Genomic DNA, 57,671 nt, shown 5'->3' with positions numbered 1-57,671 from the left:
TGTGGTCCATCAACTGGGTGGGGTGTTCTACCAGCAGGTGTGGGAAGAGGTCGACTACGGCGAGTTGCCTTCGGCGACAGCAGGATTGGTCGTCATCGGCATCGGCGTCGATACCGCCGAACGGGTTGCCGCCCTGGCCGGCGCGGACGCGGCGACGAGTATGGTGCTCGCCGATGTGGACGAGATCGACGAGGAGCGGCTGCGTGCGGCGCTCACCTCGGCAACCGGTCCCCGGCACGTCGCCGTGGTGGCCTGCGGTGATGCGCCCGCCGACGGCACCGTCTACGCCCTCGCGCGGATCGCGGCGGTAGTGGAAGCGCTGCTCGCCGAGGACGATTCGACCGATCTGCGGTGCGTGGTGATCACCGAGCACGCCCTGTGCACGCCGTCCGACACGGCCACTCATCCCGAACACGGGGCGCTGGTCGGGGCGCGACGGGCGCTGCTCAACGAGCAGCCGGCGGCCGGATGGCGTCTGCTGGACCTCGACGGGGCGGGCTGGGACGACTGCCGCGCACTGGTTGTCGCCGACGACATCGGTGACGAGATCGCGGTGCGCGCGGGCACCCCCTGGGCCGTGCGGATCGCGCAGAATCTGGACGATTATCTGCGGCAGCGTGATACTGCCCGGCCGCTCACCGATCCGGAAGCCGGATTCGAGGCCGAGATTCCGCGTTCGCGGCTGCTGTCGGATCTCGCGTTGCGCGAATCCCCGCGGCGCGCGCCCGGACCGCGCGAGGTCGAACTGCGGATGGATGCCGTCGGTCTCAACTACAAGGACGCGATGAAGGTCCTGGGCGTGCTGACCGAGAAGGAACTCGGCGACACGTACTTCGGCGTGACCGTCGGTATGGAGGGCTCGGGTGTGGTGACCCGGGTCGGGGCGGATGTCGACGAGGTTGCCGTGGGTGACCGGATGATGGTGTGCGCGGGCGACATCCTGCGCCGCTATGTGACGATGCCGGTCGACGCGGGCGCCTCGCTCCCGCATCGGCTCGATCCCGGCGAGAGCTACGATCCGCTCACCTGTGGTTCCGGATTGCCTTATCTGACAGCGGATTTCGGTCTGCGGACGCTGGCGCGGCTGCAACCCGGTGAGACCGTGCTCGTGCACGGTGCGGCCGGCGGCATGGGAATGGCCGCGGTGCAGGTCGCCCAGCACATCGGCGCCCGCGTCATCGGCACCGCCAGTACGGAATCGCGACGCGATCAGGTGCGGCAGCTGGGCGTCGACGATGTCCTGAACTCGCGGTCCGCGGGGTTCTCCGACGAAATCGCGGCCTTGACCGGTGGCCGTGGCGTCGATGTGGTCTACAGCTCCGCGCCGGGTGAGATTCTGCGTCAGAACTTCCGGGTCGCAGCGGAATTCGGCCGGATCGTCGATATCGGCAAGGCCGACATCTACGGCGGCGGTGTGATCGACCTGGCCCCGTTCGACCGCAACCTGACCTTCTTCGCGGTGGATATGGACCGGGCGCTGGCCCACGATCCGGAAATTCTGCGGGCGCCGCTGCGGATCGCGCAGCAGCGGCTGCAGGACGGCACCTACCGCTACCTGCCCTATACGGCGTATCCGGCCTCGGAGTTGCCGGCCGCGTTCGAAAGTGTCGCGCGCTCACAGCATGTGGGTCGCGTGGTGATCGATATGCGGGAGCAGGAGCCCGCGGTGCGGCCACCACTCGGGCATCCGGTGATCGACCCGGACGGGGTCTATCTGGTCACCGGTGGATTCGGCGGATTCGGTCTGGCCACCGCTCGCTGGCTGGCCCGCTCGGGAGCACGGCGGCTGGTACTGGTGGGCCGGCACGGCGCCGTCACGCCGCAGGCCGTCGCCCAGGTGGCGGCGTTCACCGAGGCTGGCATCGAGGTGGTCGAGGAACGCCTGGACATCGCCGACTACGCCGCGACCGTCGCACTGCTGCAACGGATTCGGAGCACCGCGCCGCTGCGGGGCATCTTCCACGCCGCCGGTGTCGTGGACAATCTGCCGATTCCGCAGATCACGCGCGACTCGCTGAGCGGTTTGTTCACCAAGGTGCGCGGCGCCTACAACCTCGACCGCGCACTCACCGCGACCGGGATCGAGCCCGACATGTTCGTGCTCTACTCCTCGATCAGCGCGCTGGGCTGCATCACACCGCAGGTCGGCTATGCGGCGGCCAATGCCGCACTCGACGGTCTGGCCGCGAGCCGGCGTGGACGTGGTGCCGCGGCGCTGTCGGTGAACTGGGGCTTCATGGCCGGTGGCGGTATGGCCGACGGCAGTGAGGCGCTGGTCGGGTACGTCAAGATGCTGGGCTTTCGCCCGATCGATATGGATCGCGCGACGGCGTTGCTCGCGGAATGCCTGGCGCTGGACACCGCGCAGGTCGCGGTCGCCGATATCGACTGGGGTGTGTGGGCGAGCGGCGCCCGGCCCTCGGTCGAGACCCGGCGCTTCCGGCAGCTGCTGGCCGATGCCGGCGTCGGCGGTGAAGGGCAGGGCAGTCTGCGCGGCGAGGTGATGGCATTGCCGCCCGAGCAGCGTGCCGATTTCGCGGCCCGCCAGCTCGCCGAGCAGTTGGCAGTGGTGCTGGGCGTCGCCGTCGAGACGGTCGATATCGACGAACCGGTCACCAATGTGGGAATGGATTCGCTCATGGCCATGGAATTCGGCGCTCGTGCCGAGAAGTCACTGGAAGTAAAGATCTCCGCGCTGGAGCTCAGTCGCGGACTGTCGTTGCGCGGCATCGCGGCCCGGGTGGTCGAGCGGTTCGGCGAAAGCTCCGCGAGCGAACCGGTGGCCATCGTCGCCGCCGGTCCGGCCGACGACCCCGAGGACGAGGCGGATGCGGCATGAGTACCGGACAGATCGCCTATCCCGATATCGATGCGGTGCTCGGAGATCGGACCGGCCGATTCTTCGGTGAAGGCTACAAGCGCATCGGCCACGAGATCTTCGACATCACCGTCGAGCCGCGGCCGGCGGGGCCGGCACTGACCGCCGTCGCCGGGGTGCGCTACCCGCTGGACTGGTCGCAGAAGAGCACCCGGGTGCTCACCCCGCACCTGAGCAGCATCGACTGTTCGATCTTCGGGTACCGGCTGCTGGCGGTGATCCTGCGCGAGTGCGGTCTGAGCGATGCCGACATCAGCCGGTGCTGGATGCCGTTCGTGCAATTCAGCAGCGGCACGGTCGCCACCGAGAACCTCGACCGGTTCCCGATCGAGGCGGCCGTCACGGGCAGTACGGCGAACACCTTGACCATTTCCGGATCATTCGGCAGCACAATGGAATTGGAGGCCGTCGTCGCGCTGCCCACCCCACCCCGGTACCCGGCGCCGGGTCCGGCGCGGACGGTGGCCGAGCCGGTGGGCGGCTACTCGCACGGTCCGGTCTACGGACGCAGCCAGTACCTGCGGGATATCCGCCTCGACGGCGAGGGGACGAGCGCGAGTGCGGAATTCGCTCTCTCGCTGGGGGATTCGGACGCGTCCGGCACCGGAGTCGCCGATTTCTACCAGCCCTCGATCACCTTGGTCGACGCCACGGTGATCCTGGCGCAACTGTCGCAGGTCGTGCTGTACGAGCTGGACAATATCGCCCGCAAGGACAGTGAGACGTTGTGGATGCGCCGGATGACCGCGCGGGCGGAGGCGCCCCCGCCGCCGTATACGCCGGGTTCGGCGACCACGCGGATGGCGCGCTCGATGGTTCTGGGATTCGGCGGGGGTAAATGGCGGATCTCGAATTGGGAGTCGGAATTCGCCGGCTGCTCGATCCGCTACGACCTCGCCCACCAGCTACCGGCCTGACCTCGAAAAAACCTCTCTCGAAAGGCTTTCCATGTCCGGAACAAACTATCGGCGCATCGTCGTCTCCGGCACGTACTCCACCGGTAAGACGACCACGTCCACCGCGCTGGCGCTGCTCACCGGCATCCCGCGGGTCGACGCCTCCTCGGCGCGCGAGGTGGTGACCGAATTCTTCCCCGGGATGCGTTTCCAGGATCTGAGCACCACCGAACTGATGGCGCTGGGCTTTCGCCGCCTGGAGTTGCGCATCGAGGCCGAGACGTTGCTCGAGGCGCAGGGCCACGGTTTCATCGCCGACGGATCGGTGCTCAACGAATGGGTCTACGGTGCGACCCGCCTGATCACCGGCCCGAATCCGGGGTCCACCCGCTTCCACAAGATCGTCAAGAACACCGTGACCCTGCCGGGCCGCCCATTCTTCCGGCGCTACCTGGACGCCTACGGCGAGATGGCGCGCCAGCGCGCCCGCAAGGGCTACGACATCTTCTTCCACCTTCCGGTGGAGGTGCCGATGGATCCCGACGGACATCGTCCGGTGGACGAGCGCTACCGTGCGATCTCCGACAGCAAACTGCTGCACACCATCAGCGAGCTGGGGGCGCCCGTGGTGACAGTGCGCGGCACCCCTGAACAGCGGCTCGAGCAGATCGTGAAGGTGCTCGACATTCCGACCGTCATGGATATCGATGTGGCGGTGAAGGAGGCGGTCGAGTTCGTCCGCACCAGCCGGGAACGGGTCCAGGAGATGATCATCTCCCAGGCGCAACCGCACACCCTGGGACGTAAGCTCCGCTTCGCCGTGCGGGTGTAGCGCGTCGGACCCCGCGGCCGACTCGCATCGGTGCGAGCCGGCCGCGGCGCTGTGTCGCGTCCGTCAGCGCAGCGACCAGGGCGCGGCCGCTTTCTTCTCGGCCCACCGATGCGGATCGCATTCGAGTTCGGCGCGATCCCACCGGCCCAATTCGGCTGCGGCCGCATATGTTTCGCGCAGAAAGGCCGCGACCACGGCGTTCGGATCATCCGCCGTCCGCACGGTCTCGTACGGAAGGACGAATTCCCCCAGCGCGGCGTCGTAGCCCGCCCCCGGCACCTGCAGCTGCCGCTCGCGGTAGCCCTCGGGTTCGGGATATGCGTAGGCGTAGAACGCGCCTTCCTCGCCGCCGCCGGGCCAGAATCCGCAGCTGCTGAGTTCGTGGGAATACCCCTCCACCATGACCCAATCGGCACAGTGCGGCGCACCGCCGCCGTGTTCCGGCGCGGTTCGCCCCGAAAATCGGGTATAGGCGAGATCCATTGCGCCCCAGAAGAAATGCACCGGACTGGACTTGCCGACATATCCCGACCGGAATTCGCCGAGCGCGCGATTCGCATGCACGAGCTGGCGCCAGAACGTCCGCGCGGACTCCGGATCGTAGGAGGCGTGCCGGGTATCCTCTGCGAACGGAATGGACGGATCGACCTCGTTCGGCCGCCCCTGAATCCGCGTCCGCAACCCGAGCTCGTCGAGCGCCTGCATGGTTTCGGCGTAGAACTGCGCCACAGTTTTCGGTGCGAGCGCCACACTGCGCATATCGCCGGTGTCGGCGCGGATCACCAACCGATCCGCGAGAAAGTCGAATTCGATATCGAACAGCCGATCACCGTAAGGAATCGCCGGCGTCATCAGCCCCCGCGGGCTCACGAAAAGCGTGACCTGCCACCAGTGATTCAACAACGGAGCATGCGCGAGCCGAACCTTCCCCACGATCTGCATCCACATATGCAGGGTCTCCCGCGTCTGCGCCCACTCCGCAACCCGCAACCGCGGCCACGCGGTGGAATTCGTCTCCGACATATCGATGGTCCCTTCGTTGTCGATGTCGATTCGAGTCACGGATTGCGAGGAGATTCCGCCGCTACCGCGGGAAGGGTCCGTAGCGCCCAGCTACGAAACGACGTCCACTCGACCTCGGGCGTCGCGCGATGCAGAGCCTCGATGTCGACGCGGTAGCCGCCGGCGTCGAGGAATGCCCACATGGCGTGCATATCCGTATTGCCGATGGCCTCGAGCGACGTCTGCCGATGGACGACGGGCCGGCCCAGCGCGTCACCGATGTCGGCGGCCATGTCGGCGGGTGTGGGGGCGTCGCCGGCCAGTTCGACGCGCTCGCCGAGAAAGCGGTCCGGCTCGCGCAGTACATGAGCGACGAACTGCCCGAGATCTTCTCGCGCAAGCTGCTGTAGCGGGCGATCGGAAGGTATGGGGAGCTCCAGCACGCCGTCGAGAAGCTCCCGGCGGCCACCGAGCGCGTTGTCGAAGAAATATGTCGGTGCGACGACGGTCGCCGGCAGACCACTGGCCGTGAGTTCCTGCTCGATCACCGCTTTGCTCTCGAAATGCGGAATCATCGTGTTCTGGTCCGCCGACGCCACGGAACTGAACACCAGATGCGGCACCCCCGTATCGCCGGCCGCCCCGATGATCGCCCGCCCCTGCCGGACCTCCGCATCCACACCCGTCTCGAACGGTGTGGTCAGGGCGAACACGCCCGCGACATTCGCCATCGCCGCCGCGAGCGCGGCCCGGTCGTCCAGCGATCCGCTCACGAGTTCCGCGCCGCGCTCACCGAGCCGCTGCGCCCCACGGCTCCGCGGATCGCGCACCATCGCGCGCACCGCAACCCCGCGCGACAGCAATGCGTCGGCAACAGCGCCGCCTTGTCCCCCCGTAGCTCCGAGTACCAATACTGGCGGATGTGTCACCGCACTCCAATCCGGTCGATTGGTCAGAAGTACCGACAGGCTACGTCAGCGCAATCGAGAGTGACGCGACCTACACCACCGGCGCCGAACGTGTGGTGGACGGTTGGGGGCACCGAGTTGTGACATCCGGCCGCTCGAGCGCTTCGGCAGTCATCCCAGGAATCCGCCGTCGGCGTGCACCACAGTTCCGGTGACGGCGGCGGATTCGGGGGTGCACAGCCAGGCGATGGCGGCGGCGACCTCGTCGGGTTCCAGGATTCGGTCGATGAGCTGATGACGTGTGAACTCGTCGACGGTGTCGAGGTGGTAGATGCGGGCGGTTTCGGTGAGCAGGGCGGTGCGGGTGGAGCCAGGGGAGACGGCGGTGGCGGTGATGCCGGTGCCGCGCAGGTCGTGAGCGAGTCCCTTGATCAGACCGACGACGGCGTGTTTGGCCGCGTTGTAGCCGGAGAGATGCCACATGCCGTGATGGGCGGCGGCGGAGGCGAGGGCGATGAAGCGGCCGGTGCGAGGTTCGGGGCGAGCGAGCATCGCGGGGATGGCGACCCTCGCGAGGTTGGCGATGCCGTGGACGCCGATGTCGAACATGGGCTCCCAGTCGGAGTGGGTGGTTTCCCACAACGGCCGGCCGCCGGTCATGACGGCCGCGGCGGCGACGGCCGCGTCGAGCCGGCCGAACCTGTCCAGCGCGATTTCGACTGCGCCGCCGAGGCTTTCGACGTCGCGCACATCTGCTTCGACATCGACGACCGTCCCCGCGTGCGCGGCGGCCACCGCCGCGAGCTGGTCGCGGGTGCCGAGCGGGTAGCCGAGAGCGGGATCGTCGCGGCAGATGTCGACGGCCACGACGCGCCAGCCCGCGCCGGCGAGCCGGTGCACGGTGGCGGCGCCGATGCCCCGGGCGGCGCCGGTGACGATGGCGACCGGGGCGGGGGCCACTACATGCCCCGGGTGAAGCCGTCGGGGACGATGACGTCGTCGGGGGTGAGGTCGTGGATGGAAGCGTGGCCGATTCCGTACAGGGCGGAGTCGATGCCTTGGCGGATGACTTCGAGGACGTTGTGGACGCCGCGGTCGCCGGCGGCGGCCATGCCCCACAGGTAGGGCCGGCCGATCATGACCGCGTCGGCGCCGAGGGCGAGTGCCTTGACGACGTCGCTGCCACGCCGGATTCCGCCGTCGAGCAGGATCTCGACCTGTCCGCCGACGGCCCGAACCACGCTGGGCAGCATGCGGATCGCGGCCGGGGTGGTGTCGAGGTTGTTGCCGCCGTGGTTGGAGACGGAGATGGCGGTGGCGCCGATGTCGACGGCGCGTTTGGCGTCGTCGGGGCGGCCGATGCCCTTGATGAGGAACGGGCCGTCCCATTGCTGCCGCAACCAGGCCAGGTCGTCCCAGGTGACCGGTGGGGTGCCCATCCATTCGCCGTAGGCGCCGAAGAAGGTCGGGCCCTGCTGCCCGCGCGGGACGAGGTTGGGGGTGGTGAGGTCGGGGAGTTTGCCGGAGCGGGCGAAGCGCAGCAGCCAGCCGGGTTTGGTGACGACCTGGGGTGCGAATCGCACCGCGGTCTTCAGGTCGATCTTCTCCGGCAGTGGCGGGCTGCCCCAGTCGCGGGCGGTGGCGAATACCCAGTCGAGTGTGACGATGATGCCTTTGGCGCCGGCTTCGCGAGCGCGGTCGAGGCGGGCGACCATGTCGTCTTTGCTTCCGAGCCAATAGATTTGAAAGAAGGTCTTGTCGTTGGCGGCGATGACCTCCTCGATCGGCTTGGAGCCGAACGACGAGAGGCCCAGCGCGGTGCCCGACATCGCGGCCCCGCGTGCGACGCCGACCTCTCCCGCGGGGTCGACCGCCTGGACGCCGGTCGGGGAGCAGATCACCGGCATCGAAATGCCTTGTCCGAGAACGGTGGTGCTCAGGTCGCGGGTGGCGGGCAGGTCGGCGATGTGCGGGCGCAGGCCGAGTTCGGTGAAGGCGGCGGCGTTGTCGTCGAGGGTGGCGCCGGCTTCGGAGCCGGCGAGCAGGGCCAGGTAGACGGCCTTGGGGACGCGCTTCTTCGCGCGGCGCTGGGCCTCGGCGACCGATTCGAACCAGTCACGGGTGCTTGCCATGAGAATCCTTGTGCTGAAAGTGGTCTCGCCGCCCGGACGGTGTGTGCCCGGAGGTCGGCGATCGGTTGGTCAGGTGAGCCCGGCGAGTGGGCTGGTGTCGCATGCCCGGTCGGGCGCGGTGGTCCGGCTACGCGTGGGGATGCCGAGGGCGACCGTGCGCCGCGGCGCACTACGGGAGTGGTTCTTGTCCGGCTGCGGTTTCGCGCCGACGCCGGCCAGGGCGAGTTCGGCGTTGCCCTTGACGCATTCGGGGTCGGGCCCGTCCAAAGGCAGTCCGGTGAAGAATTTGGCGGCCATGCATCCGCCCTGGCAGGCGTCGTAGGCCGAACACGACGTGCACGCGCCACCGGTCTGTGGTTGCCGCAGCCGCTCGAACAGATCCGATGTGCGCCAGACCTTTTCGAATCCACCGGTGTCGCGGACGTTGCCCGCGAGGAATTCGTCGTGGATGGCGAACGGGCAGGCGTAGACGTCGCCGACGGGGTCGACCAGGCACACCACGCGGCCCGCGCCGCACAGGTTCAGTCCGGCGATCGGGGTGGAGCCCAGGGCGTTGAGGTGGAAGAACGAGTCGCCGGTGAGCACGCCTTCGCCGTGGGCGACGAGCCAGTCGTAGATCTGCAACTGCTGGCCGGTGGTCGGGTGCAGTTCGTTCCATACGTCGGCGCCGCGTCCGGAAGGGCGCAGCCGGGTGATGCGCAGCTGGGCGCCGAACCGGTCGGCGATGGCCTTGAACTCGTCGAGCTGATCCACGTTGTGGCGGGTCATCACGACCGAGATCTTGAAGTTCTCGAACCCGGCGTCGGCCAGGTTGCCCATGGCCCGCATCGCGGTGTCGAAGGATCCGGGCCCGCGGACCGCGTCGTTGACCTCGGCGGTGGCGCCGTCGATGGAGATCTGCACATCCACGTAGTCGGTGGCCGCCAGCTGCCGGGCCCGCTCGGGGGTGAGCCGAATCCCGTTGGTGGAGAACTTGACTCCCACATGATGGGCGACCGCGTAGTCGAGCAGTTCCCAGAAGTCGCTGCGGACGGTGGGTTCGCCGCCGCCGATGTTGACGTAGAAGACCTGCATGCGTTCGAGGTCGTCGATGAACGCCTTGCATTCCTCGGTCGACAGCTCGCGCGGGTCGCGGCGGCCCGACGACGACAGGCAGTGCTCACACGCGAGGTTGCAGGCGTAGGTGAGTTCCCAGGTCAGGCAGATCGGGGCGTCGAGGCCGTGTTTGAAATGTTCGACCAGTTTCATCGGTGATCCTGTTCTTCGGCACCGGCGGGGCGCGGGACTATGGTGCCCGCCTGCAGCAGACCGGCGAGCGCCTTCACATAGCTGGGACGTTCGGTCTCGGCGACCCCCGCGGCCGCCAGGGCGGCGGCCGCGGAAGAGTGATCGGCCAGTCCCTGCACGACCGCCACCAGCTGCTTGGTCTTCAGAAACGACAGCCGCCGGGTGGTGAAGTCGTAGACCAGCGCTCCGAACGGCTCGGGTCGCAGCGAGATCGAGGGCGCGAGCCGATAGGAGCCGGCCGGATCGAAGCCGTCAGTAGACACCGCACATGCCATCGATCGAGACATCCTCGACGAGCAGGTCGTCTTCGACGAGCGCGTCCTCGGCGGGGACTACTGTCTGGCTGGTGATGGGTTCGTTCATGACCGCTCCTAGGGGATGGGATCGGGGTAACGGGTGTGAGGCACAGCATAATGTCACCGAGTGACAAAATGGAAGGGGTGGCGGCGGAAAAACCGGTCACGCCTCGCGTCAGGGCGGGGCGCAAGCCCTCTACCAGCGCGGACGAGTTGGAACGAGTCGCATTCGAATTGTTCGAACAGCGCGGGTTCGACGACACCACCGTCGAGGACATCGCGGCCGCCGTCGGTGTCAGTAAGCGGACCTTCTTCCGCTACTTCGAATCGAAGAACGACGTCGTGTGGGGCAATTTCAGCGACCAGCTGCAGGCGATGCGCGATCTGTTCGACCGGTGCCCGCTCGAACAGCCGGTCGCCGACGCGGTCCGCAGTGTGGTGGTCGAGTTCAACCGCTTCGACCCGGCTCAGGTGCCCTGGCACCGCAAGCGCATGGAGCTGATCCTGAAAGTGCCCGCGCTGCAGGCGCATTCGACGCTGCGCTATCAGGAGTGGCGCAACGTGGTCGCCGAGTTCGTGGCGGTCCGGCTGGGTGTCGGCACTCGTGACCTGCTCGCTCAGGTCGCGGGACACTGTGCCCTCGGTGTCGCGATCGCCGGATACGAACATTGGCTCGACCATCCCGATCAGGAACTCACCGATATCCTCGACCGCGCGCTGCGGAGCTGGGGTTCCGGATTCGGCGCCCAGGCGGTGACCGCGGAGGGGTAAGGACTACGTAGGAACGCGCTGCGTAGGAAAAGTACGTAGTTCTACGGTGGTCGATCGCCCGAGTGGAAGGAAGGCTGGACCGAAGTCAGGCCGGCACTACCGCTCGGGGACGAAGATGAACGCAGAGAATCGGCAGCGGCGCTGCGGTGGCAGCGCGACCTCGGCCCTCCCGGCGCCGTGCTGAGGCCCGGCAGGGGAGGCGACGCCGCGCACAACGATGTGCACGTGCGTATCTGGCTGGGTGGCACGGCCTTCGATTACCGGACCGCCGCCGCGGCGGTGGACAACATCGTCCGGGACTGGCGGCGCAAGCGCTGGTGCACGCTCGAATTCGTTCTCGGCACGATCGACGGGCGTCTCCCGGAGACCCGCTTGCCGAACGAACGGCTATTCCTCGGGCCGTAAATCGGAATTACGCGCATGACATCTCCGGTTTCGCGGCTCGTGGTGTCCTTCGCGGAATCGGTCGTATCGGAAGGTTATGCTCGGAGCCTGCCGGAATTCACGGCGAGTGCCGGACAGCAAAGGCGCTGTTCAGTAGTATCGACAAGGTGTGGTACAACGGTTTTCCGCACAGCGTGGGCCGTAACAGGTCACTCCGCGTGACATCGTCGTGCGCAGGAGTGAAACAATGCTCGCCGGGGCAGCGTCCCCGGGTCGGACACAATGCCGACACAAGCTTCCGAAACCGTGGCGTGGCGGGGGGATCGACCCGCTCGACAAAACGCCTTCCACTTTAATACGGACAAATCGCTCGTAGTTCCTACCCATCCGACAGGGCCTTCGTATGCCTTGTGCGAGTGGGGTTTTCGGGCCGCCCGGAGGTCGGGTGGCACGTCGTCATGGTACGGCGATGAGTTGTCTCATCAGTGCTCGCCAAGCTCGGTGAGAGGGGGTCCTCAGCTACGCAGGGCAGGCACGCGGTCTCGATAACGTCTCCAATCGCACGGTGGCCTCTCCTCGTTTCCGATCGGGGTGACGTCCCGTGCGCTGGATCGCGCGTAAAAAACGGGTTACGGACGCCCGTGTCGACTCGGCGAATGTCTACTCGGGAATCCGGCAGTTCGGGGAATCGCAAATGTAATTGCATTCGCAATCAAATGCTACAGGAACGGGGAATTCCGCGCACGGAAACAGAGGTGGGTGTGCGCTGCTCCGTGTCTCGGAATTCGAGGAGGGGTTAGACGATGAGTCCGGATTCAGCCATGCCGTCAGACCGAAATCCTGATCTGATTCCGCTTTCCAGAGCGCAATACGGAATGTGGCTGGCGGACAACCTGCCCGGCGGACCGAACGTCAACATTGCTCACTACGTCGAGATCGAGGGGCACATCGACTACGCCGCCTTCAGCAAGGCGATGAACGACGCCGGCCACGAGACCGAATCGATGGTCGTCCGGGTGGTCGAAGTCGGCGGTCGTCCGTATCAGTACGTGGACCGCGGCCTCGTCTACGACGAGCCGCTGCTGGATCTGACCGCGGCCGCCGACCCCTACGCGGCGGCGATGGACTGGATGCGCCGCGACTACGGCACCAAGGCCGTCGACATGGCCCGGGACCGGCTCGTCGCGACGAAACTCATCCGGGTCGGTGCGGACCGGTATCTGTGGTACGCGCGTGCTCATCACCTCGTGATCGACGGCTACGGCGCGTTCAACCTGCTCAACCGCGCGGCCGAACACTACAACGCACTGATCGAGGGCCGCTCGCCGACGCCGCTGGCAGCACCCCGGCTGACCGAGATCATCACCGCGGAGCACGACTATCGGACGAGTCGGCGTTTCGAAACCGACCGGGCGTACTGGCTGGACAAGGCGGCCGGCCTGCCGCCGGCCACGAGTTTGGCGGGGCGCTGCGCCAAGTGGAGCGAGGACGACCGCTACGCCGGGCGCACGTTGCCGTCGCCGCTGACCGAGCGGATCGACCGGTTCGCCGGCGAGCTGAACGCCTCCGCGGCGCAGGTGGTGGTGGCCGCGTTCGCCGCCTTCCTCGCGCGCATGACCGGTACCGACGAGGTCGTCCTGTCGCTTCCGGTATCCGGGCGGGTGACCAGGCGACTGCGCAATGCCGCCGCGATGCTGGCCAATATGGTGCCGATCCGGTTCACCGCGGACCCGGCGACGACGGTGGCGGAACTGATCGGCGAATCGGTGTCCGAACTCGTCCTGGCCATGCGGCATCAGCTCTACCGGTTCGAGGATCTTCGCCGCGAGTCCGACGCCGTCGACGCGGCGGCCACCTCGTTCGGCCCGATCGTCAACATCCTGTTCTTCGATTCCGAGATCCGCCTCGGCGAGGCGATCGGGCGCTACCGCGCACTGACCTCCGGCGCGCTGGACGATCTGCAGCTCAACATGTACCGCTCCGGCGCCGACGCACCGCTGTCGGTCGAACTGCACGGCAATGCCAACCTGTACGGCCAGGACGAACTCGACGCCCACGCCGGCCGCTTCGCCGACTTCCTCGACCGTATGACGAACTCGCCCGCCGATGCCCGGCTGATCGACATTCCGCTGGTCGATCCGGCCGAGCAGCGGCGAGTGCTGGGCGAACTCGCGGGCCACGACGGGGCGCCCACGTCGGCGACGCTCGTCGACCTCCTCGCGCGGCAGGCCGCGTCGTCGGCATCCGCCGTCGCCGTCGACGACGGGACGACCACCCTGACCTATCGCCAACTCGACGAGCGCTCCAACCGATTCGCGCGCAGACTCATCGCACTCGGAGCCGGGCCGGAAACGCTGGTGGCCATCGCCCTGCCACGGGATGCCGATCTGATCGTCGCCGCACTGGCGGTCGTGAAGTCCGGCGCCGGCTACCTGCCGCTGGACCGGGCGCATCCGCTCGAGCGGCTCGACTACGTGCTCGGCGACGCCGAACCGGTCGCACTGGTGACGAACCGGAGCATGTGCGACCGCCTGCCGGAAACGCGCCGCGTGGTGTTGTTCGACGACGACATCACCGAGAGCGGCGAGCCGATCACGGATGCGGAACGTACCCGTCCGCTGCGTCCCGACAACGTCGCCTACGTCATCTACACCTCGGGATCGACGGGGCGGCCGAAGGGCGTGTCGGTCACTCATCGCGCGGTCGCCGGCTACCTGACCGACGCGACGGCCGAGATCGGGGTAGGCGCCGATGACGTGTGGACGCTGTTCCATTCGTTCGCATTCGACTATTCGGTCTGGGAGATCTTCGGTGCGCTGGTCACCGGCGGCCGGATCGTGGTGGTCGACGGTCCCGTCACGCGCTCACCGGACGAGATGGTCCGTCTCGTCGCGCGGAACAAGGTGAGTGTTCTCAGTCAGACACCGTCGGCGTTCCATCAGTTCGCGGCCGCGCGACAGCGCTACGCCGACGCCGGGCAACCGGACGGTGAGCTCGCGCTGCGCCTCGTCGTCCTCTCGGGGGAAGCGCTGGACCCCGCGAGTCTGTCCGACTGGTACGCCGGCAATCCCGGCCTGCCGGTGCTGGCCAACAGCTACGGCATCACCGAAACAACGGTCTTCGTCACCTACACTCCGCTGGCGCCCGACCGCGCCGTGCCGGGCGCCCCCAGCGTCATCGGCCCGCCGCTGCCGGGTTTGCGCGTGTACGTCCTGGACGAACGCCTGCGGCCGGTGCCACTGGGTGCCTGGGGTGAAATCTATGTCGCCGGAACGCGACTCGCCCGCGGCTATATCGGCCGCCCGGGGCTGACCGCGGGACGCTTCGTCGCCGACCCGTTCGGCGCGCCGGGTTCGCGGCTCTATCGCAGTGGTGATGTCGCGCGCCGAAACATCCACGGCGAGTTGGAATATCGAGGCCGGGCCGATCGGCAGGTGCAGCTGCGCGGCTTCCGGATCGAACTCGACGAGATCCGCGCCGCGCTACTGAGCCACGGTTCGGTGTCGGCGGCGGTCGTCGTCGTCCATCTGCCCGGCACCGACGCGGCCCGGCTGATGGCCTACGTGGTGCCGGCCACCGGCGCGGACTGCACGGCCGAGGAGTTGCGCACCCACGTCCGCTCGATACTGCCGGACTACATGGTCCCGGCCCACGTCGTCGTCCTCGACGCACTGCCGCTGACCGTCAACGGCAAGGTGGACTATCGCGCCCTGCCCGAACCGGCACCGGATTCGGCGGCGGCCTACGTGGCGCCGCGCACGGCCGTCGAGGAGACCATCACCGATGTCTTCGCCGAGGTCCTGGGCGTCGCCCGGGTGGGTGTGCTGGCCAACTTCTTCGAGCTGGGCGGTAACTCGCTGACCGCCACCGGCGCCGCGGTGCGGATCGCCGAACTGACCCGATGTGAGGTGTCGGTGCGCGAGCTGTTCGAGACGCCGACCGCGGCCGAGCTCGCCGCCCATATCGACGGCGCCCGCCGGTCCGCACGGCCCGCGCTGCGGCCACAGCCGCGCGTCGACCCGCTTCCGCTCGCGCCCGCGCAGACCCGGATCTGGCTGATCAATCAGATCGAGCCCGAATCGGCGGCATACAACATTCCGCTGGTGCTGCGGCTGTCCGGACAACTCGATACCGCCGCCCTGCGCGCCGCGCTGGCCGACGTGATCGAACGGCACGAATCCCTGCGCACCGTGTATCCGGCCGTGAACGGCCGAGGGACACAGGTGATTCTGCCGTCCGAGGAGGTCGCCGCGGAATGGGATGTGACGCCGCGCCGCATCTCCGCCGACGAACTCCACCACCGGATCGGCGAGCTGGTGTCGACCGGAACCGATGTGCGCCACCGGCCGCCGATTCGCGTCGCACTGCTCGCCACCACCGATCACCGGCACGTCCTGGTGGTCGTGCTGCACCACATCTGCTGCGACGGGTCGTCGCTGCCGCCCCTGGCGGCCGATTTCGCCGCCGCCTACCGAGCGCGGGCGCAGGGGCACGCTCCCGACTGGGAACCGCTGCCGGTGCAGTACGCCGACTACAGCATCCGGCAGCGCAGGCTGCTGGGTGACGACAGTGATCCCGACTCGCTCGCCGCGCGTCAATTGCACTACTGGACAGAGCAATTGGCGGGGATGGCGCGACCGCTGGAACTGCCGGTCGACCACCGGCGGCCGGAAGGCCGGTCCCTGCTCGCCGAGGTCGTCGACACCGCGATCACCGCCGAGACCTACGCCGGGATCGAGCGGCTGGCTCGCTCGGCGAGGGCCACCACCTTCATGGTCGTGCACGCCGCGCTGGCCGTGTTGCTGGCCCGGCTGTCGGATTCGACCGATATCACCGTCGGCACTCCGGTCGCGGGCCGTGGCGAACGCGCGCTGGAACCGCTGATCGGCATGTTCGTCAACACCGTGCCGCTGCGGACGCGAGTGCGTGACGACGAAACCTTCGCCGACTTCCTGGCGCGGGTCCAGGACATCGATGTCGACGCGTTCGCCCACAGCGACCTGCCCTACGAACGGGTCGCCGACGCGATCGAGCCGATGTCGGCGGTCGCGCAGGACCCGCTGTGCCGGGTGTATCTCGCGTTCGACAACATGGACCGTCCGACCCTCGAACTGGCCGGCGTCACCGCCGAGGTCCTGGATCCGGGACCGCAGCCGGCGAAGGTCGACCTGATCGTCACCGTCGCCGAGAACGCCCGGGCGGCAGGCGATCTCCCGGTCCGGATCAATTTCGCCGCCGACGTGTTCGACCGGGGCACGGTCGAGGAATTCGCCGCGCGCCTGCACCGGATTCTCGATTCGGTCGTGCGTGATCCGGGGCAGCGGGTCGGTGCCGTCGATGTGCTGTCGGCCGGGGAGCGCGCCGCACTGGTGCCCGCATCCGGCGGCCGGGCCGACACGCCGCGCGTACTCGGCGAACTGCTGACGATCCGGGATCCGGAGGCCGTGGCCATCGTGTCCGGCGCGCACACCCTGTCGTACGGGGAGTTGGACGCCCGGTCGAACCAGCTCGCCCGAGTGCTGATCGAGTACGGAATCGGCCCGGACGACCGGGTGGCGCTGGTGCTGTCGCGGTCGGTGGAACTCGTGGTCGGGATGTGGGCGGTGGCGAAGGCGGGCGCGGCGTTCGTGCCGGTGGATCCGCGCAATCCGGCCGAGCGAGTCGCGGCCATGCTCGCGAACGTCCGGGTCGCGATCGCCGTGACGACTACGCAGGATCTGGTGCCGCACACCACCGAGCCGGTGGTGCTCGACGATCCGCGGACCGAGGCCCGCATCACCTGCCGTTCCGCGGCCGCGGTGACCGACGGTGACCGCCTTCGCCCGTGCCGGGCGTCGAATACGGCGTACGTGGTGTACACCTCGGGGTCGACCGGCGAGCCGAAGGGCGTCGCCGTGACGCATGCCGGGGTGGCGAATTTCGCTGCCGAACAACGGGAACGGTATCGCATCGGCAGTTCGGCGCGGGTACTGCAGGTGGCGGCTCCGGGCTTCGACGCGCTGGTGCTGGAACTGCTGATGGCACATCCGCACGGTGCGGCGCTGGTGATCTCACCACCGGATGTCTTCGCCGGCGAGCGGCTGGCGAAACTGATTCGCACGCAACGGATCTCGCACGCGTTCATCACGCCCAGCGTGCTGGCGACGATGTCGCCCGCCGACGTCGGTTCGTTGCGCGTACTGGTGGCCGGCGGAGAGGCGGTCGCGACCGACACCGTCGCGGTGTGGGGTCCCGGCCGCCGGTTGCACAACGGCTACGGGCCGACCGAGACCACGATCATGGTGGCGATCAGCGATCCCCTCCGCCCCGGTGACCGGGTGACGATCGGCGGTCCGATCCGCGGTGTGCGGGCGCTGGTTCTGGACGAGCGGCTGCGGCCGGTGCCCGTCGGAGTGACCGGGCAGCTGTACATCTCCGGTATTCATCTCGCCCGCGGATATCTCGATCGGCCGGCGGACACGGCAGCGGCGTTCGTGGCCGATCCGTTCGGCGCCGCGGGGGACCGGATGTATCGCACCGGCGATCTGGCGCGCTGGACCCCCGAACGCACCCTCGAATACGCCGGGCGCACCGACTTCCAGGTGAAGATCCGCGGCCGGCGCATCGAACTCGGCGAAATCGAGGCCGTCCTCGCCGGTCATCCGGACGTCGCCGCCGCGGTTGTGGTGACCGTAGAGACCGACGGCGGAGGGCGGCTCGCCGCCTACCTCGCGCCCGTCGGCGACGGCATCGACGTGGCCGCCGTGACCGCGCACGCCGCGCGCCACCTGCCGGCCCCCTTGGTTCCCGAGGCGGTGACGGTACTCGACGCCCTCCCGCTGACCACGGTGGGCAAGGTCGACCGCGCCGCCTTGCCCGCGCCGGTATTCGACAGTGCGCGAGCCGATTTCGTCGCGCCCCGCGATGCGGCCGAACAGCTCGTCGCCGATGTGTGCGGCGCTGTGCTGGGTATCGACCGGGTCGGCGTCGCCGACAACTTCTTCGCCCTCGGCGGCAACTCGCTGTCGGCGACGCGGCTGGCCGCGCGGCTGGGTGCCGCGTTCGGTGCCGAGGTGTCGCTACACACCGTCTTCGACGCCCCGACCGTCGCGGCGCTGGCCGCGGCGCTGCGCACCATCGACGCCCCCGGGCGGGAACCGCTGCTCCCGCAGCCGCGCCCGGCGCGCATTCCGCTCTCGCCGGCCCAGGCCCGGATGTGGTTTCTCAACCAGTTCGACACCGGCTCCGCGCTGTACAACATCGCCCTCGTGGTGGGCATGACGGGACCGCTCGATGTGGCGGCCATGCGCGCGACCGTCGCCGATGTACTGGAACGGCACGAAGCGTTGCGCACCGTGCATCCGGACAGCGAGACCGGGCCCTACCAGCTGATCGTGCCGGTGCGGGAGGCGCTGCCGCCGCTGGAGCCGCAGGCGGTTCCCGCGGCGGAGCTCGAAGCGCGGATCGCCGCCACGGCCGCCGCCGGATTCGACGTCACCCGCGACGTCCCGTTCCGGATCGCCCTGCTGCGCACCGCCGCCGAGGAACACACGCTGGTCCTCGTCGTCCATCACATCAGCTTCGACGGATCCTCGCTCGCACCGCTGGCCGCCGACCTGATGACCGCCTACGAGGCACGCCGCGGGCAGCGCGCGCCCCGGTGGGAGCCGCTGCCCGTGCAGTACGCGGATTACGCGCTCTGGCAAGGTAAGCGGCTCGGCACCGAGGACGATCCGAGCGCTCCGGCCGCCGTTCAACTCGACTACTGGCGCGCGGCGCTGGCCGATCTGCCCGAAGTGCTCGATCTGCCCACCGACCGCCCCCGACCGGCGCGGCAGAGTTTCCGGGGCGCGACGGTGTCGTACACCCTGCCCGCCGACCTCGGGCGTGAGCTGACCGCGCTGGGCCGCTCGCGCGATGCCACGGTGTTCATGGTGCTGCACGCGGCGTATGCCGCACTGCTGGCACGGCTGTCGGGCGGTGACGACATCGCGGTCGGCACACCGGTGGCCGGGCGCGGAGAACCGGGCCTCGAACGCCTGATCGGCATGTTCGTCAACACTCTGGTGTTGCGGACGCGCATCGATCCCGGCGCGTCCTTCCGCCGGATTCTGGAGCAGGTCCGGGCAACCGATCTCGCCGCCTTCGGCCATGCCGACATCCCGTTCGAACGTCTCGTCGAGGTACTGAATCCGCCTCGCTCCACGGCGCACGCGCCGCTGACCCAGGTGGGTTTCGCGTTCCACAACATCGACATTCCGACGGTGCGGTTCGAAGGGCTGACGGTCGATGCCCGGACCGCGGACCCGAGCGTGGCCAAATACGATCTGCACCTCAATCTCGTCGACACCGCGCCTCGCGACGGCGAGCCCGGTGCGATGGCTCTCGAATTCTCCTATGCGACAGATCTGTTCGACGAGTCCACGATCCGCTCGATGATCGACCGATTCGTTCTGTTGCTGCGCGCGGTCGTCGACCGGCCCGACCGTGCGATCGGCGATATCGATCTGCTGACCGAGGAGGAGGCGCGCGAGCTGGCCGTGCGGGAGACCGGCGGATCCATGGCGCCGTCCTCGGCGACGATCGCCGAGCTGTTCGCCGCCCAGGCCGCGGCGACACCGCGCGCGATCGCCGTCCTGGACACCGGGGACGGCACGCGACTCGGCTACGGAGAGTTCGCGGCCCGGGTGAACGCGCTCGCGCGGGCGCTGATCGACCGCGGAGTCGGCCCCGAAACGGTTGTGGCCGTCTCGATGCACCGGTCCGCCGACCTGCTGACCGCCCTCTACGCGATCCATGCGGCGGGTGGGGCATATCTACCGGTGAATCCGGAATACCCACTCGATCGGGTGCGCGCCGTGCTCGGCGCGGCACGGCCCCGGGCGGTCCTCACCCGCCGATCCGACGAGGCGAACCTGCCGGGCGACATCCCGGTCTGGGATGTCGCCGAACTCGGCGCCCGACCACTCGACACCTCGCCGGTGACCGACCGCGACCGGCTCGGGCCGCTGCGCCCGGAGAATCTGGCCTACGTCATCTACACCTCCGGCTCGACCGGAGTGCCGAAGGGCGTGGCGGTATCGCATGCCGCGGTGGTCAATCAGCTGCGCTGGCTGCGCGAGCACTATCGGCTGGGCGACGACGTCATGCTGTTGCGGACGCCGGTCACCTTCGACCTGTCGGTGTGGGAACTGTTCTGCGCCTTGACCTGTGGCGCCGAGTTGGTGATCGCCGGCCCGGGCGCGGGCGCCGACCCGGAGGCGGTCGCACGGTTGATCGCCGAACATCACGTCACCACAGCCGATTTCGTGCCCTCGCTGCTCGCCGCGTTCGAGGAGACGGCGGCCCGTCATCGCTTCCCGGATCTGCGGCGCGTCCTGTGCATCGGCGAAACGCTGCCGGCCGACACCGTGCGTCGCTTCCGGGAACTCAGCGATGCGCGCCTCGACAACCTCTACGGGCCGACGGAGGCGGCGGTCAGCGTCACCGCCTACCACGTCGACGGTATCGACGGCGGTACCGTGCCGATCGGTACACCGGAGCCGAATGTCGTGGTGCACGTGCTGGATTCGCGCCTGCATCCGGTACCCGCAGGTGTCACGGGGGAGCTGTATCTGGGCGGCGTCCAGCTCGCTCGCGGCTATCACCGTCGCCGCGATCTGACCGCCGCGACCTTCGTCGCCGACCCCCTCGCCGGTGTGCCCGGGGCCCGCATGTACCGGACCGGTGACCTGGTTCGGTGGGGGAAGGGTGGCGTGCTGTGCTACGTCGGGCGCGCCGACGACCAGGTCAAGATTCGCGGGCTGCGCATCGAACCGGGCGATATCGAGGCGGCGCTGCTCGCGCACGAACAGGTGAGCGCGGCCGTGGCGCGCGTCTGCGCCGACCGCGGCGAGCAACGCCTGATCGCCTACGTGGTCGCGGAGACCGTGGATGCCAGGCAGCTTCGCCGCCTGCTGCTGGACCGCCTGCCGGCCTACATGGTGCCCGCCGCGATCACCCGGATCGACGCGGTGCCGCTCACCGCCAACGGGAAGATCGACTACCGGGCGCTGCCGGTTCCGGACGCGATCGGGCAGGCGGAATACCGTGCGCCCCAGGGGATCGTGGAGCAGACGGTCGCCGAGGTCTTCGCCGAACTGCTCGGCGTGGCGGCCGTGGGCGCGGACGACGACTTCTTCGACCTGGGCGGCAATTCGCTCGTCGCCACCCGCGCCCTGAGCCGGATCGGCGACACGCTCGATGCGTCCGTGCCGGTGCGGATGATCTTCGAAGCGCCCACGGTCGCCGAGCTCGCCGAGCGCATCATTCGGCTGCGCGGCGTGCCCGCGCTGCCCGCCCCGGCGCCCGGGCCGAGACCGGAGCGCCTGCCGTTGTCGACGGCGCAGACCCGGATGTGGTTCCTCAACCAGTACGACCCGCAGGCGCCGGGATATATTGTGCCGCTGGCGGTTCGGCTCGAGGGCGCGCTCGACGCGGACGCGCTGGCAGCCGCGGTCGTCGATGTGGTGGAACGGCACGAGAGTCTGCGCACCGTGTACCCGGCGGTCGACGGCGTGCCCACGCAGGTGGTGCTGGATGCGGCCGCCGTCGTCGCGGAGTGGGACCTGACACCGCGGTGGATCGACGAGCGGGAGCTGGCCGACCGGTTGGCCGCGTTGTCGACCACCGGATTCGACGTATCCGAGGCGGTGCCGGTGCGGGTGGCGCTGTACCGGTTGTCGGACACCGTCCGGGTGGTCGCGATCGCGGTGCACCACATCAGTTGCGACGGCTATTCGGTGGCGCCGCTGGCCGCCGATCTGGTGGCGGCGTACAGGGCGCGGACCGGCGACCATCCGTGGGACCGGCCGCCGCTGCCGGTGCAATTCGCCGATTACGCCCTGTGGCAGCGCGCGATCCTCGGCTCGCCCGGCGATCCCGAATCTCCGGTTGCCCGGGATATCGCCTACTGGCGAACGCGACTCGCCGGGATACCGGAACTCCTCGAACTGCCCGCCGACCGCCCGCGCCCGGTCGAGCAGAGCCATCGCGGCGCGCTGATCCACGCCGACATACCGGCGCAATTGCAGAGCCGGGTCGAATCGCTGGCCCAGCGCGCTCGCGCCACGACCTTCATGGTGGTGCACACGGCGCTCGCGATACTGCTGTCGCGCCTGTCCGGCAGTGACGACGTCACCGTCGGCGTACCGCATGCGGGCCGCGGTCATCGGGTGCTCGACGAGCTGGTCGGCATGTTCGTCAACACCTTGGTCCTGCGCACCCGTGTCACCCTCGATCAGACGTTCACCGGATTGCTGGATGTGGTGCGCCGCAGTGATATCGAGGCCTTCGACCACACCACCGTGCCGTTCGAGCAGCTGGTCGACGCACTGCGCCCGGCCCGCTCGACCGCGCATTCGCCGCTGTTCCAGGTGATGCTCGCCTACCAGAACATGGTGCGGGCGCGCGTGGAGCTGCCGGACCTCACCGTCGAAACCCTCGATGCGGGAGACAGTTCCGCGATCTACGACCTGCTGTTCATGGTGACGGAGGCCCACGGCCCCGAGGGTGAGCCGGCCGGAATGACGCTGCGACTGACCTACGCGACCGACCTGTTCGACGCGGAGTCGGCGCAGCGCTTCGCGGACCGGTTCGTCCGCCTGCTCGACGGGCTCACGACCGACGCCGACGCGCCGCTCGGTGAACTCGATCTGCTCGATACCGCCGAGCGAGAGCTGGTGCTCAAACGCTGGAACGACACCGGCGATCCGGTCTCGGTGGGCCGCACGCTGGTGGACGGATTCGGCGAACAGGTGCGCCGCACTCCGCACGCTCCGGCGATCCTGCCCGCCGACGGTGAGGCGCTGACCTACACCGACTTCGCCGACCGCGTCCACCGGCTGGCCCGATGGCTTATCGCGCGCGGTGCGCGTACGGAAACGCATGTGGCCGTGGCGGTTCGACGTTCGGTCGACCTCGTGACGGCGCTGTACGCGGTGCTGGATTCGGGCGCGGCCTTCGTGCCGATCGATCCACAGCAGCCGAGCCGGCGCGTCGCCGACGTGCTGGACGCGGCACGGCCGCTCCTGGTTCTCACGACGTCGGCCGACGGCGCCGGCCTGCCACCGGAATGTTCGCGGGTGGACCTTGATCGGCTGGATCTGTCCGGGCTGTCCGGCGACCCGATCACGAATGCGGATCGGCGGGCGCCGCTGCGGCCGGAGAACGTGGCCTATGTCCTGTTCACCTCCGGCTCCACCGGTGTGCCCAAGGGCGTGGCGCTGACCCACGCCGCCACCGCTGGTCAGCTGGCCTGGGCGCAGCGGCAGTGGCCGCACGGCGCCGGCGATACGGTGCTGCACAAGACGCCCGTCACCTTCGACATCGCGGTGTGGGAACTGTTGTGGCCGTTGCAGACCGGCGCGCGCATCGTGATCGCCGAACCCGAGGGGCATCGCGACCCGGCCTATCTCGCGGAGTGCATCGCGAACCGGGAGATCACCACGGTGCACTTCGTCCCGTCGATGCTCGACGTCCTGCTCGAAGCCGTCGACGGCACCGAGTTGACTTCGGTGCGAAGGGTTTTCGTCGCCGGGGAGGCGCTGGCGCAGTCCACCGTCGATGCCGCGGCGTGCGTGTTCACCGCGGCGGAGGTGGTGAACTGGTACGGCCCGGCCGAGGCGGAGGTGGTCACCTCCGCGCGATGCTCGCCCGGTGTGACGGTCCCCGCGACGGTTCCGATCGGCACACCGGTCTCCGGCATGCGGGTGTACGTGCTGGACCGCAGGCTGCGCGCGGTGCCGGTCGGCGTCGTCGGCGACCTGTACGTCTCGGGTGTGCAGCTGGCGCGCGGCTACCACGGCCGCGCCGATCTCACCTGCGCGGCTTTCGTCGCGCATCCGTTCGGCGCACCGGGGGAGCGGCTCTACCGCACCGGAGATCTGGTGCGGTGGACCCGATCGGGCCGTCTGGACTTCCTGGGCCGCAGCGATTTCCAGGTGAAGGTCCACGGCCAGCGCGTCGAGCCGGGGGATATCGAGGCGGCGGCATGTGCCCTCCCGGAGGTCGTGCGCGCGGTCGCGATCGCTACCGCGGAACGAATCGTGGCCTATGTGACGCTCGCACCGGGAGCGGCGATCGATGGCCGCGCGATCCGGGACCGGCTCGCGCGCCGGCTGCCGTCGTATCTGGTTCCGGGGCGCGTCGAGGTGCTCGACCGGATGCCGCTCACCGCGAACGGCAAACTCGACCGGGCCGCGCTCCCGCAGCCGGAGTTCGACGACGTGGCGGACTTCGTGCCCGCGGGCACCGATCACGAAGCGGCACTGGCCGATATCGTCGCCGCGATCACCGGCGCGGAGCGGGTGAGCGTGGCGGCGAATCTGTTCGAGATCGGTGTCGACTCGCTCTCGGCCGCCCGGGTGGCCGCGCGTGCGGAGGCGGCGCTCGGGGTGCGGGTAGGGATTCGCGATATTTTCGAGGAGCCGACGATCGCCGGGTTGGCGGCTCGCCTCAGCCGGCGTGCGCGGTCGTCGCTGCTCCCGCTCGCGCCGCGGCCGCGCCCGGCCACGGTCCCGCTGGCGGCGGCACAACGGCGGCTGTGGTTCATCAACCAGTTCGATCCCGCCTCGGGGGCCTACAACATCGGCTTCGCCGCGCGGTTGACCGGCGCGCTGGACCTGGGCGCGCTGCGTGCGGCGTTCGAGGACGTCGTGGGCCGGCACGAACCTCTGCGGACCGTCTATCCGACGGTGGCCGGCGAACCCTGCCAGGTGGTGCGGGATGTGGCCGCCGTGGCCGAGCGCCTGAGGCCGGATGCGGAGCCGGTCGAGGAGGCCGTGCTGGCGGAGCGGATCCGGGAGACCGTCGAGGCGGGCTTCGACGTCTCGGCCGAGGTACCGCTGCGTGTGCGGATATGTCGCCTCGCTCCCGAGCAGCACATTCTGGTCCTTGCCGTCCATCACATCGCCGCCGACGGCTCGTCGATGGCACCGTTGGCCCGCGATATCTTCACCGCCTATGCGGTGCGCGTGAAAGGCGAAGCGCCACAATGGGAACCGCTTCCGGTGCACTACGCGGACTACACGCTGTGGCAGCGGGAGGTGCTCGGCGCCGAGGAGGATCCGGCGTCGGTGACGGCGCGCCAGGCCGCCTATTGGACGGCGGCCCTGGCCGATGCGCCGGAGCTGCTGGATCTACCGACCGATCGTCCACGGCCCGCGACCATGTCGATGGCCGGGGGCAGTGTGCGGTTCGGTATACCGCCGCGGCTGCACGAGGAGATCGTGCGGCTGGCCCGGCGCGAGGGCGTGACCGTCTTCGTCGTGCTGCATTCCGCGCTGGCGATCGTGCTCTCGCGCACCGCGCATACCGGCGACGTGTCGATCGGCACGCCCGTGGCAGGGCGCGCGACGGTGGCGCTGGACGATCTGGTCGGCATGTTCGTCAACACCGTCGTGCTCCGCACGCCGGTCCGTGACGACATGTCGTTCACCGAGTTCGTCGCGCAGGTGCGCGGCGTCGACCTCGAGGCGCTCGAGCACGCGGACCTGCCCTACGAGCGGCTGGTCGATCTGCTCGACCGGCCCCGGTCCACGGCCTATACGCCGCTGTACCAGGTGCTGTTCGGCGTGCAGAACACAGGGGCCGCCCGGTTCCGGCTGCCCGATGTCGAGGTGGAGCTGATCGATCCCGATGTCGCCCAGGCCAAAACCGATCTCACCGTCCTGCTGACCGACAATCCCGATCGTGACGGAGTCGGAATGGACGGCGAAATCATCTACGCCACCGATCTTTTCGCCGAGTCCACCGCGCGGGGGCTGGCGGACCGGTTCGTGCGCGTTCTCGACGCGGTGGTCGGTGATCCGGCCCGGCCGGTGGGAGATATCGCGCTGATCGGCGCCGAGGAGGCCGAGCGGCTGGTTCCGGCACGTGGCGGCGCCGCACCCGCGCCGCGGCTGCTTCCGGAGCTGCTCGGCGCGGCCGTGGCGACCGCTCCCGAGGCGATCGCGCTGATCGACGATACTCGCACGCTCACCTACCGGGAACTTGACGATCGCGCGGAAGAGCTTGCCGCCCAGCTGGTTTCGTCGGGCGCGCAACCGGGGGTATGCGCGGCGCTGGCCGTACCGCGCTCGGCGGACTATCACATCGCCATGTGGGCGATCGTGAAGACCGGCGCCACCTTCGTGCCGCTGGATCTGCGCTATCCGCCCGAGCGGATCGCCTACTTGCTGCACGACTCCGGTGCTGCCCTCGGTATCACGACGACCGCCGCGCGCGCCGCGCTGCCCGGCGATGTGCGCTGGCTGATGCTCGACGAACCACGGGACCCGGGCGAACTCGCGGTGAAACGATCACGCGCGCCGAGGCTTCAGGATGTGGCCTATGTAATCTACACATCCGGCTCGACCGGAACGCCCAAGGGTGTGATGGTCACCCACGAGGGGCTCGCCGCCTTCGCGGCGGAGCAGCGCGATCGCTATCGCGTCGAGCGCACCTCGCGCATCGTGCAAGTCGCCTCACCGGCCTTCGACGCGGTCCTGCTCGAAGCGCTGATGGCGCACGCCGCCGGCGCGACACTCGTGGTGGCGCCGCCGGAGGTGGTCGGCGGCGCGGAGCTGGCCGCGCTGATCGCGGGGCACGGGGTGACGCATGCGTTCCTGACGCCGAGCGTGCTGGCGACGATGTCTCCGGCCGAGCTCGATTCGGTGCGGATGCTCGCGGTCGGTGGCGAGAAGGTAGCGCCCGACCTGATCACGGCCTGGGCGGCCGGGCGGCGGTTGCACCACATCTACGGGCCGACCGAGACGACCATCGTGATCACGATCAGTGATCCGGTGGGCCCGGACGAAACACTCACCATCGGCGGGCCGATCCGCGGCGCGGAGGCGGTGGTGCTGGACGCGCGGCTGCGCCCGGTGCCGATCGGGGTACCGGGGGAGTTGTACCTCTCCGGCGCCGCACTGGCACGCGGATACCTCAATCGTCCCGCCGTCACGGCGGCGTCGTTCGTCGCGAACCCCTACGGTGCGCCCGGAACCCGGATGTACCGCACCGGCGATATCGTCCGCTGGACCGCGCAGGCCACGATGCAGTACGTCGGCCGCCTCGATTTCCAGATCAAGATCCGGGGCCAGCGGGTCGAACTGGGTGAGATCGATGCCGCCTTGCTCGCGCATCCGGCCGTCGCCACCGCGGTCACCGTGACGCGCACCGGCCCGGGCGGGCGGACCGTGCTCGCGGCCTACGTCACCACCGATCCCGCCACGACCGCCGCGCCGGGCGACATCCTGGATCGGCTCGCGGCCACCCTGCCCGCTCATATGGTGCCGGCGACCGTCACCGTACTCGACCGGCTGCCACTCACCTCGACCGGCAAAGTGGATCGAAAAGCGTTGCCGGAACCGGACTTCGAGGTAACCGCCGAGGGCGCGGCGGCGATCTCGGACGAGCTCGAACGCGCCGTCGCCGCGGCCTTCACCGATGTGCTGGGTGTGCCCGGAGTCGGCGCGACCACGTCGTTCTTCGCGCTGGGTGGCGATTCCATCATGTCGATCCAGCTGGCCTCGCGGTTGCGGGCCGTCGGCATCGGCGTGACGGCGCGAGACATCTTCGAGCGCAAGACGGTTCGCGGTCTGGCGCAGATCGCGCAGGCGCCCGCGCGGGCAGTGATCGAGGAACTGCCCGGCGGTGGCGTGGGTGAGGTGGCGCTCACGCCGATCGTGGCGTGGTTCGTCGAGCACCTCGGCGCACCGGCGCGGTTCGCGCAGTCCGTGCTGGTGCGGTTGCCGCGGGACGCGCGGGTCGACGATGTGTGCGCGACCGTGCGGGCGGTCGTCGAACACCACGATGTACTGCGCTCGCGGCTGCGGGCGGGCCGCTGGGATGTCCTGCCGCCGAGCGCGTCCGAAAGCGCCGGATCGGTATCGATGCGAACCTTCGGCACCGGCGAGCGGCCGGGTTCGCCGGGTTTCACGGCTGTGGTGGAGGCGGCCTACGCCGCGGCGGTCGACCGGCTCGATCCGGCGACCGGCGCGATGGTGCACGTCGTCTGCCTGCTGCCGGAACCCGGCGTGGACGCGGAGGCGCGTGCGCTCGTCGTGATCCACCACCTGGCCGTGGACGCTGTGTCGTGGCGAATTCTGTTGCCCGACTTCGCCGTCGCGTGGCAGCGGATCATCGCCGGGCGTCCGATCGAATTGGCCGCGCCCGGCACCTCGATGCGGCGGTGGGCCGAGGCGCTGGTCGCCGCGGCGGCGGCGCGGGCCGAGGAATTCCCACTGTGGCAGCGGATCTGCTCCGCCCCCGACCCGATACTCGGACGGGCGAATATCGATCCCGCGCTGGATACCCAGGCGACCGTGCGGCACGTGACCGTCACACTGCCGGTCGAGGTGACCTCGGCATTGGTGCGCGAGGTGCCTGCGGCGGCGCACGGCACCGTCGACGACGCGCTGCTGACGGCGCTGGCCGTGGCGGTGCGGCGCCTGCGTGAACGCCGCGGCATCGACTGTCCGGCAACGAGTGTCATGCTCGAAGGGCACGGCCGCGAAGAAGGGATCGCCGAAGGGGCGGACCTGTCCCGCACCGTCGGCTGGTTCACCACCAGATATCCGGTGGTGCTCGACCTCGACGGGACGGACTCCGCCGATCTGCCCGCCGCGGTGAAATCCGTCAAGGACCAGCTGCGGGAAATCCCGGACAAGGGAATCGGTTACGGCCTGCTGCGCTATCTGAATCCCGCGATCGCGCAGCGATTCGCCGAGCTGCCGGAACCGCAGATCGCCTACAACAACCTCGGGCGCACGGGCATGGACGGCACGGATCCGGCGGATCCGGCGTGGGTGCCCTCCGGCGAAACCTTCGATCAGCGAGCGGCATTCGAGCCGGAGATGCCGGCGGCGGCGGTGCTCACGATCGATGTGAACATTCTGGACACGGCAGCCGGACCGCAGCTGTCGGCATATGTCGGCTATGCCTCCCGGCTGCTCGACCGCGACGAGGTCGACGAACTCACCGGCGAATGGGTGGAGGCACTGACCACCATCGCGGCCGCGGCCGACCGGGACTGGGGACTGAGCCGCGCGGATGTGCCGCTGGTCGACGTGACCCGCGAGGATCTCGACGCGTTCGCCCGCCGCTACGGACGACTCGACGACGTGTGGCCGCCGGCGCCACTCCAGGCCGGGCTGCTCTTCCACGCCGAAGTCGCCGCGGGCCGGCTCGACGTCTATCTCGCCCAATCCGTGCTCACTCTCACCGGCGAGGTCGACGCAGCGCGGTTCCGGCGCGCCGCGCAGGCCCTGCTCGTGCGCCACCCGAACCTGCGGGCCGCGTTCGCTCGCACCGCCGAAGGTGTTGCGGTGCAGGTGATTCCGGCTACGTTCGAGGTGTCGTGGCGACAGGTCGCGCTCTCCGCAGGCCCGTCCGAGGTAGCGGCGCTCCTCGATGCCGAGCGGGAGGCGTCCTTCGATCCGGCGGAACCGCCGCTGCTGCGATTCGTGCTCGCCGAGCTGGGGCCGCGCGACTTCCGCCTGATCCTGACCGCCCACCACCTGCTGCTCGACGGATGGTCGCTGCCACTGCTGTGGCGGGAACTGATCGGCCTGTACGCGGCGGACGGGCAGCCCGGGCTACTGCCGGATGCGGCCGCCTACCGTGACTATCTGGACTGGCTGGCCCGGCGCGATCGTGCCGCGAGCGTGGCGGTGTGGCGCGACGCGCTGCGCGATGTCACCGAACCGACCCTGGTCGCCGATCCGCGTGCCGATGCGGCCGCGACCATGCCGGTCGATCTGCCGGTGGAGGTCGAGCGCGAGGTGAGCGCCGAGCTGGCGGAGTTCGCGCGGTCCCGTGCGGTGACGATGGCGACGATCGTGCAGTTCGCCTGGGCGGTGGTCGTGGGCAATCTGCTCGGCTCCGAGCGTGTCGTGTTCGGCAGTACGGTGTCCGGCCGGCCCGCTGACCTGCCCGGCGTGGAGTCGATGATCGGGCTGTTCATCAACACGATTCCGGTCGTCGCCGAGCTCCGCAGCGAGGATACGCTCGAGCAGGCGCTGACCCGGCTGCAGGCCGGCAACACTCGCCTGCTCGACCACCACTACCTCGAACTGCCGCGGATCCTGTCGGCGGTCGATGCGGTATCGCTGTTCGACACGCTGGTGGTATTCGAGTCCTATCCGGTCGACGGCAGTGGCCTGGGCGCCGCCGACATCGACGGCATGCGGGTGGTCGCGGCGGACGGTCGCGACGCCGCGCACTACCCGATCACCGTTCAGGCCTACCACACCGACCGGCTGCACATCCGGCTGCGCTACCGGCAGGATCAGGTCACCGACGCGACGGCGTCCGGACTCGCCGACCGGGTCGCACTGGTGTTGCGTGCGATCGCGAACGACCCGGGTGCACGGCTGATGACGCTGGAACTGCTGGACCACGCCGCTCGCGCGGCCCTGGTCCCCGCCACCGGCGGCGCCGCCGCAGCGCCGCAACGCGCGGACCGGTTGCTCGCCGCGGGTGTGTGGTCGAATCCTGCCGCGCCGGCGCTGATTTCGGGCCGGCAGACGATGTCCTACGCCGAGCTGGACGCGCGCTCGAACCGGCTGGCGCGGTCCTTGCTCGAGCGCGGGATCGGTCCCGGTGAGCAGGTCGCCCTGGTGATGCCGCGATCGGTGGAGCTCGTCGTGGGACTGTGGGCGACGGTCAAGACGGGCGCGGCGTTCCTGCCGGTCGATCCGCGCAATCCCGCCGAACGCGTCGCCCATATGCTCGCCGATTCCGATGTGCGAGTGGCGCTCACGGTCGCGGCGGCGCGGGATCTGCTACCGGACAACGTATTCCCGCTGGTCCTCGACGATCCGCGGACCGAGATCGCGATCGCCGCGACATCCGCGGCCACCGTCACCGACGCGGAACGCGTGCGGACACCGCGGAGCGCGGACGCGGCGTACGTGATCTACACCTCCGGTTCGACCGGCGCGCCCAAGGGTGTCGTGGTCACGAACGAGGGGTTGGCGAATTTCACCGCGGTGGTGCGCGACCACTTCGGCATCGACACCGCCTCACGGGTGCTGCACGCGGCGGGCCCGGGCTTCGATGCGATGGTCCTCGAGGTGCTGCTGGCCCATCCCAACGGCGCGGTGCTGGTCGTCGCGGGACCGGACGCCTATGCCGGGGAAGATCTGGCGGAGGTGGTTCGGGCACAACAGGTGACGCACGCCTTCCTCACCCCGAGCGTTCTGGCCACCCTGTCCCCGGAGGGCATGGATTCGTTGCGCGTGCTCGCGGCGGGCGGTGAGGCGGTGACACCGGAGTTGGTCGCGGTGTGGGCGCCGGGACGGCGGCTGCTGAACGGATACGGGCCGACCGAGGCCACCATTTTCGCCGGGATCAGCGCGGCGCTGGCGCCGGGTGCGGCCGTGACCATCGGCGTGCCGATCCGCGGAATGGAGGCCGTCGTACTCGACCCGTGGCTGCGGCCGGTGCCGGTCGGCGTGGCCGGAGAGTTGTATCTGGCGGGCCCGCAGTTGGCGCGCGGGTACGCGAACCGGCCCGGAGCGACCGCGACCGCATTCGTCGCTAACCCGTTCGGCCCCAACGGTTCTCGCATGTACCGCACCGGTGACCTGGCGCGCTGGACATCGGACTACACGGTGGAGTATCTCGGCCGCCGCGACTTCCAGGTCAAGATCCGCGGTCAGCGCATCGAACTCGGCGAGATCGAGGCCGTCCTGGGCGAGTATCCCGGGGTCGACCGGGTAGCGGTCGCCGTGCGCGCCGACGAGCGCGGCACCGCCCGGCTGGCCGGATATCTGGTCGGCGCGGCCGGGATCGATCCGGACGAGGTCAAGGCCGTTGCGCGCCGCCGTCTGCCGGCGCATATGGTGCCCGACGTCGTGCTGCGCATCGCCGAACTTCCCCTGACCGCTACCGGCAAGCTCGATCGGGCGGCGCTGCCCGCACCGGACTTCGCGGTGCGGCGACGCCGGATCGCTCCCGGCAGCGACACCGAACAGCGCATCGCGGACGTTTTCGGTGACGTCCTGGGTGTCGGCGACGTCGGCGCGACCGACAACTTCTTCGAACTCGGCGGCACCTCGCTGTCGGCGACCCGGGCGGTCGCGCGCGTGCGCACGGCGCTGGGTGTGCACGTCGGCATCCGGGATCTGTTCGACGCCCCGACGGTCGCCGAACTGGCCGCCCGTCTCGCCGGCGCCGACCGGGCCGGCGCCGCGCGGCCGGTGCCGCGTACCCGCCCGGACCGCCTCCCGCTCTCGCCCGCACAGCAGCGGATGTGGTTCCTCAACCGCTTCGACACCTCGGTCGGCGCGTACAACATTCCGCTGGTGATCCGGTTGCGGGGCGACCTCGACGTCGACGCGCTGCGCCGGGCGTGCGCGCTGGTCATCGACCGGCACGAGTCGTTGCGAACCCGGTTCCCGATGATCGACGGGGCTCCGTGCCAGGTCGTGGTCGACGCCGAGGAGGTAGCGCCCGCGCTGGTCCCGATCCGAACCGGCGAACGGGAGGTCCTCGAACGCGCGGCGGCGGTGGTGTCGGCGGGCTTCGACGTCACCCGGGAGCCGCCGGTGCGTGCCGAACTGTTCGCCCTCGGCGACCGTGACCACGTGCTGGTGATCGGCGTCCACCACATCTGCGCCGACGGGCAGTCCATGCTGCCGCTCGCCCGGGACGTGGCGGTGGCGTACGAGGCGAGTAGGCAAGGAACACAACCGGATTGGCCGCCGCTGCCCCTGCAGTACGCCGACTACGCGCTGTGGCAGCGGGAGATGCTCGGTGACGAGTCCGACCCGGACTCACTGATCTCCCGGCAGCTGCGCTTCTGGACCGGCGCTCTCGCCGGACTGCCGGAACTTCTCGAACTGCCGACCGACCGGCCCCGGCCGCCGGTGGCGTCCATGCACGGCAGCACCCTCGATTTCGAGCTGTCCGCCGACCTGCACACCCGCGTCGAGGCCCTCGCCCGCGCGGCCGACGCCACGGTGTTCATGGTGCTGCACGCCGGGCTGGCAGTCCTGTTGTCGAAGCTGGCCGCGGTCGGCGATATCGCGATCGGCACCCCGGTGGCCGGCCGCGGCGACCGCGAACTCGACGATCTGATCGGCATGTTCGTCAACACGCTGGTGTTGCGGACGCGGGTGGCGCCGCGGCAGGAGTTCGAGGAACTGCTCGCCGCCGTCCGGGACACGGATCTGGCGGCGTTGGCGCACGCCGACGTGCCTTTCGAAGAGATCGTGGAGGAGCTGAATCCGCGGCGCTCGACCGCGCACATGCCGCTCTATCAGGTGACGCTCGACGTGCAGGATCTCAGCGCCGCCGCGCTGGAGCTGGCGGGCCTCACCGTCGAACCGATCGAAGAGGGCTTCGATCAGGCACGCGCGGATCTCAACGTCAAACTCGTCCCACGGCGCGACGCCGACGGCCGGCCGGGCGGAATGACCGGTCGCCTCACCTACGCCGCCGACCTGTTCGTCGAGCAGACGATGCGGCGATTCGCGCGGGCGTTCGTCGGCATCCTGGAGCAGGCGACCGCGAATCCCGCTGTCGCCGTGGACGATATCGATATCGTCGCACCGGATGAACGCCGCCGGATACTGTCCGCCGCCGGAACCGACGGCAGCGCGGTCCCGGAGCAGACCCTGTCCGAGCTGTTGTCCGTCCGCGTCGCGGCACAACCCGACGCGATCGCGGTGAGCGACGGTACGGCACAGCTCACCTATGCCGAACTGGATCGCCGCGCGACCCGGCTGGCCGCCCGCCTCGCCGCGCACGGCGCACGACCGGAAACGCTGGTGGCGGTGGCGCTGCCGCGGTCGGTCGATCTGATCGTCGCGCTGCTCGCCGTCGTGCGCGCGGGCGCGGCCTATCTGCCGCTGGATATCGCGAATCCGCCGCGCCGCCTGCGCTTCGTCATCGACGACGCGCGCCCGGTCGTAGTGCTGACCTCGGCCGAGATCGCCGCGCAGGTGCCCAGGTGCGCGACGCCGCTGGTGTCGATCGACGATGCCGAAACCGAATTCGACGCCGGCAGCGCTCGGGCGCCGGTGGCCGCGCGGCCGGACAACCTCGCCTACGTGATCTATACCTCCGGGTCGACCGGTACCCCGAAAGGCGTGGCCGTCACCCACCGCGACGCGGTCACACTGCTGACCCACGCCACCGACCGATTCGACGTCCACTCCGGCGACGTGTGGACGATGTTCCATTCCTACGCATTCGATTTCGCGGTGTGGGAGATGTGGGGCGCGCTGCTGACCGGCGGCCGGCTGGTCGTCGTCGACCGCGACACCTCCCGCTCGCCCGGCGCGCTGGTGGAACTGGTGGCGCGCGAACGCGTCACCGTCTTGAGTCAAACCCCGTCGGCCTTCTACGGTTTCGCCGACGCCGAACGCCGATATCGGGAATCCGGCTGCGGCAGTGGTGATCTCGCGCTCCGCTATGTCGTCTTCGGCGGTGAGGCGTTGGATGCGTCGCGATTGCCGGAGTGGTTCGCCGCCCACGAGCCCGGCTCACCGCGGCTGGTCAACATGTACGGGATCACCGAAACCACGGTGCATCTGACCTTCGCCGAGGTCGACGGCCCGGCGGCGGACCGGATCGGGGTGCCGCTCCCAGGCCTGCGAATCTATGTCCTCGACGACCGGCTGCGTCCCGTGCCAGTCGGGGTTCGCGGCGAAATCTGCGTCGCCGGACCACAACTCGCGCGCGGCTACCTGCGGGCACCCGCCCCGACGGCGAGCCGGTTCGTGGCGGATCCGTTCGGCCCGGCCGGCGGCCGGTTGTATCGCACCGGCGACCTCGGCAGCTGGCGGGAAACCGGCGACGGCCTGGAACTGAGCTACGCCGGTCGCGGTGACGCGCAGGTGCAGTTGCGCGGGTACCGGATCGAGCTGGGGGAGGTCGAGTCGGCGTTGCTGCGGCATCCGTCGGTCGCACGGGCCGCCGCGGCCGTGCATCGCCACGAACGCGAGGTCGACCAGCTGATCGGATACGTCGTCGCCGCCGACGGGCAGCACATCGATCCGGGGGAGGTCCGGGCGGCCGCCGCCGAGGTGCTGACGAGTTACATGGTGCCCTCGATGGTGATGGTGCTGGCCGATCTGCCGCTGACGGTCAACGGCAAACTGGATCGAAAAGCCTTGCCCGCGCCCGATTTCGACACGGCCGCGCAACGGTTCGTCGCACCGCGCACGCGCACCGAGAAGATCATCGCCGAGGTGTACGAGCAGATCCTGGGCTCCGCGCGGGTCGGGGCGACCGACGGCTTCTTCGATCTTGGCGGCAATTCGCTGCTGGCCACCATGGCGGTGACCGAATTGCGAACGCGCGGTGTGACGCTCGACCTGCCGTGGATGTTCGAGGACGCGACACCGCAGGCGCTGGCCCGCCGAGCCGACGACGCCGACGGCGCATCCGGTCTGACCGTGCTGCTGCCGTTGCGCGCGAACGGATCCGAGCCGACCGTGTTCGCCGTCCATCCGGCGGGCGGCCTGGCGTGGTTCTACGGCGGACTCGTCGAACATCTGCATCCGGATCGCCCGGTATACGGCCTGCAGGATCCGCACGTCGTCGCCGGCGAACCAGCCGCCGCCTCGGTGGATGAATTGGCCGCCCGCTATGTGTCAGAGATCCGCCGCGTCCAGCCCGCGGGGCCCTATCACCTGCTGGGGTGGTCGCTGGGCGGCCAGATCGCGCACGCGATGGCGGTTCGGTTGCGCCGCGACGGCGCCCGGGTCGGCATCGTGGCCCTGCTCGACAGTGCGGCGGTTGCGCCACCGCAGCCGCCGGCCGCGGCCGGTGAACCCGCGCCGGGGCAGCTGATGGCCGATCTGCTCGGCGGCTGGCGGGAGTTGTTCGACCTGGGTGACGAGCTCGTGGTGAGCACCCACGAACAAGCGTGGGATGTCATCCGGGGGCAGGTGATCGCGACCGGACTGTTCACCGCCGAACAGACGGATCGAGTCATGGAGAGTTTCCGCACCGCGGGCGATATCTCCGCCGCTCATCGTCCGGACGTCTTCGACGGTGACCTGATCCTGTTCACCGCCGGACAGGACCATCCGGACCACGATGCTCTCGCCGATACCTGGCGGCCCTACGTGGGCGGCGACATCCACAACGTCGTGGTCGACGCCCGCCATCTCGAAATGAGCCATCCCCGTGCGCTGGCCGTCGTCGGCCCTGTCCTCGAAAGGTTCATGGAACAATGCTGACCACTCTGCAACACGTGCGACTCGATGACGGCAGAACGGTGACGTGCACCAGTCCTGCCGAAGCCAGAATGCTGTGGGGGGAGACGACCGCCGCGGACGGGTTCTACCGGCGCGCGGCCGAATTCCTCAGTCCCGGCCAAATAGTCCTCGACATCGGCGCCAACATCGGCCTGAGCGCGATGATGTTCGCCGACACCTGCCCGGGAACCCGGGTCATCGCGGTCGAACCGGTGCCGATGACCTTCCGTTGCCTGGATCGCAATATCGCCGCGCATGTTCCCGGCGGGATATCGCTGCGAACCGCGGTCGGCGCCACGCCGGGGACCCGGGCCTTCACCTGGTACCCGCGCGCGACGGCGAATTCCGGATTCTTCGCCGATCGCGCGGCCGACGACGAGGCGACCGCCATCTATCTGCGCAACAACGGCTTGGACGACAAGGCCATCGCGGTCATCACCCAGGGGTTGCACGACGGCGTACAACTCGAGGTCGGGGTCACCACGGTGTCGGCGATCCTGGACCAGCACTGCCGCGGGTGCGAGATCGGCCTGCTCAAGGTCGATGTCGAACGCGCGGAATTGGATGTGCTGCACGGGATTACCGACGCGGACTGGCGGCGCATCCACGTCGTCGTCGCCGAGGTGCATGATCGCGACGGCCGGCTGCGCGAGATCTGCGATCTGTTCACACGTCGGGGTATGTCGGCGCAGACCCGCCAGGACCCGCATCTGGTCGGCACCGAGATGCACGAGGTCTTCGCCGTCCGCCCGCGAATCGACCGGTGAGCACCCGGCGCGCACCCGCTGAGCTCAACGCCCGGTCGCGCCGTCGATCAGTTCGCGCAGGATATCGGCGTGACCGGCATGGCGGCCGGTCTCCTCGATCATGTGGGTGAGGGCCCAGCGGACGCTGGGCCCGGGGCGTCCCGGTCGCGGCAGTGTCGCGGCGGGATCGGTGCATCCGTCGAGCACCCGGTTCGCGTGCGCCACCGCCTCGCGATAGCGGGCGACGACATCGGCCACGCTGTCGTCCGGGGCGGCCCGGAACGTCGCCTGCCAGTCGGTCACCCTGGCGCCGAGGAACATCGAGCGCTCGACGGCGGTGAGATGGACGAGCAGACCGAGCAGATTGGTGCCCGAAGCCACCGCGGCGGCTCGGGCCTGCGGTTCGGGCGCTCCCTCGACCTTCGCGGCGACGGAGGTGCGTAGATAGTCGAGGAAGCCGCGCAGTACCGCGAGCTCATCGGTCCCGGTCCGCGGCGGCGGGGTGTCCCTTCGGCGGGCTGCGGTGGGCATGGCGGCTCCTTCGCGGTCGAGGTGCGGTCGGGTCTTCAGCCTGGCGCCGGACGTGGCGAACTGGCACGGAATCTTGCTGTTCCGGCAAGATGGCCCGAATGGCTGAGGACCCGAATGGCTGAGAACACCGACGAGGTGCTCGGTGCGGTGGGCCCGCGGTTGCGCGCATTGCGCCGCGAGCGTGGGATCACCCTCGCCGACCTCGCGGCGAGCACCGGGGTGTCGGAAAGTACGTTGTCGCGCCTGGAGAGCGGGCAGCGGCGGGCGACCCTGGAATTGCTGCTGCCGCTGGCCCGCACCTACGACGTCCCGCTCGACGACCTGGTCGGGGCTCCGCGCACCGGCGACCCGCGCATCCACCTGAAGCCGATCCGGCGATTCGGCATGACCTTCGTGCCGCTGTCCCGGCGGCCCGGTGGCGTGCAGGCGTTCAAGATGATCATTCCCGCGTGCCCGCGACCGCTGGAGCCGACGCCGCAGACACACGAGGGCTTCGAATGGCTCTACGTGCTCAACGGCCGGCTGCGCCTGGTGCTCGGCGACCGCGATCTGACCCTGCCGCCCGGCGAGGCGGCGGAATTCGACACGTCGGTCCCGCACTGGCTGGGCAGTGCCGACGGCGGGGTGGTGGAACTGCTCATCCTGTTCGGCCCGCAGGGGATGCGCGCGCATGTGCGTCCCGGCGCGTCCGCCGAGGGGGAGAGCCGGTGGTGAGCGGAAACCGACGACACCGCCGAGGTCGTGCGCACAGTCACGGATCGAACCGCAGTACCGTATCGGCAACACCGCCGTACGTCATCGGACAGGATGGACATCGTATGCTCCGAATCGCGTCGATCGTTGTGGCTCTTGGCTTTTCGTCTCTGATCGCGTCCGCGCCGCAGGCGGGAGCCGTGGCCGAGGCGCAATGCGGCACCCCGCTGTCCGCCGCGGAGATCCAGACCGTCGCCGCGCTGTCGGATACCACGACCATCGGCGCCGGGCCCACCCTCGACCGGCTCGACGAGGCCGTGGCGCGAAACCATCGGATCGCCGACATACTTGCCTCCCACCATGATTGGCGCGGGTTGTTCGATGTGGGACTCGACGCCGTGGAACAGTCGCCGGTGCTGCCGCTGCAGCACGATGCCGGCGCCTTCGCCGACCCGGAATACGCCCACGCGATCAGCTACGAACTGCTGCGCCGTTTCCTGGTGAACCTGCACGCGGAATTCACCGGCGGCACGCCCGAGCCGCACTGGGCGTGGTATTTCCAGCTGGCCGGGCAATGCGACCAGTCGCCCGCCAGGGTCGCGATGGCCGGCTACAACGCACACCTGACGGTCGACCTCGCATACGCGGTCGCCGCGGTCGGCAGCAAACCCGAGAACGCGCCGGACTTCTTCCACATCGTCGACGCGATCGCCCGCAGCGGCGATCTGATCGTCGATCGGACCAGGCGGGTCTACAACGCCGACCTCGGGCCGCTGTGGCGGTTCTACTTCGTCGGCGAAGGGCTCGACCGGCTGTTCGGTCAGGGCGTGGCCACCGGGCCGCTGCTCGAGGTCGCCGACCTGGGTTACAACGTGGTGGTCTGGACCAACGGGCTGGCATTGCAGAATCCCGCCACCGCCGAGGCCACGCGCGCGGAGATCAACGCCCTCTGGTCGGCCGACGACGCGGCCTTCGCCGTACTCGCACGCCTCGGCGGTCTGTGAGCCGGGCCGGCCCCGTCAGTCGGCGGGCAGCGGGCGGCGGCCGGTGACGGTGAGCAGAATGTCCTTGGCGCACATCGTGATCGGCGTCCCCGAACCCAGCGTGACCGGCGCGTCGGACGCCCGCAGTTGCCGACCGGCCAGGTCGACCCCGAAGTAGCGCAGCGATTTCGGGCTCGCATTGTCCAGCACGAGGGCGATCCGTTCCGGCGGGGCGGGCGGCAGGCCCAGGGGCTCGGTGATGTCCAGGCCGTGGATCACGTCGTGGCTCAACGCGCCGACCACGCCGCCGCCCGGCGGACGCCACGGGTGGTCGACGTTGTCGCGCAGCGACGCGAGCAGTGCGGCATCGCTCATTCGTGCGGTGTCGGCGCGCGCGGCCCGGTCGGCGTAGCGGTGGAACGAGAAGCGCGCGCCGGCCAGGCCGCGCACGAACGCCCAGGTGGATGTCCGGTAAGGCATCGTCATGTGGGCGAGTACCTCGCGGACTCGCCAGCCCTCACACAGCGAGGGCGCGGCCCACTGCTCCGGCGTGAGGGTGGCGAGCAGATCCGCGAGGCGCCGGCGCTCGGCCACGGTGTGCTCGCGCAGGAGGTCGGTGTCGGTGGAGGTCATGAACCCGTCGTTTCGGTCGTAGGGCAGTGGTCACCTCTGTTACGAACCCGACGGCGGGAATTCATCGGTGGGTGCGCGGAAAATCGGCGGGAGGCCGAATTCGGCGAACCGGTCGCCGCTGCCCAGGTATGTCACCTGCCGCGCTATCGATCCCGACCGCGCCTCGATCGCGAGTAGCGCGAAGGGCCGCAGCACACCGTCGGTGTCGGGGCGGTACTGACCGAATCCGATCGAACCGTTCATCCGGACCGGTATCAGCCGATCGTCGATGCACGCCTCGCCCGCCGCGAAAACCGAGACGACGAGGTCGCGCCCGCTCAGTCGCCACGCGAACGGCGGCATACCGGATTCGGCGTCCTCGCACAGCAGCGCGGCGAGAGCGCCGACATCGTGGTTTTCGAAGGCCGCCACGTAGCGCCGGACCAGTTCCCGGTCGTCCGGATCGTCGGTATCGAGCGGATCCGTGGCGGAGTGCCGGACCGCGGCCAGGGTGGCGCGGGCGCGTTGCAGGGCGCTGTTGACCGCAGCCGGGGTCACCTCGAGCATGGTCGCGGTTTCGGCGGCGCTGAACGCCAGCACCTCGCGCAGGACCAGCACCGCCCGCTGGCGCGGTGGCAGATGTTGCAACGCCGCGACGAAGGCCAGCCGCACCGACTCGCGGCGAATCACGCGGTCGGCCGGGTCGAGCACCCGCGCGTCGGGGACCGGATCGAGCCATCGGTCGGCGGGCACCACCGCATCCGGATCGAATTCGGTCGAGACCGGGCCCTCCCACACCAGCATCCGGCGCCGCGCCGAGCGCAGCATGTCCAGGCAGATGTTGGTGGCGATGGCGTGGACCCAGGTCGACAGCCGGCCGCGCCCGGGATCGAAGCTGTCGAATCGGGTGTAGGCGCGAATCATCGTCTCCTGCACCGCGTCGTCGGCATCGGCCGACGAACCGAGCAGACGGTAGCAGTAGCCGGTCAGCGGAATCCGCAGCGCCTCGAGTGCATCGGACTCCGACAGCGGTTCACTCGCGGATACACTCACCGTCCCATGCTCGCACCCGCGTCCGGCCGGCGACAGCGGGACCGGCCGGGTAGCTTGCCGGTCATGAAGCTACGCGCGGGCGGGGTCGATTTTCACTACGTGGAGCACGGCACGGGCCGGCCGGTGCTGGTGCTGCACGGCGCCGGCGTCGATCATCGCGAGGCCGAGGCGTGCTTCGACCCGATACTCGGGGACACCGCCGGATTGCGGCGCATCTACCCCGACCTGCCCGGAACGGGATCCACCACCGCACCCGACACGCTGCGCTGCGCCGACGATGCCCTCGACGCGCTGCTGGGTTTCGCGGACGAGGTGACCGGCGGTGGTTTCCTGCTGATCGGCCACTCGGCCGGCGGGTACTACGCGCAGGCGATGGCCGCGCGGCGTGCCGATCGGGTGGCGGGCCTGGCGCTGGTCTGCCCGCTGTTGCCCGGATTGCGGGACATTCCGGCGCATCGCGTCGTGGCCGGGCAGGGCGATCTCGGCGACGACGATTTCCGCAGCTACTTCGTCGTCCGAACACCCGAAATGCTCGACCGTTACGAGCGTTTCGTCGCCCCGGCCGCCGCACCGGCCGATCCGGCCGCGGCCCGGCGCATCGGTGAGCGGTGGCAGCTGAGCCAGGACGGAGCACCGCCCTATCCGGGGCCGACCACGATCGTGGCCGGACGGCTGGATTCGACGGTCGGTTGTGCGGCGGCGACCGACTTGTTCGCGCGCAGTCCGCACGCGACGCTCGCCGTCGTCGACGAGGCCGGACATGCCCTTCCGCACGAACAGCCGGAACTGCTGCGCGCCCTGCTGGCCGAATGGCTCACGCGCGTGGCGCGCGCCGGCGATCGACCGTGACGTTCACCCGGCCGGTGCCGGCGGAGGCGGGACCAATCCGACATACACCTCGACATCGAATACATCGTGGTTTGCCAACGGAACGCTCGGAGAAAGGAACGCTGTGATAAGCGGAATCATTGCGGTTGTCGGAGCTTTGGCCTCGGGTCTCGGATCGATCCTCACCGGCCTGATCGGCGCCTTGCTCTGATCGAGGCTTCGCAGACCCGGTGAACCGATTCCGGCTTCGCCGGGTCTCCGTGGGCAGTTCGGCGCGCCGAGCGCCGAACTCTTGCCCGCGAGCGCATCGATGGGAAGAGTGGCCGCCGGATCTGTTCTCTCGACGAGGAGGCACGGCGTGCGTTTCGGCATCTTCATTCCGCAGGGCTGGCGACTGGATCTGGTCGGCATCGAACCGGGGGCGCAGTGGGGTGTGATGCGGGACCTGGCGCAGCGAGCCGACGCCGCGGACGTCTGGGAATCGCTGTGGGTCTACGACCACTTCCACACCGTGCCGGTTCCCACCGAGGAAGCGACACACGAGGCGTGGACGCTCATGTCGGCGTTCGCCGCCACCACCACGCGCATCCGGCTGGGCCAGATGTGCACGGCGATCAGCTATCGGAACCCGGCCTACCTCGCCAAGGTGGCCGCGACCGTGGATCTCGTCTCGGGCGGACGGGTCGAGATGGGTATCGGCGCCGGCTGGTACGAGCACGAGTGGCGCGCCTACGGCTACGGATTCCCCTCCGCGGGTGAGCGTTTGGGCCGGCTGGACGAGGGTGTGCAGATCTTCCGTCAGGCGTGGACCACCGGCACCGCCACCCTCGACGGCAAGTACTACCGGGTCGACGGCGCCCGGGTGTATCCGTTGCCGCTCCAGCACGGCGGTATTCCGATCTGGATCGCGGGTGGCGGCGAGAAGGTCACGCTGCGCATCGCCGCGAAATACGCGCAGTACACCAACTTCGCGGGCGATCCCGCGACCTTCACCCGCAAATCCGAGCTGCTGCGCGAGCATTGCGCCTCCGTCGGAACCGATTTCGACGCGATCACCCGCAGTGCCAACTTCAACACCGTGGTCGGCGCCACCGAGGCAGAGGTGCGCGAACGGCTGGACGCACTCGCCTCGCGGCTCGCTCCTGTGCTCGGGGCCGAGGCGGCGCGGAACTGGGTCGCCAACCTCTCCGCCGATTCCCTCGCGGTCGGCACACCGGAACAGATCGTCGAGAACCTGTCCCGGGTCCGCGATCTGGGCTTGTCGTACGCGATCCACAACTTCCCCGAATCGGCATACGATCTTTCCGGGGTGGAGTTGTTCGAGCGTGCGGTGATTCCCGCGTTGCGATGAACCGCCGCCCTCAGTCGACGCGCACGTCCTCCGGCGACCAGAACGCACGCATACCGGTGATCCGCGCGTCCTCGTCGAAGGTCATCACATCGATCGGTTCGATCGTCGTTGTGCGGGAACCGGTTTCGGTGACCACCCGGAACCGGAACGCCGCCGCCCCGCCCGCGATCCGCAGGTCGAGCAGTTCGGTGCGCATATGCGCGGAATCCAATGCGCCGTAGAACTTTTCGATCGCGGCCCGGCCGATGTGCGGTGGTGAACCGAACGGATCCTCCACGGTGGCATCCTCGCTGTAACATGCCGCCACATCGGCGGCCGACCCCGAGCCCACCGCCTCGAGATACCGGTGCACCGCTGCTCGAATCCGTTCCGCTGAAGCCATGGGACAACGAAAACACGGATCCGGCGCGGTGCCGCGGGCCGATCCCGCCTGCCGGGACGGTCGGCGAGCCGCCGGCGGGACATCCGAAGCCGCGACCAGGAAAGGGATACGCATGAACCATCGCATGGGCGCGGGTGCGGTATGAGCGCCGCCGACGACCACACGGACGACGAACGCTATCGGGAGCTCGCGGCGTCGGCCCGATCCCTGCTGGCGGGGGAACACGACCGGATCGCCAACGCCGCCAATCTGTCGGCGCTCGTCTATCACGTTCTTCCCGGCCTGAACTGGGTGGGATTCTATTTCTACGACGGGAGGGAGCTGGTGGTCGGCCCCTTCCAGGGCCGCCCGGCGTGTGTGCGGATCGGGCTGGATCGCGGTGTGTGCGGTGCGGCGGCGCGGACCCGCCGGACTCAACGCGTCGCCGACGTGCACGCGGTGCCCGACCATATCGCCTGTGATCCGCTGAGCAGATCCGAACTGGTGGTGCCGCTGGTGTCGGAGGGCGCGCTGCTCGGCGTCTTCGATCTGGACAGTCCCGAACTCGACCGATTCGGTCCGGTCGATCAGCGGGGCCTGGAGGAGATCGCGGCCATCTATCTCGCCTCGGTCGAGGGGAGGGACTGAGCGGACGTCCGGCTCGACGTCGCAGTGCTGCAACCGAATCGGAGGCGTGTTCCGGGTGTCGCCGGTCGGCTACGAGGCCGCCTGCATCGCCGGCCGGAAGGCCTGGGGGCTCGGCCGGCCCAAAGTCCACCTGGCCGCGGCCAGTGCCTCCGCGCACGACGCCTTCAGGCGTAGATGCTGGGGGCGGGGATAGCCGGCGGCGTCGACTTCTGCCCGCAGTCCCACGATTCGACGTTCCAGCAGGCGTGCGTCCGCGGTCTTCAGCCCGCGCCGCGCAGATGTCAACGCGGTCAACACTCTGCGCTGGAGATCGTCCATACAGCACACCTCCTGTGGTGATGGGCCTCGACGGTGACGAGGTTCGTTCCGGTGCGGATTGTCGATGGGTACCCCGGCGACGCGCCGTGAAAACGGCGCTCCCCGTTCGAGGCGCAATAAGGCAAACGGCTTGTACTGGACGAACATTCGTCCTCCGCGTCGGCGGGCTCGCCGGGACGAGGTTTGCCGCGGCGGGCAGCGGGGCACTCGAAGACTGGTCGTCATACCTCGGCCCCGCTTTGCCGGGCCGGTATGCCGCCGGTGTTGTTGACTCATCGCGTCGGATCGAGGTCCGTTATGCACAGTGACCCACCCGGTCGCACCGGTGCGTCGCCTGTTTCGGCGGCCGGGGTCGCCGCACTGCTGCGTGCCCTGCCCGGCTCACCGATGGCCGGGGTGACCGCGCACGGCGGAACGGTGCTCGAGATCGTGGCGGCGACGACGCATCGCGCGCGAATGGTCGAGGAGGCTCAGCTGCTCCACCCCGACAGCCCCGCTCGCGAGGTGGCGGCGACCGGCGTGCCGATCGTGATCACCGATCTCGCGGGCAGTTCGCGCTGGCCGGGGTGCGGCGCGGAACTGCGGTTGTGGGGAGTGCAGGCGGTGCAGTGCCAGCCGCTGTCCGACGACGACGGTTCGGTGGTCGGGGTCCTGAGCATCTACACCCCGGCCGCGAATGGGCTGAGCGAAGAACTCGCCGACGCACTGCATCCGGTGTGCCGTTGTGCCACCGACCTATTGCAGATCCGCCGCCGCAATCCACCGCGGCTGCGGCGGGACTGACGGCGGTACACCGCCGCGGCGGCGGTGTGGTCGCCGCCACTCGAAAGCTCACCGCCGGGGATCCGCCGTCGGTGATATCCGGGCCCTCATTAGCATCGACGTGGCGTACCCGTCGAGGAAACCGAGGACCTGCGTTGACTACCGAACAACTTGACCGCTGGAACGCCCAGGAAGCTGCCGCGGAGGCGATGATCCCCATCATCGGCACGTTGTATCGGGCGAAGGGTGTGACGGTCCTGCTGCACAGCCGGTCGCTGGTGAACCGGTCGGTGATCAGCATTCTGCGGACACACCGGTTCGCCCGCCAGATCGAGGGCGAAGAGCTGTCGGTGGACGAGACGCTGCCGTTCCTGCGCGTCCTGGACGAACTGGATCTCGGCCCGTGCAAGATCGATCTCGGCCAGCTGGTCGTGGCCTATCGCGCCGACGACCGCGGGCTCTCGGTTCGGGAGTTCACCGAGGTGGTTCTGGCCGAGGTGATCGGCGGCAACAAGGCGCAGTCGCCGGGTCCGCGCGATGTCGTGCTGTACGGCTTCGGCCGGATCGGCCGGCTGGTCACCCGCCTGCTCATCGAGAAGGTCGGCTCCGGCAACGGGCTGAACCTGCGCGCGGTGGTGGTTCGCCGCGGCGGCGACGGTGACCTGGCCAAGCGCGCGTCGCTGCTGCGCCGCGATTCGGTGCACGGGCACTTCAACGGCACCATCAAGGTCGACGCCGACAACGACACGATCATCGCCAACGGCAACGTCATCAAGTTCATCTACAGCGACGATCCGACGACCATCGACTACACCGAATACGGAATCGACGACGCGATCCTGATCGACAACACCGGCAAGTGGCGCGATCGCGACGGGCTGTCGCAGCATCTGCGCCCCGGCATCGCGAAGGTGGTCCTCACCGCACCCGGTAAGGGCGACGTCCCGAATATCGTGCACGGCGTCAACCACCGCGACCTCGATCTGACGCAGCGGATCTTCTCGTGCGCCTCCTGCACCACCAACGCGATCGTGCCGCCGCTCAAGGCCATGGACGACGAATTCGGCATCACCCGCGGCCACGTGGAAACCGTGCACTCGTTCACCAACGATCAGAATCTGCTGGACAACTACCACAAGGCGGACCGCCGCGGCCGCTCCGCGCCGTTCAACCTGGTTCTGACCGAAACCGGCGCCGCCTCCGCCGTCGCCAAGGCGATGCCGGACTTCAAGGCCAAGATCACCGGTAACTCGATTCGCGTCCCCACCCCGGATGTGTCCGTCGCCATCCTGAACCTGCAACTCGAACGGGAGACGACGAAGTCCGAGGTGCTCGAGTACCTGCGGCAGGTGTCGCTCGCCGGCCCGCTGAGCCGCAATCTCGACTACATCGCCGCGTCCGACGTGGTGTCCAGCGATTTCATCGGCTCGCGCGCGGCCTCGATCATCGACGCCAACGCCACCATCGTCGAGGGCGACACCGCGATCCTGTACTGCTGGTACGACAACGAATTCGGTTATTCGTCCCAGGTGGTCCGGACGGTGCAGTACATCTCGGGTATCGAGTACCCGACCTATCCGCGGTTCGCGGATCGGTCGCAGGATGCCGCCGATGTGCGCGCGCTCGCGGCGGTCGAGGCGGGGTAGCCGCGCCCGGTCAGTGGGTGAGGACGACCTTGACGACGACCACCGTCGTCGCGACGGCGGTCAGCAGGAGTGCCGTGAAAATGGTCGAGCGGCCGGGTCTGGCGCCTTTGAGCCGTTCGATGACGAAGACGATGCCGCCGATGCGGACGAGCATCGCCACCTCGGCGACGATCTGTGCGGTGCGGGGTTCGAGCCAGTCGACGGCGGCGGCCGCCAGGATGATCGACGGCAGCACCGCGGAGCTGAGAATCGGCACCGAATCGCGCAGTTCCTCCCACCGCTGCCGCGGCGTGAGCGCGCGGTTCTCCCGCACGGCCTGGCCGACGCCCTCGGCGAAGGCGTGCGCGACGAAGGTGGACAGCGCGGTGCCGACGACCACGAGGATTCCGACGTGCTCCTCGGTGGTGGTCACCGGGATCAGCGCGGCGAGGATGAGGATGTTGCCGTAGACGTAGGCGCTGATCCGGCTGGCGGCATTGCTGCGGTCCAGCGGATCGCGCCGGGAGAACAGGGGACCGTGGAGCAGTGCGTTGCGGCTGCCGTCCATGAGTCTCCCGTTTCTGATCGTCCGGTGCGGGGCGCGGCCATGGGTCGGGCACGGGTGGGGCAGGCGGGCCGCCGCGAACAACCCTAGGACATCGGTGACCTGCCCACCTGGCGGTGCGGCGCGTTCGTCTGGTTTGCTCTGGCAGAGCCGGGCATTCGCGCCCGGCGCGTGCGCGAGTGTAGTGCCCGGCGACAGGTGGAACGCGAGGTCAGGTTATGGGGTTCGGGGACGGCGGTCCGGCAGGGGAGCCGCGCGGCGTGACCGGAGTGGCCCTGTGGGTCGGTGTGCTGTGGGGTGCGCTGGTGGCCGTGCTCACCGCACCGCTTGCCGCGGCGGTGGTGGCGAGCGTCTATCGGTTCCCGATTCCGTTCGGTGAGTACGCCGAAGGACTTCACGAGGCGGTGAACGCCGCGCTGGCCGCGGTGTTCTATCTCGTGATGGGCGGCGGCATGTTGCTGGCCGTGCTCGGTGGTGTGGCGGGGTTGATGATCGTGCGCGCGCACGGCCGGCGGCTCGGGCGTTCGCTGGCGCTCACCTTCGCGGCGGGGTTCGGGCTGGCGGTGCTGGGCGCGTTCGCGCTCGCCCTGCTCGAGCACGTCATCGGCCCGTGGTGACGAGCCCCGTAATGACCGCCGGTCCGGTCAATCCGCCGTCGTAAGTGGTTCGCGCAGTTCGCGTTTGAGTAGTTTTCCGCTCTGGTTGCGGGGCAGCGACTCGGCGAATCGAATATTCTTGGGCACCTTGAAGGGTGCGATCAGCTCCTTGACGTGCGCGATCAGCGCATCGGCCGTCGTCTCGCGGCCCTCGTGCAGCACCACGACAGCGGTGACGGCCTCGATCCACTTCTCGTCCGGGGTGCCGATGACCGCGACCTCGGCGACGGCGGGATGGGTGTAGAGGGCGTCTTCGACCTCGCGGGAGGCGACGAGAATACCGCCGGTGTTGATGACGTCCCTGATCCGGTCGACGACGGTGATGTACCCGTCGGCATCCCGCGTCACCAGGTCGCCGGAGTGGAACCACCCGTCGCGGAAGGCTTCCGCGGTCGCCTCGGGATTGTCCCAGTACCCCCGGCACAGCTGTGGCGAGCGATAGAGGACCTCTCCCGGCGCGCCGGGGCCGACATCGTTGCCGTCGGCGTCGACCACACGAGTTTCCACGAAGAACACCGCCCGCCCGCACGACGACGGCCGCTCGGCATGTTCCTCCGGGCGCAGCACCGTGGCCAGCGGCCCGATCTCCGACTGTCCGAAGCAGTTGTAGAAGCCGAGGTCGGGATAGCGTTCCCGCAGCCTGTTCAGCACGGTCACCGGCATGATCGAGGCGCCGTACTGGGCCTTGCGCAGCGACGACAGGTCGCGGCGTTCCAGGTCGGGGTGGTTGGACAGCGGCACCCAGACGGTCGGGGCGAGGAACAGCGAACCGATCCGGTCCTGTTCGACCCGGCGCAGAATCTCCGGGATATCCGGGGTGGCCATGAGGTGCACGGTCGCGCCGACCGCCAGGTAGGGCAGCATGAACACGTGCATGCCCGCCGAGTGGTACAGCGGCATGGCGACGAGCGGATTGTCGTTCGCACGCAGGTCCAGCGCGATCACCGACGAGACGTACTCGAAGACGAGCGCCTCATGAGTCATCATGGCGCCCTTGGGTTTCGACGTCGTGCCCGAGGTGTAGAGCAGTTGGGCCAGATCGGTGGCGGACGCCCGGGACGAGAAGTCCGAGACCTCGTCCGCGGCGTCGGCGACCTCCCGCAGCGATCCGTCGGCATCGCGCAGGGGTACCACGTAGTCGACCGCGGTGAGTTCGCCCCGCACCTGATCGAGCGTGCCGATCAGCGCGGGATCGGCCAGGACGGCCCGCGCGCCCGACTGGGAGACCAGGTAGCTCAGCTCCCCGCCCTTCAGGGCGTAGTTCACCGGTACGTGCACCAGGCCTGCCCGCGCGCAGGCCAGGAAGCCGATCACGTACGCGTCGGAATTGGTGCCGTAGGCGGCGACCCGATCGCCCGCGGCCAGGCCGAGGCCGAGCAGATGGGCCGCCGCCCGGGTGACCGCGGCGTCGAGTTCCCGGTAAGTGTAGGCCCGGCCTTCGAATGTCAGCGCGGTGCGGCCCGGGACCTTCGCCGCCGAGCGGTGCAGCACGCCGTCGATGGTGTGCGTGCGGGGATCGAGACTCATAGGCCGGAGATTATAGGACGTCCAACTAGTTTGGTGGGGAATTCGCGAGCCGTTCTGCCGGTCTAGCCGGCGAACCGGCTCCCTGGGCGTACATTCGTGTCCGTGGCGCCTGCCCGTCACGGCTCGCGTCCATGACACGGAACCGGCTGTGAGGAGGCGAGATGGCGCAGGACAAGCGCGAGGTGTTCCGGGCTCTGGTGGAACGGATTCGCGACGGCGACGGCAGCACCCCACGGGAGCAACGGGCGCAAGCCTTCGGAAACGCCGGACCGCCACCGCTGCGTGAACTCGTCGACAAGGTCGCGACCCGCCCGACCGAGGTGACCGATGCCGACTTCGCGGCGGCGCGGGCATCGGGATTCGGCGAGGACGAACTCGTCGAACTGGTCATCGCCGCCGCGGTCGGGCAGTCCGCACGGCAGTACGACGCCGGGCTCGCGGCGCTGGCCGAAGCGGCCGGGGAGCGTGGCTGATGCGGCCGGACATCCTGAACCACGGCTATCGCCCCGGAACCAAACTCCTGTTCAAGGCGATCCGAGTGTTCTCCGGTCAGCCGCTGCCCGATGCCGCGAAGCTGGTGTTCTATCGTCCGGATTTCTACGGCACGCGAGCGAAGGCGTTCACCCACGCGGCGATGCGCGGACCCTCCGAATGGTCGGTCGCCGACCGGGAGCTGATGGCCGCGTACGTGTCGAAGGTCAACGACTCCGCGTTCTGCATCGGTGCCCACAGCGCGACCGCGAGGCGCGCGTATGCCGACGAGGCGAAAGTTCGTGCGGTGCTCGACGATCCGGACTCCGCGTCGATCGACGCGGGCCTGCGCGCGACGCTGCTGCTCCTGGGCAAGCTGACCCGCGACGGGGAGGTCGATGCCGACGACGTCCGAAAGGTCCTGTCCGCCGGAGTGTCGCCACAACAGGTCGAGGACGCCTTGGCGGTCTGCGCCGCCTTCAACACGACCAACCGGCTCGCGGACGCCTTCGGATTCGACGTCCTGGGTCCGGATGGTTTCGACGCGGGCGCGAAATACCTGCTGAAGCGAGGCTATCGGTAGCGAGGGGGAGTGGTCCGCGGATGTCTGTCCGGTGGAAATCTAGAACAAGTTCTCGCAATGGGTAGACAGTTTTGGTAAGTTGTCTACTAGTTCACGAGGGTTTCGCCGTGCCGTCGATTCGGTTGCGACAAACCTTGTGTCACAACCGAATCGCACTGGAACGCCAGCTCCGACCGAGGGGAAGACCATGGCCATCGTCCACCCACTGCCGACGACCGAGGGTGACCGGCGCACGCTGGCGCTGGACAGTCCGGTGGATCGCCGGCGCATCGGCGAACTCGAGGTGGACACCACCGCCGAGGTGCAGAGCGCGGTCGCGCGCGCCCGCGTCGCCCAGCCCGCGTGGGCCGCCCGCAGCATCACCGAGCGCGCCGAGATCGTGCGCGCCGCCATCGGTGTGATCGTCGCCCGGCGCGCGGAGATCGCCGAGACCATTCGCACCGAGACCGGTAAGCCGGAGGCCGAGGCGCTCGGCGTCGAGATCGTGCCCGCCTGCGACTTCCTCAACTACTGGACCGCGCGCGCCCGGCGTGATCTGCGCTCGCACCGGCAGCGGCTGCACGGTTATCTGAAACCGATGAAGAAGCTGTACATGCAGTATCAGCCGCTCGGCGTGATCGGCGTCGTGACGCCGTGGAACGCGCCGTTCGTGCTGTCGCTCAATCCGGTGGTGCAGGCGCTGGTCGCCGGCAACACCGTGGTGTTCAAACCGTCCGAGGTGACGCCTCGTTCGGGGGAATGGGTGGCGCGGGTGCTGCACGAGGCGGGGGTGCCGGAGGATGTCGTGCAGGTGCTGCACGGCGACGGCGAAACCGGTGCGGCACTGGTCGATTCGGATATCGACAAGGTGTGCTTCACCGGCAGCGTCGGCACCGGCCGCAAGATCGCGGCCGCCTGCGCGACCCGCTTGCTGCCGTGCACCCTGGAGCTGGGCGGCAAGGACGCCATGATCGTCTGCGCGGACGCCGATCTCGAGCGCGCCGCCGCCGGCGCGGTGTATCTGTCGATGTTCAACACCGGCCAGGTCTGCATGAGCGTGGAACGCATCTACGTGGTCGACAGCGTCGCGGACGAGTTCATCCGGCTGGTCACCGAGAAGGCGGCGGGGGTCACCTACGGTCCCGGCGACACCGATATGGGCCCGCTGTTCTGGGATCGCCAGCGCGACATCGTGATCCGGCACATCGACGACGCGAAGGCCAAGGGCGCCGACATCGTGGTGGGCGGCGCGGCCGACACCGGCGAGGGCCTGTACTTCCAGCCCACCGTCGTCGTCGGCGCGCACCACGACATGGACTTGATGACCGAGGAGACGTTCGGTCCGATCACCACCATCATGCGGGTCCGTGACGAGGACGAGGCCATCCGGCTGGCCAACGACTGCAAATACGGGCTCAGCGGCTCGGTGTTCACCAAGGACGCCGCCAAGGCCCGGCGCATCGCGGCCCAGCTCACCACGGGTTCGGTCGTGCACAACGACGCGGCCGTCATCTACGGTGTGCCCGAGGCGCCCTTCGGCGGGCGCAAGGACAGCGGCGTCGGCCAGGTCAACGGCCCGGGCGCACTGCGCAGCTTCACCCATGCCCAGCCGGTCCTGATCGACCGCTGGCAGTCCAAGCAGGAAAGCATCTGGTACCCCTACTCGGAGAAGACCATTCGCAACCTCGACGGTCTCATCCGCTACGGGTTCGGCAACAAGATCCTGCGCAAACTGCTGTCCTGACGGTCGCGCTCACGCCGCGGCCGGGCCGGGCAACAGGGCGAGCAGATTGTGGACCAGCGCTCGCTCGTCGCCGGCGCGGTGCGCGGTGTAAATGGTTGTGTCCGCGTCGGTTTCGGTCAGCGGGATGATCCGCGCCGAAGCCGGCGCCGTGAAGGTGGCGCTGCGCGGCGCGACCGTGATGCCGAGGCCCGCGGCCACCAGATAGAGAATGATGGTCCAGTTGGTGGCCTCCTGCACGATGCGCGGGCGGCGGCCCGATCGCAGTAGGGGAGCCAGGTTCCGGTCGTGGGCCAGAGAGCCTGCGGCGCGCGGGAAGAAGACCATCGGGTGATCGACCAGCTCGGCCCCGGTGACGGAATCGCGTCCGGCCAGCGGATGGTCGTCGGGCACCACCGCGACGAACGGCTCGGTCATGAGCGGCGTGATGGTGGTGCCCGGCCGTGGGTCGGGATCGCGCACGATCGCGAGGTCCAGGGCGCCGTTGGCGAGCCGCTCCATCAGATGGCTGGTGAACCCCTCGACCAGGTCGACCTCGACGAGCGGATAGCGGTCGCGAAACGCGCGCACCCCGCGCAGGGGTTCGAGCGGCAGTACCGACGGCACGAAGCCCAGGTAGAGCGTTCCCTGCCCGCCCTGCCCGATCCGCGCGACCTCGGCCAGATCGCGTTGTGCGTGCCCGAGCAGGGCCTCGGCGCGATCACGCAGGACGGAGCCGGCGGGAGTCAGGGCCACCGTGCGCGAGGTGCGATCGAACAGCCGGGCGCCGAGCAGCGTCTCGAGCCGCCGGATCTGCTGGGTCAGGGCGGGCTGGGCGATGTGCAGCCGGGCCGCGGCACGGCCGAAATGCAATTCCTCCGCGACCGCCAGGAAGTAGCGAAGGTGCCGCAGCTCTACCCCGTCCACAGGCCGCCATCCATAAGTTCACGATATCAATCGGAGCTATCGAATATTGGACGCTATGGGTTCCGGCGCGCATCCTGGTGACGTGATTCTCGTCGAACCGATGTCCGGGCCGGCCGACGCCGCCGCCTTCGAAGAACTCAATCTGGAATGGATCACCGCTCTGTTCGGCGTCGAACCGGCCGACCTCGCCACCCTCGGCAATCCGCAGCGGATCGTGACCGACGGCGGGCAGGTGCTGATCGCGCGCGACGGTGACGACCGCGTCGGGTGCGTCGCGCTGGTCGCGGAGGATCCGGGCGTCTTCGAAATCTCGAAGATGGCGGTCGCGCCGCGGGTGCGGGGCCGGGGCATCGGCCGTCTGCTGCTGAACGCCGCCATCGACCACGCTCGCGCATGCGGCGCGACCTCGCTGTTCCTGGCGAGCAACGGGCGCCTGGCCGACGCCGTGCACCTGTACGAATCGGTGGGATTCGTCCATGTGCCGCCGGAGCAGCTGCGGCCCATTCCCTACGATCGTGCCGATGTGTTCATGAAATTCGATCTGGCGGAACAGGTTTCGTCCGTCTGAACCGCCGGTGGCCGTTCCGGAATCCGGTGATCAGTTGATCGGCGGACGCCCCTGCACGTCCACGCCCGAGCCGTTCCAGTGGAACGACACCGTCGTCGAGGTCCCGTCGGGGCAGGCGTTGCAGCTACCGGGCGTCTTGTAGGTCAATACGACGGTGTCGTCGGTACCGGCTGCGGTGTCGATCGTGGTGAACGCCTGGGCTTTCGGCGTGGCGGTGCCGACGTAGTCGCCCTTGTGGAACAGCAGCGCGTGCTCCGGTGAGCTCGCGGTGGCGCGCTGAATCGTGACCACCACGACCGACAGTGTCGAACACCGGTTGTAGGTGCCGCGCAGTGCGGGCGGGTTGTCGTTCCATGCCCAGGTGTCACCGCCACCGGCGTCGTAGGGCGCCACGGTGGCGACGGCCCGGCGAATCTCCGGCGCCGAGAGGTCGGTCGCGCAGTCCGCCGAACCGGACGTCGTGACGGGGGAAACGGTTCCCTGCGTGGTGGGCGCCACCCGCGTCGGCGACACTGCCGCCGAGGTAGCGGAACTCGCAGTGGCGGAGGCGTTTTCGGGCCCACTGCCACATCCGGTCGATAAGGCGAGAGCCACGCAGACAATTACCGGCAGACAGGCCCGCTGGAGTTGCCGGCGCGGGAGGCGAGAGGTGGCGGAGCGTTGCGCGGCGACGGTCATCTGTCGAGTGTGGCGGATCAACGCGATGAGTCCCTTCGTTTTCCGAGCGAACGGTGACCCCAGTTCTCGGGTCAAGCAACTGGAACCTGCCGGGCGGCCCGGCAACTGCGTAGCGTGTCCACACACACGTCGCCGGGGACGGCGATGCCGTCGGCTTCTGCAGAACAGGAAGACATCGTGTCCGAATTGTCGCCGGTTCCGGCCTGTCTCGCCCACGCGATCGCCGATCGCACAGCGCCCGCCGCTGCCCCGGAACCACGGCCGCGGCTCAGTGCCAGAGAAGTGGAAGTACTGCTCGCGTGGATCCTCGGGGAGACCAAAGGCGAGGTCTGCCGCACACTGTTCATCGCGCCCGGAACGGTCAACACGCACCTCGCCCGGATCCGGGAGAAGTACCGCGCCGCCGGTCGGCCGGCGCCGACGAAGGCCGCGCTGCTGGCACGCGCGCTGCAGGACGGGTATCTGAACCTCGACGACATCTGAGGTCGCGGTTACGGATCGGGCCGCGGCGCCGGGCATGCCGGGGTATCGATCTCGATCCGGCGGATGCCGGAGCGGGGATCGTTGACGACGATGGTGGCCAGAATCGCTCTGTGCGGCGCCAGGATTCGAACGTGAGCCGTCCCGGCGGACGCGGTGGTCAGCTCCGCGGCGACGGTACCGAGTATCCGTCGGCGGGTGGCGGCGGGAAGGTCGTCGAGGCCGTGGTCGTCGATCAGGACGACGTCGACGCCGCGCAACCGCGCGTGGCGCGCTGCTGTCGTGACCGGTTCGGTGGCCAGCGCGGGGGCTCGCAGCGTATCGCGCAGATGTGCCTCGATCAGCCGGCAGTCCTCGCGGGTGCGCTCGTCGAGGGGCTGGGGGCCCGCGATTCGTTCGAGGATGGGGCGGACCATATCGTCCAGGCGCTGGATCTGGGCTCGTCGTTCGTCGAGGGCGGCGGCCGCGGCGGCTTCGGAGCCCACCTGCCGCGTCGACTCCTCCCGCAACCGGAAGATGGCCCGGGCCGCCGGGCGCAGGGTGTAGGCGAAGAAGGTCGCCATCATCAGCGGGCCCAGGTTGATCACCGAAATCGCCACGCCGTGACCCAATCCCTGTCCGCTCTGCCACGACCACACGGCGGAGGTGGCGATCAGTGACAGCAGACCGGCCCACGCGGCTCCCGTGCGTCCGCGCACGCACATGAAGGTCGCGGTCACGGTGCCGGCCCCGAACGACCACAGTTGCGCGACCGAGGTCGGGGGGATCGGCAGGTTGAACAGGGTCAGAGCGGCTGTCGCCGGAATCGAGGCGGCCAGCGCGGCGGTGGCGGGCAGGGGCAGCGGATCGGGGCGGATGCGCAACAGTGCCGCGGTCGCCGCGGCGGTGATGGCCAATCCGGTCGGTACCGGCCACAGGTGGCGGGTCTGTTGTGCGGACGAAAGGCTCAGTGCCGCTTCCGACATCAGGTAGAAGGCCGCGATCAGCCAGGCCGGCCGGGTGTCCATGCCGAGCAGGGTGCGAGCATCGCGCACCGGGCCGGTGGCGGCGCTCATCGCTCGTCCGCCTGCCAGGACAGGTGAATCCGGGTGCCCGCGCCCGGACGGCTCCGCACCTCGACGTCGCCACCGGGCAGGCGGCGCACCCGCTCCACGATGCTGACGGCCAGCCCGAGGCGGTGGGCCGGAACCTTCGCCGGATCGAATCCGCGGCCGTCGTCGGCCGCGGTGACCTCGATCCGGCCGTCGGCGAATCCCAGGGTCACCGTGCGGGCGGCGTGTGCTCCGGCGTGAATGACGCTGTTGCGCACCGCTTCCGCGACGGCGGCACCGAGGATCTGTATCGGTTCGGCGGGGAAGTAGCGGTCGCCGGTGGCCGCGTCCTCGCTCACCGTGACCGGCAGCCGGTCGTCGACATCGGCGACCGCGGTGCGAATGTGCGCGGCGGCCGTCGACGCCGTAAAGCCCTGCGCGCCTTCGGAACCCACGTCGCCGAGCTTGGCCAGCGCCATTTCGGCCTGGTGGCGCACCTCCGACCGCCGCGTTCCCCGCGCGGCCGCCAGCAACGTCGACATCACCCAATCGTGCAGCAGGGCGTTGAAGCGGGCGCGTTGCACGGTGCGCGCGGTGGCTGCCGCGGCGGCGGCCGCGGCCTCGTGGGCTTCGGTCCTGGTCGCGTCCAGAATCCGTCCGGTGCGCATCGCCATCAGCCCGGCGGCGACGAAGAGCAGGCAGAAGCTGATCGCGAACATCAGGTCCGGGACGAAGCGGCCGTTGTGGCCGGGCGCCCGGCAGACATGGTTGACGATCTGGACCGGAACCACCGCCGCGAGCAGGACGGCCACCGTCCGGCCCGCCGGCCAGACCAGCGCCGCGGACAGTCCGGCCAGGCCGGGAATGGTGGAGATCCACGCATCGGCCTGCAGCAGTTCGCCGTTCCACGCCACGGGCCACAGGACTGCCGCGACCACGAAACCGAGCGCGGTGACGGCGGCGGTCGCGCGGACCCACCGGAGGTCGGAATGAAACGAGAACGGGCCCATCACGATCGCCGGGCCGTAGACGATGCCCACCGCGAGCACGGTCCACCAGAGGGCCAGATCGCCGGCTTGGCTGGAGATGGTCGCGGCCATCAGGAACAGATAGGCCACATAACCGGAGGAGAGGAAGCGGGCGAACAACCGGGTGATGCGGTCCTCGGCCGGGCCTGCCGTCGTCCGCGGGTGACCGGCGTCCGGAGCTACCGGCGTCGACGTGGTATCGGCAGCCACCCGTCCTCCAGAGCGCGTTTGAACAGTTCGGTTTTGGTGCGCGACGGCCGCCCCGCCTCGGCGTACTTCTGCCGGATCCGGGCCAGATAGGCATTGACGGTGTCTTCGGTGAGGCTGGTGAGCCGCGCGACGCGGGC

At 69.3% G+C, this 57,671-nt stretch carries 39 protein-coding genes (2 of these 39 running past the window's edge); 20 read left to right on the top strand and 19 right to left on the bottom strand.

Going from position 1 to position 57,671, the window contains the following annotated elements; translation table 11 throughout:
* The 3 genes in view from ACPCUW_RS09825 to ACPCUW_RS09815 are tightly spaced (at most 31 nt apart) and all read left to right on the top strand, a layout consistent with a single transcriptional unit that may run on beyond the window.
* Positions 1 to 2,839 carry the 3' portion of a type I polyketide synthase gene (locus ACPCUW_RS09825; RefSeq protein WP_423424391.1) on the top strand. 3,476 nt of this gene lie to the left of the window's left edge, so 2,839 of the gene's 6,315 nt are visible here — the last part of the coding sequence; the start codon falls outside the window, past its left edge; its stop codon occupies positions 2,837 to 2,839.
* Positions 2,836 to 3,795, top strand: a complete 960-nt coding sequence (locus ACPCUW_RS09820) for an AvrD family protein (protein ID WP_423424390.1) — start codon at positions 2,836 to 2,838, stop codon at positions 3,793 to 3,795. The genes ACPCUW_RS09825 and ACPCUW_RS09820 overlap by 4 nt, the downstream gene beginning before the upstream one ends.
* Positions 3,796 to 3,826: 31 nt before the next feature.
* The gene (locus ACPCUW_RS09815) at positions 3,827 to 4,606 is read left to right on the top strand and encodes an ATP-binding protein (protein ID WP_423424389.1); all 780 of its coding nucleotides are present in this window, start codon (positions 3,827 to 3,829) and stop codon (positions 4,604 to 4,606) included.
* 63 nt (positions 4,607 to 4,669) lie between these two features.
* On the opposite strand, the gene ACPCUW_RS09810 is transcribed toward ACPCUW_RS09815, so the two are convergent.
* The 7 genes from ACPCUW_RS09810 to mftA form a co-directional block, all read right to left on the bottom strand.
* Entirely contained in the window at positions 4,670 to 5,629 is a 960-nt protein-coding gene (locus tag ACPCUW_RS09810; RefSeq protein WP_064905153.1) for a DUF5996 family protein, read from the bottom strand.
* Positions 5,630 to 5,664: 35 nt separating this feature from the next.
* Positions 5,665 to 6,537, bottom strand: a complete 873-nt coding sequence (locus ACPCUW_RS09805) for an NmrA/HSCARG family protein (protein ID WP_423424388.1) — start codon at positions 6,535 to 6,537, stop codon at positions 5,665 to 5,667.
* Between the two features lie 150 nt (positions 6,538 to 6,687).
* A complete protein-coding gene (locus ACPCUW_RS09800) occupies positions 6,688 to 7,476 on the bottom strand; it encodes a mycofactocin-coupled SDR family oxidoreductase (protein ID WP_423424387.1) in 789 nt (262 codons plus the stop codon).
* Positions 7,476 to 8,648 (bottom strand): pre-mycofactocin synthase MftD, encoded by a 1,173-nt coding sequence (mftD, locus tag ACPCUW_RS09795; protein ID WP_423424386.1) that lies wholly within the window; start codon positions 8,646 to 8,648, stop codon positions 7,476 to 7,478. Before mftD ends, ACPCUW_RS09800 begins: the two co-directional genes overlap by 1 nt.
* Before the next feature lie 69 nt (positions 8,649 to 8,717).
* On the bottom strand, positions 8,718 to 9,896 hold the full coding sequence (mftC, locus tag ACPCUW_RS09790) for a mycofactocin radical SAM maturase (protein ID WP_195074954.1): 1,179 nt from the start codon (positions 9,894 to 9,896) through the stop codon (positions 8,718 to 8,720).
* Positions 9,893 to 10,198 carry a mycofactocin biosynthesis chaperone MftB gene (gene mftB, locus ACPCUW_RS09785; protein WP_423424385.1) on the bottom strand — a complete coding sequence of 102 codons (306 nt, stop codon included), beginning with the start codon at positions 10,196 to 10,198 and terminating at the stop codon, positions 9,893 to 9,895. Before mftB ends, mftC begins: the two co-directional genes overlap by 4 nt.
* The gene (gene mftA / locus ACPCUW_RS09780; RefSeq protein WP_081879272.1) at positions 10,188 to 10,298 is read right to left on the bottom strand and encodes a mycofactocin precursor MftA; all 111 of its coding nucleotides are present in this window, start codon (positions 10,296 to 10,298) and stop codon (positions 10,188 to 10,190) included. Before mftA ends, mftB begins: the two co-directional genes overlap by 11 nt.
* Positions 10,299 to 10,375: 77 nt before the next feature.
* On the opposite strand from mftA, the gene mftR reads away from it, so the two are divergent.
* The 4 genes from mftR (at position 10,376) to ACPCUW_RS09760 (ending at position 37,367) form a co-directional block, all read left to right on the top strand.
* Positions 10,376 to 11,002, top strand: a complete 627-nt coding sequence (gene mftR, locus ACPCUW_RS09775; protein ID WP_423424384.1) for a mycofactocin system transcriptional regulator — start codon at positions 10,376 to 10,378, stop codon at positions 11,000 to 11,002.
* A 225-nt stretch (positions 11,003 to 11,227) separates the two neighbouring features.
* Positions 11,228 to 11,407, top strand: coding sequence for a hypothetical protein (locus tag ACPCUW_RS09770; RefSeq protein WP_146098736.1), 180 nt, complete (start codon positions 11,228 to 11,230; stop codon positions 11,405 to 11,407).
* Between the two features lie 800 nt (positions 11,408 to 12,207).
* Positions 12,208 to 36,582 carry a non-ribosomal peptide synthase/polyketide synthase gene (locus tag ACPCUW_RS09765; protein ID WP_423424383.1) on the top strand — a complete coding sequence of 8,125 codons (24,375 nt, stop codon included), beginning with the start codon at positions 12,208 to 12,210 and terminating at the stop codon, positions 36,580 to 36,582.
* Positions 36,576 to 37,367 (top strand): FkbM family methyltransferase, encoded by a 792-nt coding sequence (locus tag ACPCUW_RS09760; protein ID WP_423424382.1) that lies wholly within the window; start codon positions 36,576 to 36,578, stop codon positions 37,365 to 37,367. Before ACPCUW_RS09765 ends, ACPCUW_RS09760 begins: the two co-directional genes overlap by 7 nt.
* A gap of 24 nt (positions 37,368 to 37,391) precedes the next feature.
* On the opposite strand, the gene ACPCUW_RS09755 is transcribed toward ACPCUW_RS09760, so the two are convergent.
* Complete coding sequence (locus tag ACPCUW_RS09755) at positions 37,392 to 37,877, bottom strand: DinB family protein (protein ID WP_423424381.1); 486 nt, start codon at positions 37,875 to 37,877, stop codon at positions 37,392 to 37,394.
* Between the two features lie 114 nt (positions 37,878 to 37,991).
* Here ACPCUW_RS09755 and ACPCUW_RS09750 point away from each other — a divergent pair, with 114 nt between their 5' ends.
* Together ACPCUW_RS09750 and ACPCUW_RS09745 are read left to right on the top strand one after the other, a co-directional pair.
* Complete coding sequence (locus ACPCUW_RS09750; protein WP_063012884.1) at positions 37,992 to 38,591, top strand: helix-turn-helix domain-containing protein; 600 nt, start codon at positions 37,992 to 37,994, stop codon at positions 38,589 to 38,591.
* Positions 38,592 to 38,770: 179 nt separating this feature from the next.
* Positions 38,771 to 39,574 carry a DUF5995 family protein gene (locus ACPCUW_RS09745; protein ID WP_308248229.1) on the top strand — a complete coding sequence of 268 codons (804 nt, stop codon included), beginning with the start codon at positions 38,771 to 38,773 and terminating at the stop codon, positions 39,572 to 39,574.
* 15 nt (positions 39,575 to 39,589) lie between these two features.
* Here ACPCUW_RS09745 and ACPCUW_RS09740 read toward each other — a convergent pair whose 3' ends face one another.
* Positions 39,590 to 40,186: a maleylpyruvate isomerase family mycothiol-dependent enzyme gene (locus tag ACPCUW_RS09740; protein ID WP_423424380.1), complete on the bottom strand. Its 597-nt coding sequence runs from the start codon at positions 40,184 to 40,186 to the stop codon at positions 39,590 to 39,592.
* Between the two features lie 39 nt (positions 40,187 to 40,225).
* Positions 40,226 to 41,218: an RNA polymerase subunit sigma-70 gene (locus ACPCUW_RS09735; protein ID WP_423424379.1), complete on the bottom strand. Its 993-nt coding sequence runs from the start codon at positions 41,216 to 41,218 to the stop codon at positions 40,226 to 40,228.
* 63 nt (positions 41,219 to 41,281) lie between these two features.
* On the opposite strand from ACPCUW_RS09735, the gene ACPCUW_RS09730 reads away from it, so the two are divergent.
* Entirely contained in the window at positions 41,282 to 42,067 is a 786-nt protein-coding gene (locus ACPCUW_RS09730) for an alpha/beta fold hydrolase (protein WP_423424378.1), read from the top strand.
* Between the two features lie 337 nt (positions 42,068 to 42,404).
* A complete protein-coding gene (locus ACPCUW_RS09725) occupies positions 42,405 to 43,397 on the top strand; it encodes an LLM class F420-dependent oxidoreductase (RefSeq protein WP_423424377.1) in 993 nt (330 codons plus the stop codon).
* A 10-nt stretch (positions 43,398 to 43,407) separates the two neighbouring features.
* Here ACPCUW_RS09725 and ACPCUW_RS09720 read toward each other — a convergent pair whose 3' ends face one another.
* Positions 43,408 to 43,779, bottom strand: coding sequence for a nuclear transport factor 2 family protein (locus ACPCUW_RS09720; RefSeq protein WP_030513687.1), 372 nt, complete (start codon positions 43,777 to 43,779; stop codon positions 43,408 to 43,410).
* A gap of 141 nt (positions 43,780 to 43,920) precedes the next feature.
* Between ACPCUW_RS09720 and ACPCUW_RS09715 the strand changes: the two genes are divergently transcribed.
* Positions 43,921 to 44,406, top strand: coding sequence for a GAF domain-containing protein (locus ACPCUW_RS09715; RefSeq protein WP_423424376.1), 486 nt, complete (start codon positions 43,921 to 43,923; stop codon positions 44,404 to 44,406).
* Positions 44,407 to 44,475: 69 nt separating this feature from the next.
* Here the strand turns inward: ACPCUW_RS09715 and ACPCUW_RS09710 are convergent, their stop codons facing one another.
* Entirely contained in the window at positions 44,476 to 44,724 is a 249-nt protein-coding gene (locus ACPCUW_RS09710) for a hypothetical protein (protein ID WP_030513689.1), read from the bottom strand.
* 297 nt (positions 44,725 to 45,021) lie between these two features.
* On the opposite strand from ACPCUW_RS09710, the gene ACPCUW_RS09705 reads away from it, so the two are divergent.
* Both ACPCUW_RS09705 and ACPCUW_RS09700 read left to right on the top strand, forming a co-directional pair.
* Positions 45,022 to 45,507, top strand: a complete 486-nt coding sequence (locus ACPCUW_RS09705; RefSeq protein WP_063012871.1) for a GAF domain-containing protein — start codon at positions 45,022 to 45,024, stop codon at positions 45,505 to 45,507.
* A gap of 188 nt (positions 45,508 to 45,695) precedes the next feature.
* Complete coding sequence (locus tag ACPCUW_RS09700; RefSeq protein ID WP_245925620.1) at positions 45,696 to 47,132, top strand: glyceraldehyde-3-phosphate dehydrogenase; 1,437 nt, start codon at positions 45,696 to 45,698, stop codon at positions 47,130 to 47,132.
* A 10-nt stretch (positions 47,133 to 47,142) separates the two neighbouring features.
* On the opposite strand, the gene ACPCUW_RS09695 is transcribed toward ACPCUW_RS09700, so the two are convergent.
* Positions 47,143 to 47,679, bottom strand: coding sequence for a hypothetical protein (locus tag ACPCUW_RS09695; RefSeq protein WP_423424375.1), 537 nt, complete (start codon positions 47,677 to 47,679; stop codon positions 47,143 to 47,145).
* Between the two features lie 257 nt (positions 47,680 to 47,936).
* Between ACPCUW_RS09695 and ACPCUW_RS09690 the strand changes: the two genes are divergently transcribed.
* The gene (locus ACPCUW_RS09690; protein ID WP_064901375.1) at positions 47,937 to 48,293 is read left to right on the top strand and encodes a hypothetical protein; all 357 of its coding nucleotides are present in this window, start codon (positions 47,937 to 47,939) and stop codon (positions 48,291 to 48,293) included.
* 27 nt (positions 48,294 to 48,320) lie between these two features.
* On the opposite strand, the gene ACPCUW_RS09685 is transcribed toward ACPCUW_RS09690, so the two are convergent.
* Positions 48,321 to 49,859: an acyl-CoA synthetase gene (locus ACPCUW_RS09685; protein WP_423424374.1), complete on the bottom strand. Its 1,539-nt coding sequence runs from the start codon at positions 49,857 to 49,859 to the stop codon at positions 48,321 to 48,323.
* A gap of 161 nt (positions 49,860 to 50,020) precedes the next feature.
* On the opposite strand from ACPCUW_RS09685, the gene ACPCUW_RS09680 reads away from it, so the two are divergent.
* The 3 genes from ACPCUW_RS09680 (at position 50,021) to ACPCUW_RS09670 (ending at position 52,636) form a co-directional block, all read left to right on the top strand.
* Positions 50,021 to 50,332, top strand: coding sequence for a hypothetical protein (locus ACPCUW_RS09680; protein WP_195022363.1), 312 nt, complete (start codon positions 50,021 to 50,023; stop codon positions 50,330 to 50,332).
* Positions 50,332 to 50,913, top strand: coding sequence for a carboxymuconolactone decarboxylase family protein (locus tag ACPCUW_RS09675; protein WP_064901369.1), 582 nt, complete (start codon positions 50,332 to 50,334; stop codon positions 50,911 to 50,913). Before ACPCUW_RS09680 ends, ACPCUW_RS09675 begins: the two co-directional genes overlap by 1 nt.
* A 187-nt stretch (positions 50,914 to 51,100) precedes the next feature.
* Positions 51,101 to 52,636 (top strand): aldehyde dehydrogenase family protein, encoded by a 1,536-nt coding sequence (locus ACPCUW_RS09670; RefSeq protein ID WP_423424373.1) that lies wholly within the window; start codon positions 51,101 to 51,103, stop codon positions 52,634 to 52,636.
* A gap of 9 nt (positions 52,637 to 52,645) precedes the next feature.
* On the opposite strand, the gene ACPCUW_RS09665 is transcribed toward ACPCUW_RS09670, so the two are convergent.
* Positions 52,646 to 53,539: a LysR family transcriptional regulator gene (locus ACPCUW_RS09665; protein WP_423424372.1), complete on the bottom strand. Its 894-nt coding sequence runs from the start codon at positions 53,537 to 53,539 to the stop codon at positions 52,646 to 52,648.
* Between the two features lie 82 nt (positions 53,540 to 53,621).
* Here ACPCUW_RS09665 and ACPCUW_RS09660 point away from each other — a divergent pair, with 82 nt between their 5' ends.
* Positions 53,622 to 54,107, top strand: coding sequence for a GNAT family N-acetyltransferase (locus tag ACPCUW_RS09660; protein ID WP_227462961.1), 486 nt, complete (start codon positions 53,622 to 53,624; stop codon positions 54,105 to 54,107).
* 30 nt (positions 54,108 to 54,137) lie between these two features.
* Here ACPCUW_RS09660 and ACPCUW_RS09655 read toward each other — a convergent pair whose 3' ends face one another.
* On the bottom strand, positions 54,138 to 54,620 hold the full coding sequence (locus tag ACPCUW_RS09655) for an LppP/LprE family lipoprotein (RefSeq protein ID WP_423424371.1): 483 nt from the start codon (positions 54,618 to 54,620) through the stop codon (positions 54,138 to 54,140).
* 342 nt (positions 54,621 to 54,962) lie between these two features.
* Here ACPCUW_RS09655 and ACPCUW_RS09650 point away from each other — a divergent pair, with 342 nt between their 5' ends.
* Complete coding sequence (locus ACPCUW_RS09650; RefSeq protein ID WP_423424370.1) at positions 54,963 to 55,268, top strand: response regulator transcription factor; 306 nt, start codon at positions 54,963 to 54,965, stop codon at positions 55,266 to 55,268.
* Between the two features lie 8 nt (positions 55,269 to 55,276).
* On the opposite strand, the gene ACPCUW_RS09645 is transcribed toward ACPCUW_RS09650, so the two are convergent.
* The 3 genes in view from ACPCUW_RS09645 to ACPCUW_RS09635 are tightly spaced (each overlapping or abutting the next) and all read right to left on the bottom strand, a layout consistent with a single transcriptional unit that may run on beyond the window.
* Positions 55,277 to 56,320 (bottom strand): hypothetical protein, encoded by a 1,044-nt coding sequence (locus ACPCUW_RS09645; protein WP_423424369.1) that lies wholly within the window; start codon positions 56,318 to 56,320, stop codon positions 55,277 to 55,279.
* Positions 56,317 to 57,534 carry a sensor histidine kinase gene (locus ACPCUW_RS09640; protein ID WP_423424368.1) on the bottom strand — a complete coding sequence of 406 codons (1,218 nt, stop codon included), beginning with the start codon at positions 57,532 to 57,534 and terminating at the stop codon, positions 56,317 to 56,319. The genes ACPCUW_RS09645 and ACPCUW_RS09640 overlap by 4 nt, the downstream gene beginning before the upstream one ends.
* On the bottom strand, positions 57,504 to 57,671 hold the 3' portion of the coding sequence (locus ACPCUW_RS09635) for a LuxR C-terminal-related transcriptional regulator (RefSeq protein WP_423424367.1). The gene runs 504 nt beyond the window's last position; the window shows 168 of its 672 coding nt (coding positions 505–672); the start codon falls outside the window, past its right edge — the gene reads right to left on this strand; the stop codon is at positions 57,504 to 57,506. Before ACPCUW_RS09635 ends, ACPCUW_RS09640 begins: the two co-directional genes overlap by 31 nt.

This window comes from Nocardia sp. AB354 (assembly GCF_049538315.1).
GTDB lineage: Bacteria > Actinomycetota > Actinomycetes > Mycobacteriales > Mycobacteriaceae > Nocardia > Nocardia nova.
Note: the sequence above shows the minus strand (reverse complement) of the source record. Positions and strands in the feature narration are given on the sequence as shown.

Coding starts and splice junctions, on each gene's coding strand:
- ACPCUW_RS09820 (WP_423424390.1), top strand. CDS start 2,836: ATGAGTACCGGACAGATCGCCTATCCCGATATCGATGCGGTGCTCGGA.
- ACPCUW_RS09815 (WP_423424389.1), top strand. CDS start 3,827: ATGTCCGGAACAAACTATCGGCGCATCGTCGTCTCCGGCACGTACTCC.
- ACPCUW_RS09810 (WP_064905153.1), bottom strand. CDS start 5,629: ATGTCGGAGACGAATTCCACCGCGTGGCCGCGGTTGCGGGTTGCGGAG.
- mftD (WP_423424386.1), bottom strand. CDS start 8,648: ATGGCAAGCACCCGTGACTGGTTCGAATCGGTCGCCGAGGCCCAGCGC.
- mftC (WP_195074954.1), bottom strand. CDS start 9,896: ATGAAACTGGTCGAACATTTCAAACACGGCCTCGACGCCCCGATCTGC.
- mftA (WP_081879272.1), bottom strand. CDS start 10,298: ATGAACGAACCCATCACCAGCCAGACAGTAGTCCCCGCCGAGGACGCG.
- ACPCUW_RS09765 (WP_423424383.1), top strand. CDS start 12,208: ATGCCGTCAGACCGAAATCCTGATCTGATTCCGCTTTCCAGAGCGCAA.
- ACPCUW_RS09760 (WP_423424382.1), top strand. CDS start 36,576: ATGCTGACCACTCTGCAACACGTGCGACTCGATGACGGCAGAACGGTG.
- ACPCUW_RS09755 (WP_423424381.1), bottom strand. CDS start 37,877: ATGCCCACCGCAGCCCGCCGAAGGGACACCCCGCCGCCGCGGACCGGG.
- ACPCUW_RS09750 (WP_063012884.1), top strand. CDS start 37,992: ATGGCTGAGAACACCGACGAGGTGCTCGGTGCGGTGGGCCCGCGGTTG.
- ACPCUW_RS09740 (WP_423424380.1), bottom strand. CDS start 40,186: ATGACCTCCACCGACACCGACCTCCTGCGCGAGCACACCGTGGCCGAG.
- ACPCUW_RS09730 (WP_423424378.1), top strand. CDS start 41,282: ATGAAGCTACGCGCGGGCGGGGTCGATTTTCACTACGTGGAGCACGGC.
- ACPCUW_RS09720 (WP_030513687.1), bottom strand. CDS start 43,779: ATGGCTTCAGCGGAACGGATTCGAGCAGCGGTGCACCGGTATCTCGAG.
- ACPCUW_RS09715 (WP_423424376.1), top strand. CDS start 43,921: ATGAGCGCCGCCGACGACCACACGGACGACGAACGCTATCGGGAGCTC.
- ACPCUW_RS09710 (WP_030513689.1), bottom strand. CDS start 44,724: ATGGACGATCTCCAGCGCAGAGTGTTGACCGCGTTGACATCTGCGCGG.
- ACPCUW_RS09705 (WP_063012871.1), top strand. CDS start 45,022: ATGCACAGTGACCCACCCGGTCGCACCGGTGCGTCGCCTGTTTCGGCG.
- ACPCUW_RS09700 (WP_245925620.1), top strand. CDS start 45,696: ATGATCCCCATCATCGGCACGTTGTATCGGGCGAAGGGTGTGACGGTC.
- ACPCUW_RS09695 (WP_423424375.1), bottom strand. CDS start 47,679: ATGGACGGCAGCCGCAACGCACTGCTCCACGGTCCCCTGTTCTCCCGG.
- ACPCUW_RS09685 (WP_423424374.1), bottom strand. CDS start 49,859: ATGAGTCTCGATCCCCGCACGCACACCATCGACGGCGTGCTGCACCGC.
- ACPCUW_RS09680 (WP_195022363.1), top strand. CDS start 50,021: ATGGCGCAGGACAAGCGCGAGGTGTTCCGGGCTCTGGTGGAACGGATT.
- ACPCUW_RS09675 (WP_064901369.1), top strand. CDS start 50,332: ATGCGGCCGGACATCCTGAACCACGGCTATCGCCCCGGAACCAAACTC.
- ACPCUW_RS09670 (WP_423424373.1), top strand. CDS start 51,101: ATGGCCATCGTCCACCCACTGCCGACGACCGAGGGTGACCGGCGCACG.
- ACPCUW_RS09645 (WP_423424369.1), bottom strand. CDS start 56,320: ATGAGCGCCGCCACCGGCCCGGTGCGCGATGCTCGCACCCTGCTCGGC.